The sequence below is a fragment of the Pelomonas baiyunensis genome, assembly GCF_043555935.1.
Taxonomy (GTDB): domain Bacteria; phylum Pseudomonadota; class Gammaproteobacteria; order Burkholderiales; family Burkholderiaceae_C; genus Pelomonas; species Pelomonas baiyunensis.
Window position 1 is genome coordinate 109,818 of record NZ_JBIGIB010000003.1, and the last position, 52,540, is coordinate 162,357.

58 protein-coding genes (2 of these 58 only partly in view) are annotated in these 52,540 nt (G+C 70.4%); 26 read left to right on the forward strand and 32 right to left on the reverse strand.

Going from position 1 to position 52,540, the window contains the following annotated elements:
- The 4 genes from ACG01O_RS10960 to ACG01O_RS10975 form a co-directional block, all read left to right on the forward strand.
- A protein-coding gene (locus ACG01O_RS10960) for a helix-turn-helix transcriptional regulator (protein ID WP_394384438.1) crosses the window boundary here: on the forward strand, positions 1 to 956 show its 3' portion. Its footprint begins 13 nt before the window's first position; the window shows 956 of its 969 coding nt (coding positions 14-969); its start codon lies beyond the left edge, outside the window; the stop codon is at positions 954 to 956.
- Positions 957 to 1,046: 90 nt separating this feature from the next.
- Positions 1,047 to 1,355 (forward strand): ElaB/YgaM/YqjD family protein, encoded by a 309-nt coding sequence (locus ACG01O_RS10965; RefSeq protein WP_394384440.1) that lies wholly within the window; start codon positions 1,047 to 1,049, stop codon positions 1,353 to 1,355.
- Positions 1,356 to 1,366: 11 nt separating this feature from the next.
- Positions 1,367 to 1,756, forward strand: a complete 390-nt coding sequence (locus tag ACG01O_RS10970) for a phage holin family protein (RefSeq protein ID WP_394384442.1) — start codon at positions 1,367 to 1,369, stop codon at positions 1,754 to 1,756.
- Complete coding sequence (locus tag ACG01O_RS10975; RefSeq protein ID WP_394384444.1) at positions 1,753 to 2,055, forward strand: hypothetical protein; 303 nt, start codon at positions 1,753 to 1,755, stop codon at positions 2,053 to 2,055. The genes ACG01O_RS10970 and ACG01O_RS10975 overlap by 4 nt, the downstream gene beginning before the upstream one ends.
- Before the next feature lie 37 nt (positions 2,056 to 2,092).
- Here ACG01O_RS10975 and ACG01O_RS10980 read toward each other — a convergent pair whose 3' ends face one another.
- Both ACG01O_RS10980 and ACG01O_RS10985 read right to left on the reverse strand, forming a co-directional pair.
- Positions 2,093 to 2,677 (reverse strand): cob(I)yrinic acid a,c-diamide adenosyltransferase, encoded by a 585-nt coding sequence (locus ACG01O_RS10980; protein WP_394384445.1) that lies wholly within the window; start codon positions 2,675 to 2,677, stop codon positions 2,093 to 2,095.
- Positions 2,678 to 2,724: 47 nt separating this feature from the next.
- A complete protein-coding gene (locus ACG01O_RS10985; protein ID WP_394384447.1) occupies positions 2,725 to 2,958 on the reverse strand; it encodes a hypothetical protein in 234 nt (77 codons plus the stop codon).
- Between the two features lie 90 nt (positions 2,959 to 3,048).
- Here ACG01O_RS10985 and ACG01O_RS10990 point away from each other — a divergent pair, with 90 nt between their 5' ends.
- Complete coding sequence (locus tag ACG01O_RS10990; RefSeq protein ID WP_394384448.1) at positions 3,049 to 4,458, forward strand: FAD-binding oxidoreductase; 1,410 nt, start codon at positions 3,049 to 3,051, stop codon at positions 4,456 to 4,458.
- 103 nt (positions 4,459 to 4,561) lie between these two features.
- Positions 4,562 to 4,960, forward strand: a complete 399-nt coding sequence (locus tag ACG01O_RS10995) for a VOC family protein (protein ID WP_394384449.1) — start codon at positions 4,562 to 4,564, stop codon at positions 4,958 to 4,960.
- 16 nt (positions 4,961 to 4,976) lie between these two features.
- On the opposite strand, the gene ACG01O_RS11000 is transcribed toward ACG01O_RS10995, so the two are convergent.
- The gene (locus ACG01O_RS11000; RefSeq protein ID WP_394384451.1) at positions 4,977 to 6,134 is read right to left on the reverse strand and encodes a hypothetical protein; all 1,158 of its coding nucleotides are present in this window, start codon (positions 6,132 to 6,134) and stop codon (positions 4,977 to 4,979) included.
- Between the two features lie 181 nt (positions 6,135 to 6,315).
- On the reverse strand, positions 6,316 to 8,517 hold the full coding sequence (locus tag ACG01O_RS11005) for a TonB-dependent receptor (RefSeq protein ID WP_394384453.1): 2,202 nt from the start codon (positions 8,515 to 8,517) through the stop codon (positions 6,316 to 6,318).
- Positions 8,518 to 8,718: 201 nt separating this feature from the next.
- Here ACG01O_RS11005 and bla point away from each other — a divergent pair, with 201 nt between their 5' ends.
- From bla to sugE, 7 genes are all read left to right on the forward strand, one after another.
- Positions 8,719 to 9,606: a class A beta-lactamase gene (gene bla / locus ACG01O_RS11010; protein ID WP_394384455.1), complete on the forward strand. Its 888-nt coding sequence runs from the start codon at positions 8,719 to 8,721 to the stop codon at positions 9,604 to 9,606.
- Positions 9,607 to 9,706: 100 nt separating this feature from the next.
- Complete coding sequence (locus ACG01O_RS11015) at positions 9,707 to 9,865, forward strand: hypothetical protein (protein WP_394384457.1); 159 nt, start codon at positions 9,707 to 9,709, stop codon at positions 9,863 to 9,865.
- 120 nt (positions 9,866 to 9,985) lie between these two features.
- Entirely contained in the window at positions 9,986 to 10,297 is a 312-nt protein-coding gene (locus tag ACG01O_RS11020; protein WP_394384459.1) for an NIPSNAP family protein, read from the forward strand.
- Positions 10,294 to 10,617, forward strand: coding sequence for an antibiotic biosynthesis monooxygenase family protein (locus ACG01O_RS11025; protein WP_394384461.1), 324 nt, complete (start codon positions 10,294 to 10,296; stop codon positions 10,615 to 10,617). The genes ACG01O_RS11020 and ACG01O_RS11025 overlap by 4 nt, the downstream gene beginning before the upstream one ends.
- Before the next feature lie 76 nt (positions 10,618 to 10,693).
- The gene (locus tag ACG01O_RS11030) at positions 10,694 to 11,407 is read left to right on the forward strand and encodes an ArsR/SmtB family transcription factor (RefSeq protein ID WP_394384463.1); all 714 of its coding nucleotides are present in this window, start codon (positions 10,694 to 10,696) and stop codon (positions 11,405 to 11,407) included.
- A gap of 7 nt (positions 11,408 to 11,414) precedes the next feature.
- Complete coding sequence (locus ACG01O_RS11035) at positions 11,415 to 11,978, forward strand: hypothetical protein (RefSeq protein ID WP_394384464.1); 564 nt, start codon at positions 11,415 to 11,417, stop codon at positions 11,976 to 11,978.
- A 71-nt stretch (positions 11,979 to 12,049) separates the two neighbouring features.
- On the forward strand, positions 12,050 to 12,364 hold the full coding sequence (gene sugE / locus ACG01O_RS11040) for a quaternary ammonium compound efflux SMR transporter SugE (RefSeq protein ID WP_394384466.1): 315 nt from the start codon (positions 12,050 to 12,052) through the stop codon (positions 12,362 to 12,364).
- On the opposite strand, the gene ACG01O_RS11045 is transcribed toward sugE, so the two are convergent.
- From ACG01O_RS11045 to ACG01O_RS11055, 3 genes are all read right to left on the reverse strand, one after another.
- Entirely contained in the window at positions 12,365 to 13,963 is a 1,599-nt protein-coding gene (locus tag ACG01O_RS11045; RefSeq protein ID WP_394384468.1) for a SpoVR family protein, read from the reverse strand.
- Positions 13,960 to 15,243: a YeaH/YhbH family protein gene (locus ACG01O_RS11050; RefSeq protein ID WP_394384469.1), complete on the reverse strand. Its 1,284-nt coding sequence runs from the start codon at positions 15,241 to 15,243 to the stop codon at positions 13,960 to 13,962. The genes ACG01O_RS11045 and ACG01O_RS11050 overlap by 4 nt, the downstream gene beginning before the upstream one ends.
- Before the next feature lie 99 nt (positions 15,244 to 15,342).
- Positions 15,343 to 17,265 carry a PrkA family serine protein kinase gene (locus ACG01O_RS11055; RefSeq protein ID WP_394384471.1) on the reverse strand — a complete coding sequence of 641 codons (1,923 nt, stop codon included), beginning with the start codon at positions 17,263 to 17,265 and terminating at the stop codon, positions 15,343 to 15,345.
- 478 nt (positions 17,266 to 17,743) lie between these two features.
- Between ACG01O_RS11055 and ACG01O_RS11060 the strand changes: the two genes are divergently transcribed.
- Positions 17,744 to 19,957 (forward strand): formylglycine-generating enzyme family protein, encoded by a 2,214-nt coding sequence (locus ACG01O_RS11060; RefSeq protein ID WP_394384473.1) that lies wholly within the window; start codon positions 17,744 to 17,746, stop codon positions 19,955 to 19,957.
- 41 nt (positions 19,958 to 19,998) lie between these two features.
- On the opposite strand, the gene ACG01O_RS11065 is transcribed toward ACG01O_RS11060, so the two are convergent.
- The 4 genes from ACG01O_RS11065 to ACG01O_RS11080 are packed head-to-tail and all read right to left on the reverse strand — an operon-like array spanning position 19,999 to position 23,075.
- Positions 19,999 to 20,907 carry a ParB/RepB/Spo0J family partition protein gene (locus tag ACG01O_RS11065; protein WP_394384475.1) on the reverse strand — a complete coding sequence of 303 codons (909 nt, stop codon included), beginning with the start codon at positions 20,905 to 20,907 and terminating at the stop codon, positions 19,999 to 20,001.
- A 23-nt stretch (positions 20,908 to 20,930) separates the two neighbouring features.
- The gene (locus tag ACG01O_RS11070; protein WP_394384477.1) at positions 20,931 to 21,830 is read right to left on the reverse strand and encodes a substrate-binding periplasmic protein; all 900 of its coding nucleotides are present in this window, start codon (positions 21,828 to 21,830) and stop codon (positions 20,931 to 20,933) included.
- An 11-nt stretch (positions 21,831 to 21,841) separates the two neighbouring features.
- Positions 21,842 to 22,372 (reverse strand): RBBP9/YdeN family alpha/beta hydrolase, encoded by a 531-nt coding sequence (locus ACG01O_RS11075; RefSeq protein WP_394384479.1) that lies wholly within the window; start codon positions 22,370 to 22,372, stop codon positions 21,842 to 21,844.
- 4 nt (positions 22,373 to 22,376) lie between these two features.
- Positions 22,377 to 23,075 carry an SDR family NAD(P)-dependent oxidoreductase gene (locus ACG01O_RS11080; protein WP_394384481.1) on the reverse strand — a complete coding sequence of 233 codons (699 nt, stop codon included), beginning with the start codon at positions 23,073 to 23,075 and terminating at the stop codon, positions 22,377 to 22,379.
- A gap of 62 nt (positions 23,076 to 23,137) precedes the next feature.
- On the opposite strand from ACG01O_RS11080, the gene argC reads away from it, so the two are divergent.
- The 4 genes from argC (at position 23,138) to ACG01O_RS11100 (ending at position 28,532) form a co-directional block, all read left to right on the forward strand.
- A complete protein-coding gene (gene argC / locus ACG01O_RS11085) occupies positions 23,138 to 24,085 on the forward strand; it encodes an N-acetyl-gamma-glutamyl-phosphate reductase (RefSeq protein WP_394384484.1) in 948 nt (315 codons plus the stop codon).
- Between the two features lie 116 nt (positions 24,086 to 24,201).
- Entirely contained in the window at positions 24,202 to 26,583 is a 2,382-nt protein-coding gene (locus tag ACG01O_RS11090; protein WP_394384486.1) for a hypothetical protein, read from the forward strand.
- On the forward strand, positions 26,580 to 27,959 hold the full coding sequence (locus ACG01O_RS11095; protein WP_394384488.1) for an esterase/lipase family protein: 1,380 nt from the start codon (positions 26,580 to 26,582) through the stop codon (positions 27,957 to 27,959). The genes ACG01O_RS11090 and ACG01O_RS11095 overlap by 4 nt, the downstream gene beginning before the upstream one ends.
- Before the next feature lie 63 nt (positions 27,960 to 28,022).
- Entirely contained in the window at positions 28,023 to 28,532 is a 510-nt protein-coding gene (locus ACG01O_RS11100; RefSeq protein WP_394384490.1) for a GNAT family N-acetyltransferase, read from the forward strand.
- Positions 28,533 to 28,595: 63 nt separating this feature from the next.
- Here ACG01O_RS11100 and ACG01O_RS11105 read toward each other — a convergent pair whose 3' ends face one another.
- From ACG01O_RS11105 to ACG01O_RS11150, 10 genes are all read right to left on the reverse strand, one after another.
- Positions 28,596 to 30,395, reverse strand: coding sequence for a hypothetical protein (locus tag ACG01O_RS11105; protein WP_394384491.1), 1,800 nt, complete (start codon positions 30,393 to 30,395; stop codon positions 28,596 to 28,598).
- 76 nt (positions 30,396 to 30,471) lie between these two features.
- Entirely contained in the window at positions 30,472 to 31,530 is a 1,059-nt protein-coding gene (locus ACG01O_RS11110; RefSeq protein ID WP_394384493.1) for an OmpA family protein, read from the reverse strand.
- Between the two features lie 14 nt (positions 31,531 to 31,544).
- The gene (locus ACG01O_RS11115; RefSeq protein WP_394384495.1) at positions 31,545 to 32,591 is read right to left on the reverse strand and encodes an OmpA family protein; all 1,047 of its coding nucleotides are present in this window, start codon (positions 32,589 to 32,591) and stop codon (positions 31,545 to 31,547) included.
- A 109-nt stretch (positions 32,592 to 32,700) separates the two neighbouring features.
- On the reverse strand, positions 32,701 to 33,453 hold the full coding sequence (locus tag ACG01O_RS11120; protein WP_394384497.1) for a GNAT family N-acetyltransferase: 753 nt from the start codon (positions 33,451 to 33,453) through the stop codon (positions 32,701 to 32,703).
- Positions 33,446 to 33,988: a GNAT family N-acetyltransferase gene (locus tag ACG01O_RS11125; protein ID WP_394384499.1), complete on the reverse strand. Its 543-nt coding sequence runs from the start codon at positions 33,986 to 33,988 to the stop codon at positions 33,446 to 33,448. The genes ACG01O_RS11120 and ACG01O_RS11125 overlap by 8 nt, the downstream gene beginning before the upstream one ends.
- The gene (locus tag ACG01O_RS11130) at positions 33,985 to 34,761 is read right to left on the reverse strand and encodes a ParA family protein (RefSeq protein WP_394384501.1); all 777 of its coding nucleotides are present in this window, start codon (positions 34,759 to 34,761) and stop codon (positions 33,985 to 33,987) included. The genes ACG01O_RS11125 and ACG01O_RS11130 overlap by 4 nt, the downstream gene beginning before the upstream one ends.
- A gap of 34 nt (positions 34,762 to 34,795) precedes the next feature.
- The gene (locus tag ACG01O_RS11135) at positions 34,796 to 35,410 is read right to left on the reverse strand and encodes a LysE family transporter (protein WP_394384503.1); all 615 of its coding nucleotides are present in this window, start codon (positions 35,408 to 35,410) and stop codon (positions 34,796 to 34,798) included.
- 71 nt (positions 35,411 to 35,481) lie between these two features.
- Positions 35,482 to 36,108, reverse strand: a complete 627-nt coding sequence (gene rsmG, locus ACG01O_RS11140; protein ID WP_394384504.1) for a 16S rRNA (guanine(527)-N(7))-methyltransferase RsmG — start codon at positions 36,106 to 36,108, stop codon at positions 35,482 to 35,484.
- Positions 36,105 to 38,069, reverse strand: a complete 1,965-nt coding sequence (gene mnmG / locus ACG01O_RS11145; RefSeq protein ID WP_394384506.1) for a tRNA uridine-5-carboxymethylaminomethyl(34) synthesis enzyme MnmG — start codon at positions 38,067 to 38,069, stop codon at positions 36,105 to 36,107. Before mnmG ends, rsmG begins: the two co-directional genes overlap by 4 nt.
- Positions 38,070 to 38,177: 108 nt before the next feature.
- Positions 38,178 to 38,921, reverse strand: coding sequence for a methyltransferase family protein (locus ACG01O_RS11150; RefSeq protein WP_394384508.1), 744 nt, complete (start codon positions 38,919 to 38,921; stop codon positions 38,178 to 38,180).
- A 66-nt stretch (positions 38,922 to 38,987) separates the two neighbouring features.
- On the opposite strand from ACG01O_RS11150, the gene ACG01O_RS11155 reads away from it, so the two are divergent.
- The 4 genes from ACG01O_RS11155 (at position 38,988) to ACG01O_RS11170 (ending at position 41,286) form a co-directional block, all read left to right on the forward strand.
- A complete protein-coding gene (locus ACG01O_RS11155; protein ID WP_394384510.1) occupies positions 38,988 to 39,626 on the forward strand; it encodes a Crp/Fnr family transcriptional regulator in 639 nt (212 codons plus the stop codon).
- Between the two features lie 67 nt (positions 39,627 to 39,693).
- Positions 39,694 to 39,888 (forward strand): YgaP family membrane protein, encoded by a 195-nt coding sequence (locus tag ACG01O_RS11160; RefSeq protein ID WP_394384512.1) that lies wholly within the window; start codon positions 39,694 to 39,696, stop codon positions 39,886 to 39,888.
- Positions 39,889 to 39,932: 44 nt separating this feature from the next.
- On the forward strand, positions 39,933 to 40,220 hold the full coding sequence (locus ACG01O_RS11165; RefSeq protein WP_394384514.1) for a YkgJ family cysteine cluster protein: 288 nt from the start codon (positions 39,933 to 39,935) through the stop codon (positions 40,218 to 40,220).
- Positions 40,221 to 40,314: 94 nt separating this feature from the next.
- Complete coding sequence (locus ACG01O_RS11170; protein WP_394384515.1) at positions 40,315 to 41,286, forward strand: YbbN family protein; 972 nt, start codon at positions 40,315 to 40,317, stop codon at positions 41,284 to 41,286.
- Between the two features lie 7 nt (positions 41,287 to 41,293).
- Here the strand turns inward: ACG01O_RS11170 and ACG01O_RS11175 are convergent, their stop codons facing one another.
- Positions 41,294 to 41,524: a DUF2061 domain-containing protein gene (locus ACG01O_RS11175; protein WP_394384517.1), complete on the reverse strand. Its 231-nt coding sequence runs from the start codon at positions 41,522 to 41,524 to the stop codon at positions 41,294 to 41,296.
- Between the two features lie 35 nt (positions 41,525 to 41,559).
- On the opposite strand from ACG01O_RS11175, the gene ACG01O_RS11180 reads away from it, so the two are divergent.
- Positions 41,560 to 42,132 carry a hypothetical protein gene (locus ACG01O_RS11180; protein WP_394384519.1) on the forward strand — a complete coding sequence of 191 codons (573 nt, stop codon included), beginning with the start codon at positions 41,560 to 41,562 and terminating at the stop codon, positions 42,130 to 42,132.
- Positions 42,133 to 42,164: 32 nt separating this feature from the next.
- On the opposite strand, the gene ACG01O_RS11185 is transcribed toward ACG01O_RS11180, so the two are convergent.
- The 4 genes from ACG01O_RS11185 to ACG01O_RS11200 are packed head-to-tail and all read right to left on the reverse strand — an operon-like array spanning position 42,165 to position 46,197.
- The gene (locus ACG01O_RS11185; protein WP_394384521.1) at positions 42,165 to 42,710 is read right to left on the reverse strand and encodes a hypothetical protein; all 546 of its coding nucleotides are present in this window, start codon (positions 42,708 to 42,710) and stop codon (positions 42,165 to 42,167) included.
- 12 nt (positions 42,711 to 42,722) lie between these two features.
- Positions 42,723 to 43,886, reverse strand: a complete 1,164-nt coding sequence (locus ACG01O_RS11190) for an ABC transporter permease (protein ID WP_394384522.1) — start codon at positions 43,884 to 43,886, stop codon at positions 42,723 to 42,725.
- 56 nt (positions 43,887 to 43,942) lie between these two features.
- Complete coding sequence (locus ACG01O_RS11195; RefSeq protein WP_394384524.1) at positions 43,943 to 44,725, reverse strand: ABC transporter ATP-binding protein; 783 nt, start codon at positions 44,723 to 44,725, stop codon at positions 43,943 to 43,945.
- Positions 44,722 to 46,197, reverse strand: coding sequence for an alpha/beta fold hydrolase (locus tag ACG01O_RS11200; protein WP_394384526.1), 1,476 nt, complete (start codon positions 46,195 to 46,197; stop codon positions 44,722 to 44,724). Before ACG01O_RS11200 ends, ACG01O_RS11195 begins: the two co-directional genes overlap by 4 nt.
- Before the next feature lie 155 nt (positions 46,198 to 46,352).
- Here ACG01O_RS11200 and ACG01O_RS11205 point away from each other — a divergent pair, with 155 nt between their 5' ends.
- The gene (locus tag ACG01O_RS11205) at positions 46,353 to 46,562 is read left to right on the forward strand and encodes a hypothetical protein (protein WP_394384528.1); all 210 of its coding nucleotides are present in this window, start codon (positions 46,353 to 46,355) and stop codon (positions 46,560 to 46,562) included.
- Between the two features lie 18 nt (positions 46,563 to 46,580).
- Here the strand turns inward: ACG01O_RS11205 and ACG01O_RS11210 are convergent, their stop codons facing one another.
- The 5 genes from ACG01O_RS11210 to ACG01O_RS11230 all read right to left on the reverse strand — a co-directional run bounded on the left by ACG01O_RS11210 (position 46,581) and on the right by ACG01O_RS11230 (position 50,355).
- Positions 46,581 to 47,009, reverse strand: a complete 429-nt coding sequence (locus ACG01O_RS11210) for a hypothetical protein (protein ID WP_394384530.1) — start codon at positions 47,007 to 47,009, stop codon at positions 46,581 to 46,583.
- Entirely contained in the window at positions 47,006 to 47,209 is a 204-nt protein-coding gene (locus tag ACG01O_RS11215; RefSeq protein WP_394384532.1) for a hypothetical protein, read from the reverse strand. The genes ACG01O_RS11210 and ACG01O_RS11215 overlap by 4 nt, the downstream gene beginning before the upstream one ends.
- 5 nt (positions 47,210 to 47,214) lie before the next feature.
- Positions 47,215 to 47,532 (reverse strand): hypothetical protein, encoded by a 318-nt coding sequence (locus tag ACG01O_RS11220; protein ID WP_394384534.1) that lies wholly within the window; start codon positions 47,530 to 47,532, stop codon positions 47,215 to 47,217.
- A 200-nt stretch (positions 47,533 to 47,732) separates the two neighbouring features.
- On the reverse strand, positions 47,733 to 48,803 hold the full coding sequence (locus ACG01O_RS11225; RefSeq protein ID WP_394384536.1) for a DUF3667 domain-containing protein: 1,071 nt from the start codon (positions 48,801 to 48,803) through the stop codon (positions 47,733 to 47,735).
- A gap of 4 nt (positions 48,804 to 48,807) precedes the next feature.
- Positions 48,808 to 50,355, reverse strand: coding sequence for a thioredoxin family protein (locus tag ACG01O_RS11230; RefSeq protein ID WP_394384538.1), 1,548 nt, complete (start codon positions 50,353 to 50,355; stop codon positions 48,808 to 48,810).
- Positions 50,356 to 50,483: 128 nt separating this feature from the next.
- On the opposite strand from ACG01O_RS11230, the gene ACG01O_RS11235 reads away from it, so the two are divergent.
- Positions 50,484 to 51,173: a DNA alkylation repair protein gene (locus ACG01O_RS11235; protein ID WP_394384540.1), complete on the forward strand. Its 690-nt coding sequence runs from the start codon at positions 50,484 to 50,486 to the stop codon at positions 51,171 to 51,173.
- Positions 51,174 to 51,365: 192 nt separating this feature from the next.
- Positions 51,366 to 51,566: a hypothetical protein gene (locus ACG01O_RS11240; RefSeq protein WP_394384542.1), complete on the forward strand. Its 201-nt coding sequence runs from the start codon at positions 51,366 to 51,368 to the stop codon at positions 51,564 to 51,566.
- Positions 51,567 to 51,588: 22 nt separating this feature from the next.
- Here the strand turns inward: ACG01O_RS11240 and ACG01O_RS11245 are convergent, their stop codons facing one another.
- On the reverse strand, positions 51,589 to 52,540 hold the 3' end of the coding sequence (locus ACG01O_RS11245) for an oxidoreductase (RefSeq protein WP_394384544.1). The gene runs 1,109 nt beyond the window's last position; the window shows 952 of its 2,061 coding nt (coding positions 1,110-2,061); its start codon lies beyond the right edge, outside the window; it ends in the stop codon at positions 51,589 to 51,591.

The following is a 52,540-nucleotide window of genomic DNA, read 5'->3' on the forward strand; positions in this document are numbered from 1 at the left end:
AACGCTTCTACAAGATCGAACACCTGATCCGCTCGCGGGGCTGCGTTTCGTTTGCGACCCTGCGCGAGGCGCTGGAGGTGTCGCCCGCCACGCTCAAGCGTGACCTGGCGTACCTGCGCGAGCGCATGGATGCGCCCATCGAGTACGACGCGGCCGACAACGGCTACCGCTTCGGCCAGCAATGGCGCGGCGGCAAGCACGAGCTGCCGGGTGTGTGGTTCAACGAGGCGGAACTGCACGCGCTGCTGACCATGCAGCAGATGCTGGCCGGGCTGGACGACCAGGGCGTGGTGGGCCGCCACCTGCAGCCCATGTTCGACAAGATCACCGGCATGCTGGGTGTGGACGCGACCGAGGCCGACGAACTGCGCCGCCGCGTGAAGCTCATCGGCACGGCCCGCCGCCGCGTGGCCAGCGATGGCTTCGAGACCGTGGGCAGCGCGGTGGTGAAGCGGCTGCGCCTGGCGATTCGCTACCGCAAGAAGCGCGACGGCGCCGCCAGCGAGCGCGAGGTGTCGCCCCAGCGCCTGGTGCACCACCGCCACAGCTGGTACCTGGACGCCTGGTGCCATGCGAGCGAGGGCTTTCGGCGGTTTGCGCTGGACGGCATCGAGAGCGCTGTGCTGCTGGACACACCGGCCAAGGCCGTGCCGCTGGCCGAGTTGGAGGCCGAGCTGGACCAGGGCTATGGCATCTTTGCCGGCGGCACGCCGCGCGAGGCGGAGCTCGTGTTCAGTGCCGAGACGGCGGCGTGGGTGTCGCGTGAGGAATGGCACCCCGCGCAGCGCAGCGAATTCCTGCCCGACGGCCGCTGGCGCCTGCACCTGCCTTACGTGGACGACACCGAGCTGCTGATGGACCTGCTGCGCCATGCCGGGCAGGTGCAGGTGCTGGCGCCGGCCGCGCTGCGGGAGGCCTTTGCGCAACGGCTTCGCCAGGCGGCTGCGGCCGTGTAGGACAAGCGCGCAAGCTTTGCGCCAGATCATGTTCGCCGCGCAAAGCGGCGTTAGGCTGACTTCGTGTTGAACCCCACCATGGAGTCTGCGATGACCGACACCACCCAGGCCAAGAAGCAACTCGCCAACGATTTCGGCGCCGTGATGAACGACATCGACGCGCTGATGACCGCCACCACCAACAAGGCCGACACCGAAGTGCAGGCCCTGCGCGCCCGCATCCAGGAACGCCTGGTGGGCGCCAAGGAAAAGTGGCTGGATGTCCAGCACGAAGCCGTGCAGCGCGCCAAGGACGCGGCCGTGGCCACCGACGACTACGTGCACGCCAAGCCCTGGCAGGCGATTGGCGTGGCCGCCGCCGTGGGCCTGGCCCTGGGCGTGCTCATCGGCCGCCGCTGAAGGCGGTGCCCGTGAACCTCGACACCGCCACGCCGGTGTCCGAGCCGCTGCGGCGGCTGGGCGCCTCGCTGATCACGCTGGGCCGCATCCGGCTGGAGCTCTTCGCCATCGAGGCGCAGGAGGAGAAGGAGCGCATCGCCAGCCTGCTGTTGTGGGCGGTGCTGGGCGCGCTGCTGGCCGGTTTCGGGCTGTTGATGGCCCTGGTGCTGGTGACCGTGGCGCTGTGGGACAGCCACCGGCTGCTCGCGCTGGGCGGCGGCACGCTGCTGCTGCTCGCGGCGGCCGCGCTGGCGGTTCAAAAGGTGCGTGGCCTCATCCACCAGCCGGCCAGCCTGTTCCAGTCCAGCATCGGTGAGTTGCGGGCCGATGCGGACGCGCTGCGTCCGCCGACGAATTCATGATTCCGCACATCCCGGACGACCCCGCCGCGCGCCTGCGGCGCAAAGAGGACCTGCTGCTGGCCTCCGAGGTGATGCGCGGGCAGGCCGTGGCCGCCGTGTGCGACCTGGGCGAGCGCGGTGACCGCTGGGGCCGCCGCTGGCTCTGGCTGCAGGGCTGGCTGGCCGACCCGGCCGTGCGCGCCCTGCTGGGCGGCGGCGCGGCCTTCTTTGCAACGGCCGGCCGATCCCGCCGTGCCCGACTGTGGCGATGGGCGCGGGGCGCCTGGGTGGTGTGGCGCCTGTGGCGCCGCGCGGCTTGAAGCCTGCTGCAGTGGGCCCGTTGGCGGGCTTGGCGGGTCAGTTCTCGGCCGCGTCCAGCTGCTTCATCCGCTCGCTTTGCCAATACACGTCGTCGCCGCCCAGCCCGTCGAGGTTGGCGCGGTTGAGCACGCGGGCCAGCACGAAGAGCAAGTCCGACAGGCGGTTCAGGTACTGGCGCGGGGCGGCGTGGATGGACTCGTGCGCCGCCAGCGTGATGACGGCCCGCTCGGCCCGGCGGGCCACGGTGCGGCACACGTGGGCGATGGCCGCGCTGCGCGTGCCGGCGGGCAGGATGAATTCCTTCAAGCGCGGCAGGTGCTCGTTGTAGTGCGCCAGCGCTTCGTCCAGGCGCAGCACGGCAGCGTCTTTCAGCAGCGAGCCGCCGGGCCAGGAGAGTTCACCGCCCAGGTTGAAGAGCTCGTGCTGGATGACGACGAGCAGGTCGCGCACATCGGCGGGCAGGGGCTCGGCCAGCAGCACGCCGAGGTTGGAGTTGAGTTCGTCGACATCACCCATGGCCTGCACGCGCAGGTGGTCTTTGGGCACGCGGCTGCCGTCGGAAAGGCCGGTGGTGCCGTCGTCACCCGTGCGGGTGGCGATTTGAGAGAGGCGGTTGCCCATGTGGCGGTCTGCAAAGCGGAACAGACCGCCATTGTCCCCAAGCAGGCTCAGTGGCGATGGCCGCTGCGGTGAAAGCCCGGCTTGGGCGTCGGGGCGTCGTGCGGGTGCAGGCCGGCACCGTGCGGCGCTGCGGGTTGCCCCGGCGGCTCGGCGGGCAGCGTGCCGGCGCGGGGCGTGCTGCCCACCAGTTCGCGCCAGCGGGCCAGCAGCACATCCAGGCGCAACACGCCCAGTGCAATCAGCGCCACGGCCAGGATCAACAACCACCAGGTGATGTTCATGATCGGTCTCCGGGTTGCAACGTCTCGATGCTGGCACTGGCGCGCAGGGGCTGCAACACAATGGCCTGATATGGATCAGGAGTTATGCCCATGAATGCGCCCGTCATGCCCGAAACCCTGGCGGCCCCACTGCCGGACGCATTGCTGGACGCCCTTCAGCGCATGTTCGGCACCCGCCTGAGCACCACCCTGCCGGTGCGTCAGCAGCACGGGCGCGACGAGTCGGTGTTCGACGTGCCGCCCCCGCAGGCGGTGGTGTTTGCCGAGACCGAGGCCGAGGTGGCGCAGGCGGTGGCGGCGTGTGCAGCACACCGCGTGCCGGTGATTCCCTACGGCGCGGGCTCGTCGCTGGAAGGCCACCTGCTGGCCGTGCGCGGCGGCATCAGCCTGGATGTGTCGCGCATGGACCGCATCCTGCGCATCGACGCCGAAGACCTGACGGTGACCGTGCAGCCCGGCGTCACGCGCAAGCAGCTCAACGAGGCGCTGAAGCACGAGGGCTTGTTCTTTCCCATCGACCCTGGGGCCGATGCGAGCCTGGGCGGCATGGCCGCCACGCGCGCCAGCGGCACGAACGCGGTGCGCTACGGCACCATGCGCGAGAACGTGCTGGGCCTGCGCTTCGTGAACGCGAACGGCGAGATCGTGCGCACCGGCTCCCGCGCCAAAAAAAGCAGCGCCGGCTACGACCTGACCCGCCTGCTGGTGGGCAGCGAAGGCACGCTGGGCGTCATCACCGAGCTGACGGTGAAGGTGCACCCGCTGCCCGAAGCGGTGTCGGCCGCGGTGTGCTTCTTCCCGACCATCGATGCGGCCGTGCGCACGGCGATGCAGGTCATCCAGATCGGCGTGCCGATTGCGCGCTGCGAGCTGCTGGACGCCAACGCCATCCGCGCGGTGAACGCGCATGACAAGCTGGGCTTGAAGGAGCAGCCCATGCTGTTGATGGAGTTCCACGGCAGCGAGGCCGGCGTGGCCGAGCAGGCGGCGGTGGTGCAAGAGGTGGCGGGCGAATTCGGCGGCGAAGCCTTCGAGTGGGCCACCACGCCCGAGGCCCGCACGCGGCTGTGGACGGCGCGGCACCACGCCTACCTCTCGGGCCTGCAGATGCGCCCGGGCTGCCGCGCAGTCACGACGGACACCTGCGTGCCCATCTCGCGCCTGGCCGAGAACATCAACGCATCCATTGCCGAAGTGGAGGCCGCCGGCCTGCCCTATTTCATCGTCGGCCACGTGGGCGACGGCAACTTCCACATGGCCTACCTGCTGGACCCGGCACTTCCCGAGGAGCTGGCCACCGCCGAACGCCTGAGTGCGCAGATGGTGGAACGGGCGATTGCGCTGGAAGGCACCTGCACCGGCGAGCACGGCATCGGGCTGCACAAGCAGGCCTTCCTGCGCGACGAGACGGGCGATGAGGCGGTGGCCGTGATGCGGGCCATCAAGGCCGCGATGGACCCGCTGGGCATCCTGAACCCGGGCAAGGTGTTCGCGGTCTGAGGGTGTCTTTAGGGTGTCTTGAGGGTGTCTTGAGGGCGGACGGAGTCGGCCCGCGCCGGGGTGTTCACAATCCAGCGCGTTCACCACTTTCAGGAGACAAACGATGTTCAACCACATCATGGTCGGCACGAACGACATCGAGCGCAGCAAGCGCTTTTACGACGCGGTGCTGGCCGTGCTGGGCGCCCCCGAAGGCGCACGCAACACCGCCGCCACCGGCCACCAGCGCGTGTTCTACCGCCACGCGGGCAATGCCTTCGGCATCAGCCAGCCCATCAACGGCGAGCCGGCCTGCCACGCCAACGGCGGCACCATTGGGTTCAAGTGCGAATCGGCCGAGCAGGTGAAGCAGTTCCACGACGTGGCCGTGGCCCACGGCGGCACCAGCATCGAAGAGCCGCCCGGCCTGCGCGAAGGCGCGATGGGCGCCATGCACCTGAGCTACGTGCGCGACCCCGACGGCAACAAGCTCTGCGCCATCTGGCGCGTGCCCAAGGCCTGAGCGGCGGGCCGCCGCCTCACCAGCTGAGCGAGACGGGCAGGCGGCGCTCGCCGCCTTGCCATTCGCCCTGCAGGCGCGTGCCCTGCACCTTCAGGCGCAAGGTGGCGGTCTTGTCGTCCACGGTTTCGGTCAGCGTGAGGGTGTCGCCCTCGAGCGTGCCGCTGAGCAGGATCAGCTGGCGGAAGCGGTCGTAAAAGTAGTGGCCCGACACGCCGCCCGAGAGCGGGCGGTCCAGCCGCAGCGTGACGGCCGCCGGGCCGATCTTGCCGTGCAGCACCTGGCCGAAGGGCTGTGCCGGCGGGCCGGCCTCGCCCTCGCCCAACACCAGCGCACGGCCGTAGGCGTTGAGCAGCGGCCGCACGTCCGCGGGCGGCAGGGTGATGTTGATTTCAGCCACGTCGTCCAGCGCGCGCAGGGCGTGGTTGCTGCAGCGGCCCAGGTGCAGGCCCAGACCGGGCCCGGTCAGATTGAGGCGGGCATAGCGCACCGTCTGCGCGGCACTGCGAGTGCCGCTCTCGTCGGCCAGGCAGCCTTCGTTGAGCTCGATGCGCTCCTGCAGGTCGTTGATCTCGTCGGCCGGGGCCTTGGGTTTGCGTTTGCGGGCGGCGGCCAGCTCGGTGCGCAGGGTCTTGAGTTGGTCGGCGTAGCGCTTGCGCACTTCCTTCTGCAGGCGCTGCCCCAGCGGGTTCAGGGCGCCGGGCTGCAGCAAGTCGTGCAGCGTGACGGCCCAGCCGTTGCGGGCGTCGAAGTTGTAGACCGTGTCGTAGCCCTCGCAGTAGGCGCCGCAGCCTTCGGCGTTCAGCGTGATGACGAGCAGCCGGGCGTCGTTGCGGTTCACCTCGAAGTCTTGCGACGCCGTGCCCTCGGGCAAGTCGCGGGCGGGCGGGGTGAAAGTGGCCCCGGGTTTGACCGGCGCCGGGGTGCCCATGGCGGCCAGGAACAGCGCGTCGTTGATGCGCGTGGCCACCGGCCCGGTGCCGTCGATGAACGGCATCTTCACCGACCCATCGGCCCAGCCGGAGGCCACGGCGTTCGGCTCGCCCGCGTCAGGGCCGGGCTTGAGCGTCAGGGACCGCACCTGCAGCGGTGCGGCCTGGGCCACGCCAGTCAGCAGGGGCAGCGCGAAGGCCAGGGCCAGGGTCGAAGCGAGGGGGCGGCGCAGCAGCGAAGTCATGCAGCCATTGTGGCGGCGTGCCCATGAAAAACGCCGCCCGAAGGCGGCGTTTGCGGGGCGCCACACCACGGCGGTGAGGCGGGGGTCGAGGCGGGCCGAGCGCCGGGCCGCCCCAAGCCGTCCCCTCAGGGGACCGACTGGGTTTGCCCGCGTTCAGCAGGGCAAGACCAGGCGAGGGGCTTCAGAACAGCGCCTTGAACTGCACGCCGTACGTGCGCGGTTCGTTGACGAAGCCGGTCAGGTTGTTGAAGTCGATGGCGCCGGTCACGCGGACTTGGTTGGTGACGTTGCGCACGAAGCCGGCGGCCTCGTACTTGCCGTTGCCCCACAGGTAACCCACGCGCAGGCCGCCTTCGGTCAAGGCCTTGCCGGTGAACTCGGTGGCCTCGTACAGGAAGAAGTTGACCTTGGAGCGGTAGGCCCAGTCGGTGTAGACGTAGACCTCGTCGCCGCTGGCCAGCGGCATGCTGTAGCGGGCGGTCAGGTTGACCGTGTACTTCGGCGCGTTGGGCAGCGGGTTGCCGTCGATCATGGCGTTGCCGTTGACGATGGGGTCCTTCACCGTCGGGAAGGCGCCGGCCACCTTCAGCGAGCCGCCCGGGGGCACGCCCAGGCCGGCGTCCTTGATCTTGGTGTTGTTCAGCGAGCCGCCGAAGGTCACCAGGAAGTCCGGCGTGATCAGCGCTTCCAGGTTCAGCTCCGCGCCGTTGCCGGTGGCCTTCTTGGCGTTGAGCAGGCGCGTGGCGTTGGTGCTGCCGCCGACCGCGGTCAGCTGTAGGTCCTTCACGGTGTACGTGAACAGCGAGCCCGACAGGCGCAGCGTGCGCTTGAGCAGTTCGCTCTTGAAGCCGATCTCGTAGCTGTTGACGTTTTCCGGGCCGGCTTGCGACTGACCCGCGAAGGCCGAGGCGTTTTGCATCGACGACGCGCGGAAGCCGTTGGCGTAGCGGGCGTACAGGTTGGTGGTGGCGTCGAGCTTGTAGGTGGCCGACAGGTCGCCGCTCCACTTGCCGTCATCGGTGTGGGCGGTGGTGCCGGCCGAGGTGTTGAACAGGCCCGTGCCCGCGTGGGTGGTGGACAGGTCCTTCTTGTCCTTGGTGTAGCGCAGGCCGGCGCGCAGCTTCAGCTCGTTGCTGACGGCGTAGTTCACCGAACCGAACGTGGCCCAGGCCTTGTTGGTTTGCGCGGTGTAGATGTGGTCGACGTCGGCATGCGTCGTCGTGTTGTAGGTGATGTTGTCGATCGTGTACTTCTCATCGAAGAGGTACACGCCGGCTTGCCAGCTCAAGGGGCCCGAGGTGTTGGACTCCAGGCGCACCTCTTGCGTCAGCTGGCGGTGGCCGTTCATGCCGCTGCCGGTTTCCGACTGGAAGGGCACGCCGGCCTGGCCGGGCACGCCGCCGTCGATGTCGCCACGCGACAGGGGCTTCACGTGCTCGCCGCCGGTGATGGCGTAGATGTTCAGGCCGTCCAGGGCCCACTTCAGGCGCAGGCTGCCGCCGGTTTGCTTGAGCGTTTGCTCGTTCACGCCGTTGAAGGCCACGGTGTCGACGCTGAAGCCGTCGGCCAGGTCGTTGGTGCCGCGCTTGATGGCGTTGGCGCGGAAGAGGCGCGGGCTGCCGTCCAGGTCACGCACGTGCAGGTTGGCCAGGGCGCTGAACTGCTTGTGCGGCTCGTACAGCACTTGGGCGCGCACGGCGGTGTCGCGGTAGCCCTCGGTCTTGGGCGTGGCCGCACCCGGGGCGACGTTGTCCACAAAGTCGCTGCGGCGCTGGCTTTGCGCCGAGATGCGGGCGGCCCAGTCGCCAGTCAGCGGCAGGTTGGCCGCGCCCTCGAGGTTGAGGGTGCCGTAGTTGCCCACGGTGACGCTGGCGTAGCCGTCTTGCTTGTGGCTGGGCTTGACCGAGTCGAACTTCACCACGCCGGCCGGCGTGTTGCGGCCGAACAGCGTGCCTTGTGGGCCGGCCACCACTTCCACCGCGGCGGTGTCAAAGATGGGGAAGCCCTTCAGGATGGGGTTCTCCTGGATCACGTCGTCCACGATGACGCTGACCGGCTGCGAGGCGTTCAGGCGGAAGTCGGTGTTGCCGTAGCCGCGCAGGTAGAAGCGCGGGAAGGCGCGGCCGAAGCTGGATTCGATGTTCAGGCTGGGCACGCGGCCCGACAGGAAGCGCACGTCCTGGCCGCCGGAGGCCAGCACGTCGAGCTTGTCGCCGCTGATCTTGCTGACGGCGTTGGGCACGTCCTGGATGTTCTCGGCACGGCGCTCGGCCGTGATCACGACGGTTTCGAGCTGGCTGCGGTCCTTGGGGGCTTCTTGGGCCAGGACGGGCAGGGCGGTGCTCAAGGCAAGGGTCAGCAGGCTCAGGCGCGGGGCGATCATCGGTGGACGACTCCAAAAGGAAAACGGCTCCAACTGCGGAGCCGGCGCGGATTGTGCGGCGCAGCATTGGCGCCTTGCCACCGCCGGTGCGCCGCTGTTGCGCAAGTCTGACGGAGTAGTCAGTTTCAGGACGGCCAACCCCCCCGTCACACGCCCGCCATGCACCGAGCTTGTGCGCCATGCCCCCACACAATGCAGCGCATGAACGCCCGCCGCCGCCTGCTGAGCCACCTGCTGCCTTCGCTGCCCGCCTTGCCCGCCCTGCCCGGGCTCGCTTGGGCGCGCCCCGCGCACGCCGCGCTGCCGGACCTGACCACGCTGGAACTCGGCTCGGCCGGCCGACTGGGCTTTTTCGCGCAAGACACCGCCACCGGCCGCACGCTGGCGCACCGGGCGGACGAGCGCTTCGCCATGGCCTCCACCTTCAAGCTGCTGCTGGCCGCCTGCGTGGCCCAGGGCGTGGACGCCGGGCGCTGGCGTTGGGACGACACCGTGCCCCTGCACCCGCGCGACCGCGTGCCCCACGCCCCCACCTTCGACCGCCTGCTGCCCCACGGCCAAGCCAGCCTGGCAGCGCTGGTGCAGGGCATCCTGGTGGAGAGCGACAACCCCTGCGCCAACGTGTTGCTGCGCCACTGCTGCAACGGGCCCGCGGGCCTGACGGCCTGGCTGCGCGGCCAGGGCGACACCGTCACCCGGCTGGACCGTTGGGAGATCGAGCTCAACGACAACGCCCCCGGCGATGCGCGTGACACCAGCACCCCCCGGGCCTTCGCCCAGACCCTGCAGCACCTGCTGCTGGGGCCGGGCCTGAGCCGCAGCGCGCGGGCCCGCCTGTGGGCCGACATGCAGGCCTCCCAAACCGGCCTGAAGCGCCTGCGCGCCGGCGTGCCCGAAGGCTGGCGCGTGCTGGACAAAACCGGCACCGGCATGGCTGGTGCGGTGAACGACGTGGCCCTGGTGTTCCCGCCCGGCGGCCGGGCGCCCTGGGTGGTGGTGGCGCTGCAATCGGGCTCGCAGGCGCCGAGCGAGGTGCTGTCAGGCCAACTGGCAGACGCGATGCGGCACCTGGTGCGCGCCTGGGGTTGAGCCCCATCCAGCGGGTGCGGTTTGGCGGCATAGTCGCCGCACCCCGCGTGGCACTGCAGCGTGCCGCCGCCCCCTTCAGCCCTTCAGCTCGGGAGTTTTCATGGCCTCACCAGACACCACCCGGCGCAGCGGCTACCTCTTCGTGGCCGCCGGCGTGATGATGATGGTGGCCGCCATGCTGGCCAAGCAGGTGGCGCTGCTCGGGCCGGGCGCCCTGTTCCTGGTGCTGGGCGCTCAGAAGCTGCGGCCGCCGCGCTGAGCCTTTCGTTGGCGGGCCGTGAAGCCTGAGTGGCGGCTTCGCTGGATGCTTCGTTGCGCGGCGAAGCATCACCCGGTGCCGGCGGCACACAGTGCGGTGCATCGACAACGAGGAGCCGCCATGCCCGCCATCACCTGCTTCATCCGCTACGAGCTGGACCCGTTCCAGCGCGACGCCTTCCGCACCTACGCCCAGGCCTGGGGCCACATCATTCCGCGCCTGGGCGGCCGGCTGCTCGGCTACTGGCTGCCGCACGAGGGCACGAATTACGAGGCCTGGGGCCTGGTCGGCTTCGACTCGCTGGCCGCCTACGAGGATTACCGCACGCGGCTCAAGGCCGACCCCGAGGCGCGCGCCAACTTCGAGTTCGCCCAGGCCCAGCGCTTCATCCGCCGCGAGGAGCGCACGTTCTGTGAGGATGTGCGCCCATGATCGCCGTCATCTTTGAAGTGCAGCCCACCGAGGCGGGCCGCCCCGCCTACCTCGACCACGCCGCGGTGCTCAAGCCCCTGCTGGAGCGCATGGACGGCTTCATCTCCGTGGAGCGCTTCCAGAGCCTGAGCGACCCGGCCCGGCTGCTGAGTCTGTCCTTCTGGCGCGATGAAGCCGCCGTGCGCGGCTGGCGCGAGATGGAACGCCACCGCGAGGCCCAGGCCGCCGGCCGTGGGGGCTTGTTCGCCGACTACCGGCTGCGCGTGGCCCACGTGGTGCGCGATTACGGCCTGAACGACCGCGAGCAGGTGCCGGCATGACGCCCCCACGCTCGCTGCCGCTCACGGCCCCCCGAGGGGGCGCGCTGGCGCCTTCGGGCGGCCGGGCGGCGCCGCCATGACCCCTGGCGCCGAGCCGCGCCTGGCCCGCATCGCGGCGGCCATTGCCGACCCGACGCGCGCCCGCGTGCTCGCCCGGCTGCTGGACGGCCGCCTGCACACCGCCGGCGAGCTGGCCACGCACGCGGGCGTGACGGCGGCCACCATGTCGGCCCACTTGAAGCTGCTGGTGGACGAGGGCCTGGCCCGCGTGCGGCCCCAGGGCCGGCACCGCTACTTCGGCCTGGCCGATGGTGACGTGGCCCACGCCCTGGAAGCCCTGCTGCGCGTGGCCGACAGCCGCGACGCCGGCCCGGCGGCGGACCTGCAGCGTTGGCAGAAGCCGGCGATGCGCGGGCTGCGGCATGCGCGCAGCTGCTATGGGCATCTGGCCGGCGAGTTGGGCGTGCAGTGGCGCGAGAAGCTGCTGGCCCAGGGCTGGGTCACGGCGTCGCCGGACGGGCGCTACGAACTCAGTGCTGCGGGGCGTGAAGCGCTGGCCGAGTTGACGCCCGAAGGCTTCACAGCGACGGGCCGCGTGCTCTACGACTGCGTGGACTGGTCCGAACGCCGTGACCACTTCGCCGGGCCGCTGGCGGTGGCGTGGCTGGAGGCGATGGTGGCCAAGGGCTGGCTGCGGCGCGTGGAGGGATCGCGCGAGTTGCGGCTGACGCCGCCGGGGCGGGTGGCGTTGGGTGATGGTGGGTCGAGTGATGCATCGGCTACCCGGTAGCCAGCACATGCTGCTTTTGCCCATGTATTGTTGGCATAGTCGAGCGTCTGCAGGGATTTGCCCGAATGATGCGCCGGGATCGGTGGCAGCGGCGGTCTTCCGAGAACACGTCAGCCATCACAAAGCACACATCGCCGTGGACCCACGAGTTGCAAATCTGAAAACCGTAGCGGACTGCGAGTCGTTCGCAGTGAATGCACGCGAGCGAGGCGCTCCGGAGCTCGCTGATCAAGCCAGAAAGCGCGCGGTCCAGATTCGCGCAGATGCCTACGGTGCCGAAACTGAAGTCGAGCGCGAATGCCTGCTTGCTGTTTTCGCTTACGAGGAAGTTCTTTCTGCCCAGAAGGGAAAGCGCCAACGCGCTTCTCGAACTTGGCAGATGATTTCGCGCCATGGAATCATTCCGGCTGTTGAGCGCGTGGTGACAAAGCGTGAGGTCTCTGTCGGCTTCACAGCGTTGGCGGAAATGGGGCTCATGGAGTTCGCTTTCGAGGCAGTCATCCTCCGCCATCCTGATAGCTTTACTTCGGAGGCAGTCGCTACTTCAAAGTTACGAATGGAGGCACCGTGATGGCTGACCAGTCACGCGGGCCGGCTCGCATCGGCAAGCCACCGCTCGCGGCTCAGATTCAACGCTGACCCATGTCCTGGCTCCTCCTCGTCATCGCCGGTTTCCTTGAAGTCGGCTGGGCCATCGGCCTCAAATACACCGAGGGCTTCACGCGCCCGCTGCCCACGGTGCTGACCGTGGCCGCCATGGTGGCCAGTGTGGGCCTGCTGGGCGTGGCGATGAAGACGCTGCCGGTCGGCACGGCCTATGCCGTCTGGGTGGGCGTGGGTGCCGTGGGCACGGCGGCGCTGGGCATGGTGTTGTTCCAAGAGCCTGCCACCGTAGGCCGCCTCGTCAGTCTGGGGCTGATCGTGGCGGGCATCGTGGGGCTGAAGCTGGCGAGCTGATCAGCCCGCCTGCGCCGGCACGTTCCAGCGCCGCGTCACGTCGCCCCGAGCGTTGACGCTTTCCAGGTTCACCGCAAAGCCCCACAGCCGGCCCACATGCTTGAGCACATCCTGCGCGCTGTCGTGCAGCGGGCGGTTCATGTGCTGCACGTGGCGCAGCGTGAGGGACCGGTCACCGCGCAGGTTCACGTTCCAGACCTGGATGTTGGGCTCGCGGGTGGAGAGGTCGTACTGGCGTGACAGCGCCTGGCGCAGGTGGCGGTAGCCGCCTTCGTCGTGAATGGCGGAGATCTCGTACTCGGTCTTGGCCTCGTCGTCGAGGATGGCGAAGAGCCGGAAGTCGCGCATCAGCTTCGGGCTGAGGTATTGGCCGATGAAGCTCTCGTCCTTGAAGTTGCGCATGGCGTGGTCCAGCGTGGGCAGCCAGTCGCTGCCGGCGATGTCGGGGAACCAGGCGCGGTCCTCATCCGTCGGCGCCTCGCAGATGCGCTTGATGTCGGTGTACATCGCAAAGCCCAGCGCGTAGGGATTCAAGTTGGCGCCAGGGTGCTGGTAGACAACGTTGGTGTGGGACTTGAGCCACTCGATCATCATGCCGTCGCTCAAGTACCCATCGTCGTACATCTGGTTGAGCAGCCGGTGGTGCCAGAACGTGGCCCAGCCCTCGTTCATGACCTGCGTTTGCCGCTGCGGGTAGAAGTACTGCGCGATCTTGCGCACGATGCGCACGATCTCGCGCTGCCAGGGCTCCAGCAGCGGTGCGTTCTTCTCGATGAAGTACAGCAGGTTCTCCTGCGGTTCGTCGGGGAAGCGGCGGCTTTCCGTGGCTTCGTCGGGCCGGTCGGGCTTCTTGGGCAGGGTGCGCCACAGGTCGTTGACCTGCGACTGCGCGTGCTGCTCGCGGTCTTTCAGCCGGGCGCGCTCTTCGGCCAGGCTCAGCTTGGCGGGGCGGCGGTAGCGGTCCACGCCATGGTTCATCAGTGCGTGGCAGCTGTCCAGCAGGGTCTCGACCGCGTCCAGCCCGTGGCGCTCTTCGCAGTCGGCCACGTAGTTCTTGGCGTAGACGAGGTAGTCGATGATGGAGGACGCATCCGTCCACATGCGGAACAGGTAGTTGCCCTTGAAGAAGGAGTTATGGCCGTAGCAGGCGTGGGCGATGACCAGCGCCTGCATGGCCAGCGTGTTCTCCTCCATCAGGTAGGCAATGCAGGGGTCGGAGTTGATGACGATCTCGTAGGCCAGGCCCATCTGGCCGCGCTTGTAGCTGCGCTCGGTGGCGATGAATTCCTTGCCGTAGCTCCAGTGCCGGTAGTTCACCGGCATGCCCACGCTGGCGTAGGCGTCCATCATCTGCTCGGCGGTGATGACTTCCAGCTGGTTGGCGTAGGTGTCCAGCCCGAAGCGCTCGGCGGTTTGCTTGATGACGGCGTGGTAGTCCTCGATGAGCTCGAAGGTCCAGTCGTTGGGTGAGGGCAGGGGGGCGCTGGGCCGCTGCAGCAGCGGGCGCATGTGGCGCAGCGGGTCGTGCGCGCGGCGCTCGCCCACCTCGCGGCGGTCGTCGGCGCGGCCGGGGTTGCGGCGGTTTTCCAGGGAACTCATGCGGCGGCCCCTTCCTTCTTGAACAGCTCCCGGAAGACGGGGTAGATCTGCGACGCCTCCACGGCCTTGCGCATCGCGAAGTGGGGTTGGTCTTCCGCGAGCTTTTCGTACTCTTCCCACAGGTTCTGCTCGGGCTCGGCCACCTGCACGTAGGCGAAGTAGCGGCACAGCGGCAGGATCTTGCCCGCCAGCAGCTCGCGGCAGCGGCCGCTGTCGTGGTGCCAGTTGTCGCCGTCGCTGGCCTGAGCGCCGTAGATGTTCCATTCGGTCGGCGAGTAGCGCTCGCGAATGATCTGCTCCATCAGCACCAGGGCGCTGGACACCACGGTGCCGCCGGTCTCGGTGGCGTGGAAGAAGTTCTGCTCGTCCACCTCCTGCGCCTGCGTGTGGTGGCGGATGAAGACCACCTCGATCTTTTCGTAGTGCCGCGTGAGGAAGAGGTACAGCAGGATGAAGAAGCGCTTGGAGAGTTCCTTGCGGCCTTCGTCCATGGAGCCGGACACGTCCATCAGGCAGAACATGACGGCGCGCGTGGTGGGCACCGGGATGCGGGTGCGCGCGCGAAAGCGCAGGTCGATGGGGTCGAGGAAGGGAATCGCCTCCAGCCGCGCCCGCAGGTGGGCGATGCGTTCGCGGGTCTCGGCCAGCAGGCGAGGCGTCTCCGGGCGGTCCTCTTTCAGCAGGTCCTGCTCGCGGGCTTGCAGCTCGTGCAGTTCGCGCCGCTTGTCCATGCCCAGTGCAATGCGCCGGCCGAGTGCGCCGCGCATGGAGCGCACCACGTGCAGGTTGGTGGGTGTGCCGTCCGACACGAAGCCGGCGCGCTGGCTCTTCCATTCCGGCGTGTCGGCCAGCGTCGTGCGGGCAAGGTTGGGCAGGGCCAGGTCGTCGAAGAAGACCTGCATGAACTCTTCCTTGCTGAGATGGAAGACGAAGTCGTCGTCCCCCTCGCCCGAGTCGCTGGCCTCGCCGCTGCCACTGCCGCCGCCGCCCTGCCCGCCTTTGGGTTTGGCGATGCGGTCGCCCTTCACGTACTCCTGGTTGCCGGGGCGCACCACCTCGCGCACGCCGCCGTCGCCGTGGCCGAAGACGGGCTCGGAGAGGTCCTTCTTCGGGATGTGCACATCCTCGCCGCGCTCCATGTCGCGGATGCCGCGGCCGTCCACCGCGCGCTTCACCGCTTCGCGGATCTGCTCTTTGTGTCGACGCAGAAAGCGCTCGCGGTTGCCGATGGACTTGTTCTTGCCGGAGAGGCGTCGATCGATGATTTGCTGGAGCGACATTCGCTGCCTTTCAATCGGGCCGAGCGCCGGGCCGCCCCAAGCCGGCCCGCATCCCCTCGGGGGATCTGCCGATGTACGCGTCGGACGAGGGGTTCATGTTCAGCTGCTCTTGCGCACCCTCAGGTACCACTCGCACAACAGCCGCACCTGCTTGGCCGTGTAGCCCTTGTCCACCATGCGCTGCACGAAGTTCTCGTGCTTCTTGGCATCCTCGGCGCTGGCCTTGGCGTTGAAGCTGATGACGGGCAGCAACTCCTCGGTGTTGGAGAACATCTTTTTCTCGATCACCGTGCGCAGCTTCTCGTAGCTCGTCCAGTTCGGGTTCTTGCCCGCGTTGTTGGCGCGCGCCCGCAGCACGAAGTTGACGATCTCGTTGCGGAAGTCTTTCGGGTTGGAGATGCCCGCGGGCTTCTCGATCTTCTCCAGCTCGGCGTTCAGCGCCGCGCGGTCGAACACCTCGCCGGTGTCGGTGTCGCGGTACTCCTGGTCTTGAATCCAGTAGTCGGCATAGGTCACGTAGCGGTCGAAGATGTTCTGGCCGTACTCGGAATAACTCTCCAGGTAAGCGGTCTGGATCTCCTTGCCGATGAACTCGGCGTAGCGCGGGCTCAGCTGCTCCTTGATGAAGCCGACGTACTTTTCTTCCAGGTCTTTCGGGAACTGCTCGCGCTCGATCTGCTGCTCCAGCACGTACATCAGGTGCACCGGGTTGGCCGCCACTTCGGCCGCGTCGAAGTTGAAGACCTTGGAGAGGATCTTGTACGCAAAGCGCGTGCTGATACCGCTCATGCCTTCGTCCACGCCGGCGTAGTCGCGGTACTCCTGGTAGCTCTTGGCGCGCGGGTCGGTGTCCTTCAGGTTCTCGCCGTCGTAGATCTGCATCTTGCTGAACAGCGACGAGTTCTCGGGCTCCTTCAGCCGGGTCAGCACCGCGAACTGGCTCATCATCTTCAGCGTGCCCGGGGCGCACTTGGCCTCCGACAGCGACGACCCGCGGATGAGCTTTTCGTAGATGCGCACCTCCTCGCTCACGCGCAGGCAGTACGGCACCTTCACGATGTAGACGCGGTCCAGGAAGGCCTCGTTGTTCTTGTTGTTGCGGAAGGTCTTCCACTCGCTTTCGTTGCTGTGCGCGAGCACGATGCCGTCGAACGGAATCGCGCCGAAGCCTTCGGTGCCCTTGTAGTTGCCTTCCTGCGTGGCGGTCAGCAGCGGGTGCAGCACCTTGATGGGCGCCTTGAACATTTCCACAAACTCCAGCAGGCCCTGGTTGGCCAGGCACAGGCCGCCGGAGTAGCTGTAGGCGTCGGGGTCGTCTTGCGCGTAGGTTTCGAGCTTGCGGATGTCGACCTTGCCCACCAGGCTGGAGATGTCCTGGTTGTTCTCGTCACCCGGCTCGGTCTTGGCCACGCCCAGTTGCTTGAGCACGCTGGGATAGCGCTTGACCACCTTGAACTTGCGGATGTCGCCGCCGAACTCGTCCAGCCGCTTCACGGCCCAGGGCGAGAGGATGCGGTTGAGATACCGGCGCGGAATGCCGTAGTCGCGCTCCAGCAGCGGGCCGTCTTCGGTGGGGTCGAACAGGCCCAGCGGCGACTCGTTCACCGGCGAGCCCGCGAGTGAGTAGAACGGCACCTGCTCCATCAGCTGCTTCAGCCGCTCGGCAATGCTGCTCTTGCCGCCGCCCACGGGGCCCAGCAGGTAGAGGATCTGCTTCTTTTCCTCCAGCCCCTGCGCCGCGTGGCGGAAGTAGGACACCACCTGCTCGATGGCTTCTTCGAGGCCATAGAACTCGGCGAAGGCCGGGTAGATCTTGATCGTCTTGTTGGCGAACAGGCGCGACAGCCGGGGGTCGTTGCGCGTGTCCAGCATCTGCGGCTCGCCGATGGCCTTGAGCATGCGCTCGGCGGCCGTGGCGTAGGCCAGGGGGTTGCGTTTGCACTCGGCGAGGTACTCCTCCAGCGAGAGTTCCTCGACCTTGCTGCGCTCGTAGCGCGCGGCGAAGTGGCTGATCACGTCCATGTCGACCTCCTGCGGTGTGAACTCCACAGGGCCACAGGCACGATGCGTGCCCGAGGGGCTGGGGGGTTCTGATCGCGCCTCAACTGCAAGGCGTCATCGGAACTCTCCAATCACTCGACCAACCCAGCTTGCCGCCGGGCGCGGGAGGCTGATCGCAGGAACAGACCACCGCTGACCCTCCAACACCACGGCTTGCCATTCGGTTGACGGGTTGCGATCCAGCATACGCCCGCCGCACAGGCAAGACCTGTCACTTTTCAGGCAAACCACACGAACCACCCGGGTTTGGTGGGTTCATGCTGAGGGCAGGGGCCGGGTGTTTCACGCTGAAACAACTCGCGGCCTGTCGATGAAGGCGAGGCGGCGTGCGGGTTCGTCCGCGCATGACGGGCGCGGTGCGCCGCTGGCATCATGAAAGCGGTTTCGCCGGCCGCTGGTTGAGGGCCCCTCTTTGGCTTTGCCCCTGCCCAGGACGTCCATGCCCCGCCTTTCATTGCTGTGTGCCGCTGCCGTGCTCGCGGGCGCCCTGGGCGCGCACGCCGCACCCGCCGACACCCCCTCCGCCAACGCCATGAAGATCACCGTGCGCGGCACGCAAATCGCCGGCCCCGACCAGGACGACCGCGGCGAGCCCGACTGGCTGGCCCGCATGAACAACTGGCGGCGCGACCCCGCCACCACGCACGCCGCGTGGCTGCAGGCCCTGCAGCAATGGCGGCGCGAGCAGCTGCAGCGCATCGGCTTTGACGACGCCCAGTACCGCCGGCCCGACCTGCAGTGGACGCAGCGCAGCTTCGTACAACCGCAGGTGATGGTGGAAGACCGCCTGCTGTACGACCCGGTGAAGCGCGTCTACACCGTGAGCCGCTTGCTGGACAACCTGCGCCAGCGCTACGGTGGCATCGACAGCGTGCTGCTGTGGCCGGTGTACCCCAACAGCGGCGTGGACGACCGCAACCAGTGGGACCTGCTGCGCGACATGCCCGGCGGTGTGGCCGGCGTGAAGGCCATGGTGCAAGACTTCCAGCGCCAGGGCGTGCGCGTGTTCTTCCCCACCATGCCGTGGGACGTGGGCACGCGCGACGAAGGCCCCAGCCAGGCCGAGGCGACGGTGGAACTGCTCGCGTCCATCGGCGCCGATGGCGTGAACGGCGACACCATGGCCGGCCTGCCCTTCGACTTCCTGCGCGCCGCGGAGGCCCGTGGCGTGCCGATGGCGCTTGAGCCCGAGCTGCCGCTGCAGGACGACGCGATGCTCGCCTTCAACACGCTGAGCTGGGGCTACTGGGACACGCCCTTCGTGCCCATGGTCAGCAAGTGGAAGTGGCTGGAGCCGCGCCACCTGGTGCATGTGTGCGACCGCTGGGCCACCGACCGGCACGAGATCCTGCAAGCGGCTTTCTTCAACGGCACGGGCATCCAGAGTTGGGAGAACGTGTGGGGGTGGTGGAACGGCATCACGCCGCGCGATGCGGCGGCGCTCAAGCGCATTGCCGGCGTGTACCGCGGCTGGCCGGCGCTGCTGTCCAGCGCGGGCTGGGAGCCGCACGTGCCCACGGGCCAGTACGGCGTGTATGCCAGCCGCTTCCCCGGCGACACGGCCACGCTGTGGACGGTGGTGAACCGCAACGACTTCGCCGTGGGCGAGCTGCCGTTGACCATGGCTCACGAGCCGGGCGCGCGCTATGTGGACGCGTGGAACGGCCGCGAGCTGAAAGCCGAGGTGGGCGCCGATGGCCGCGCCACCGTGACCCTGGCGTTGGAGCCGCGCGGTTTCGGCGCGTTGGTGCAACTGCGCAGCGCGGACGCGGTGGCGGCGGCCCAGCCGGTGCTGCAGGCGCAGCGCGCGCTGGCCGAGAAGCCACTCGCGGCGTACTCACGCGAATGGAAGCCGCTGCCGCAGCGGCTCGTGCCGCAGGCGCCCACACCGCGCGTGAAGGCCGCGCCCGCCGGCATGGTGACGGTGCCGGCCACGCCGGCCTACGACTTCCGCGTGACGGGCCTGCAGATCGAAGGCGAGAACCGCCCGGGGCTGGACGTGCAGTACCCGTGGGAGACCATCGCGCGGCGCGAGCACGTGCACCGCATGGCCATCCAACGCTTTCACATCGATGTGCACCCGGTCACCAACGAGGCGTTCGCGCGCTTCGTGCAGGCCACGGGCTACCGGCCGGCGGACGACCACCACTTCCTCGCGCACTGGCGCGACGGGCAGCCGGCGCCGCAAGACCTGAAGCGCCCCGTGGTGTGGGTGGGCCTGGAAGACGCCCGCGCCTACTGTCGCTGGGCCGGCAAGCGTCTGCCGCATGAGTGGGAATGGCAGTACGCCGCGCAGGGCACCGACGGCCGGCGCTACCCGTGGGGATCGGGCTGGCGCGACGACCTCGTGCCCCCCACCCACACCGCGCGCCACCTGCCGGTGCTGGCCGAGGTGGGCCGCTACCCGCAGGCGGCCAGCCCCTTCGGCGTGCAGGAGCTGGTGGGCCACCTGTGGCAGTGGACGGATGAGTTCGAGGACGACCGCACCCGCGCGGCCATCGTGCGCGGCGGCAGCCCGTACCAGCCGCAGGGCGCGTCCTGGTATTTCCCCAACACGCGCCGGCTGGACCAGCACGGCAAGCTGCTGCTGATGGCCCCGTCGAAGGATCGCTCGGGGCTGATCGGTTTTCGCTGCGTGGCCGACGCTGACTGAGGCTGCGCGGCCTCAGGGGGCGATCGGCAGGGGGCGCTGGGTCAGCCCGCGTCGCTGCGCAGCTTGTCGAGGATGCCCGACAGGGCGTCCAGCGAGTCGAAGTGGATGGCCAGCTCACCGCTTTGGCCGCCCTTCTTGGTCCGCTTCTTCACGCGCACTTCCACGGTGGCGCCCAGCGCGTCGGCCAGCTCTTCTTCCAGGCGCAGCACGTCGCGGCTCTTGTCGCCCTTCACGCGCAGCAGCGGCGTTTGGCGCGCGGCGCCCTGGGTCTTGGCCACCAGCTTCTCGGCCTCGCGCACACTCAGCTTCTTGGCGGCAATTTCGCTCGCGGTGGTGATCTGCGTGGCGCCTTCCAGCGGCAGCAGCGCGCGGGCGTGGCCCATGTCCAGGTCGCCGGCCATCAGCATGTTCTGCACTGGGGCGGCCAGGTTCAGCAGGCGCAGCAGGTTGCTGGCGGCGCTGCGCGAGCGGCCCACGGCCTGCGCGGCCTGTTCGTGCGTCAGGCCGAACTCGTCGGTCAAGCGCTTCAGGCCCTGGGCTTCTTCCAACGGGTTGAGGTCTTCGCGCTGGATGTTCTCGATCAGCGCCATCGCGGCGGCCGATTCGTCCGGCACGGCCTTCACCAGCACCGGCACTTCGCGCAGGCCGGCCAGCTTGGCGGCACGGAAGCGCCGTTCGCCAGCGATGATTTCGTAGCTCACCCCGCCGTTCGGCGTGATCGGGCGCACGAGGATGGGCTGCATGATGCCCTGGCCCTTGATGCTCTCGGCGAGCTCGTACAGCGAGCCCTCGTCCATGCGCGTGCGCGGCTGGTACTTGCCGGCCTGCAGCTGCTCCAGCTTCAGCGTGCTGGGCGTGCCCTCCCGCTCGGGGGCAGGGGTGTCGCTGACCTTGGGGCCCAGCAGGGCTTCCAAGCCGAGGCCGAGGCCTTTGGGTTTCTTCGTTGCCATGGGGCGGATTGTCGGGGATGCGTTCAGTGGGCCGGCCGGCCAGGCATGAACATCAACGGCTCGGGAATCGCGTCGAAGGCGCGGGTCCACTGGGGGTTGGGCAACTGCAGCACCCGCTCGGGCAGCGGCCGCTGGCCGGTGAGCACGGGGCCGAGGCGGGCGTCGCGCCGCAGCAGGGCTTGGGCGCGGCCGTCGTTGAAGATGGCCTGCAGCCCGCGGCTCAGGGCCTGGCGCAGGGCGGGCTGGCCGCGCCGCACCACCAGCACGCGTGCAAAGCGGTAGTGCAGGCACCAGTCCTCCAGCACCACCACCGAAGGGGCCAGGTGCCGGAAGGTGTCCAGCAGCGTGCCGGCTTCGTCGGCGCCCAGCGGGAAGGCGTCGAACCGGCCCGCCTCCAGCATGCGGAACAGGGCCAGGAATTCGGCCTCCTGCACGCTCAGGCCGGCGGCGCGCAGGATGTAGTTGTCCACCCAGTCGGGGCCCTGGCCGAAGCTCAGGCGGCGCAGGTCGGTCAGGTCATGCACCTGGCGCAGCGCGGCCACGCGGTCGCGGCGCACCAGCATCACGCGGTAGCCGCACAGGCCCAGGTCCAGCGGAAAGGGCAGCACCTCCGCGCGCTCGGCCAGGCGTGGGGCGGCGCCGGCGTCCATGACGTTGAACTCGCCGGACTCCAGGCTTTTGAAGGCCCGCACCGAGGGCAGCTCTTCCGCCGTCAGGCGCAGCCGGAAGGGCTGGCCCGAGGCCTCCAGCGCCAGGCGCAGCAGCTGGTAGGCGTAGCCGTCGACCGGCCGCTCAGGCATGCGCGGGTACACAGCCTCGATCGGGCTCGCGGCCGCCGTGGCCGGCGGCATGGCCGCAGTGAAGGAGGCCGAGCCCAGCAGCCATTGGCGGCGCTGGGGGTCGGGTGGCGGGTGGTGCCGCATCGAGCCTGGGGTCAGGCGGTGCGCAGGCCGTGCAGCAGCGCGCGGCCTTCGGGCCAGTCGCCCAGGCCCGAGTCGGCGTTCAGGTGCCCGCGCGGGCCGGCGATGACGACGCTGCTGCCCCAGTCGGCCGCCATCTGCGTGCTGCGCTCGGCGGCGCCAAAAGGGTCGTCGCTGCTGATGACGGCGATGCTCGGAAACGGCAGGCGGCTGCGGCGGATGGGGCGCCAGTTGTGCAGCTGGGGCGGGGTGTCGTCGCGCTCGGTGTCGGGCGGGGCCACCAGCAGCGCGCCTTTCACGCGGGCGGTGTGTTGCGAATGCTCGGCCCAGCTGGCCACCAGCTGGCAGCCCAGCGAGTGCGCCACCAGCAGGGCCGGGGCGTCGTCTTGCAGCAGCACTTCGTCCAGGCGGCTCATCCAGTCGCCGCGGCGCGGCCAGTCCCAGTCGTGCTGCTCCACGCGCAGGTCGCCATGCAGCCGCTCCCACCGGCTTTGCCAATGGTCGGGGCCGGAGTTCTGCCAGCCGGGGAGGAGCAGGACGCGCATCGCTTCAGACTCCCGCGAAGTCCTGGGCGCTGACCCATCGGCCGCTGACGCCGTCCGTCGCCAGCACGGGCACCAACGCACCGGGCAGCACGCTCTCGACCGCCCCAGGCGCGTTCGGGCCGCCGAGGTCCGTGCGCAGCCAGCCGGGGTCGAGCAGGTTCATCGTGACGCCGGTGCCGGCGAGCTTGGGCGCGGTGTCGCGGACGAACTTGTCCAGCGCCGCCTTGGACGCGGCATAGGCCATCAGTTCCGGCTGGTCCTTGATGCCCGAGGTCACGTTGACGATGCGTCCCCAACCCTGGGCCAGCATCGCCGGCAGGAAATGGTTGCTGAGCAGGATGGGTGCGATGGTGTTGACGCGAAAGCTCAGCTCGTAGTCGGCGGGCACGACGCTCAGCCAGTCCGCGTGATAGGGCGTCATCAGCGCCGCGTTGTTGTAGAGGATGTCCAGCGTGCCGCCGCACAGGGCGCTCACCTCGGCGGCGAGTCGCAGCACGGCGGCGCTGTCGCTCAGCTCGGCCGCCACCGTGTGCACGTGGGTGCCTTGGCTGCGCAGGCGGTCAGCGAGCGGGGCTGTCGCGTCGAGCGTGCGGCTGTGCAGGATGAGCCGGCAGCCCTCCTCGGCCAGCGCCTGGGCGACCTGCTGGCCGATGCCGCGGCTGGCGCCGGTGACCAGGGCCCAACGGTTGACGAGAGGTTTCATGCGGGTGTGCTCCAGCAGAGACAATCACGGACGCGATTATTTCCGCTCAAGGAGTTCGAGGCATGACGTTCAAGGTGTTTGTGGATGGACAAGAGGGCACAACGGGTCTGCGGATTCACGAGTACCTCGCGGCCCGCACCGACATCGAGGTGCTGAAGATCGACGCCGACAAGCGCAAGGACCCCGCCGAGCGCGCCCGCCTGCTGAACGCCGCTGACGTGGCCTTCCTGTGCCTGCCCGACGCCGCCTCGCGCGAGGCGGCGGCCATGATCACCAACCCCAACACCTGCCTGATCGACGCCAGCACCGCGCACCGCACCGTGCCGGGCTGGACCTTCGGCCTGCCCGAACTGGCCCAGGGCCAGCGCGACGCGATCCGCGCGGCCAAGCGCATCGCCAACCCCGGCTGCCATGCCAGCGCCTTCATCCTGGCGGTGCGCCCGCTGGTGGACGCCGGCCTGCTGCCGCCGAGTGCGGCCGTCAGCGCCACCTCCATCACCGGCTATTCGGGCGGCGGCAAAAGCATGATTGCCGAGTACGAGCAGCAGCCGCTGCCCGCCCACCTGCAGGCGCCGCGCCCCTACGGCCTGGGCCTGAAGCACAAGCACCTGCCGGAAATGATGGCCCACACCGGCCTGGCCACGCCGCCGGTGTTCATGCCCATCGTCAGCAGCTTCTACAAGGGCCTGGCGGTGAGCGTGCCGCTGCACCTGAGCCAGTTCACGCCCGGCACCACGCCCGAGGCCGTGCACGCCGCTATCGCCGCGCATTACGAAGGCGAGCGTTTCATCCGCGTGATGCCGCTGCGCGACGCGGCCACGCTGGAGGGCGGCTTCTTTGATGTGCAGGGCTGCAACGACACCAACCGCGTGGACGTGTTCGTGTTCGCGTCGGACACGCAGGTGCTGGTCATGGCCCGGCTGGACAACCTCGGCAAGGGCGCCAGCGGCGCGGCCGTGCAGAGCATGAACGTCCACCTGGGTGTGGAAGAGAGCCTGGGCCTGGTCTGACGCCGCCGCCCGGCGCTGCCGCGGCTGGCGATACTGCGCCCGCCGTCACAACAACAGCGCAGGGAGAGCGGACGATGGGTGCAGCGGGGTCATCGCCACGGGCGTGGCTGAACGGGGTGTGCCTGGCCAGTGCCAGCGACCGCCGGGGCCGGCCCCTGGGGGCCCCCGCGGACGACGGCCGGCAGCTGCTGGCCCAGCAGGCGCTGCGCTGGACCCACGTGGTGCGATCGCGCCAGCGCTGGGTGCACGACCCGGCCCTGCGTGAGCAACTGGAAGCCTCGGCCCGCGAGAGCCTGGCCGCGCTGGGCCTGGACGAAGCCCGGCTGGACGCCCTGGCGCGCGAGCCGCTGCTGGTGGTGCGCATGCCCTTTCGCCACGAGGCGCTGGGCTGGGAGGGGCGCGTGCTGCCCTGGGAGTACCTGCTGGCCGCCGCCACGCGCAGCCGCCGGCGCAGCCCCACGGGCCGCCCGCAGCCGCTGACGGTGATTCGCGAGCTGCAGGTGCAGCTGGAAGACCGGGGCCAATGGACGGTGCGCCCGCCGCCACGCGTGGCCCTGCCGCGCCCGCCGCGTGCGCTGTTCGTGGCCGCGCTGCCGCCGGAGCTGCGTGCCGCCTGGCCGGTGGACGCCGAGCTGGCCCAGTTCCGCCGCGCGCTGCCGGCCGATGTGGTGACCCTGCGCGTGTTGCAGCACCCCAGCCTGGACGAGTTGGCGCAGGCGCTGCGCGAGTTCCAGCCCACGCTGCTGCACATCGCCGGGGTGGATGCCCACCAAGGCCTGCGCGAGTTGCAGCGCCTGGGCGCCACGCCGGGCCGCGTGAGCGTGCGCGGCAGCGAGCCCGGCGCCGCTGCGCAGCCCTGGGCTCTGGACGCCCTGCTGGCCGACCGCCATGCCCGCGTGGACGGTCTGCTGCTGCGCGGGCCCGAGGGCGAGCCGCAGCTGGTGCCGGCCCAGGTGCTGGCCCGGGTTGCGGCGCAGGCGGCCCAGGGCGCCGAGGTGCCCATCTACCTGACCACCTTCAACGTGTGGAACAGCGCGGCGCGGCTGGCGCCGCTGATGGTGGGCGAGGGCGCCTCGCTGGCGGCGGTGGGCTTTCAGGATGCGTTCGACGACGCGCTGGCCGAGTTCATGCTCGTGCAGCTGCTGCAGGGCTTGTTCGCCAACGGCTTTGACCTGCCGCGTGCGTTCGAGCGGGCCTGGCTCATCGTGCGCGAACTGCCCGGTGCGGTGGACGCCACGGGCGTGACGCTGTGGGCCGGCGCCCCGGTGCTCGCGCCACCCGCCGCCGAAAAGCGCCGCCCCCGCCGCGAGGCGGAGCCTGTGCCACGCGGCGCCCCGCCCGAACCCGTGCGCGCGCGGCCGCCGGTGCGCTGCCAGATCGAGCCGCTGGCGGAGTTGAACTTCGCCGCCCTGCACAACGCGCAACCGCTGTTCCGGCACTTCGTGCTCAGCTGCGACGACCCCGCCCAGGCGGCGCCGGTGGACATCGAGGTGACGCTGGACACCGGCACCGAGCAGGTGCGCTTCGAGCGCCACCTCACGCTGCAATTGCAGCGCGAAAAACTGGCCGAGCGCATCCACCTGCCGCTGGCGGCCGACACCGTGCGCGGCCTGCGCGAAGCGGTGCTGGCCACGCTGCGGGTGCGCGTGGTGCAGGGCGCGCAGGTGCTGCACGACGACAGCCACCGCCTGCGCCTGCTGCCGGCCGACCAGTGGCGCGACAACGCGCACGACGGCCGCTGGCTGCCGTCCTTTGTGCTGCCGCGCGACCCGGCCGTGAGCCGCGTGGTGCAGCAGGCCCAGCGCTACAACCGCGTGCTGCGCGACGACCCCAGCGCCGGCTTCGAGGGCTACCAGGGCGTGCCGGCCACCGCGCTGGGCCGCAGCGGGCCGGCAGACGACGCCCTGCTGCGCCGCGTGGACTGCCAGGTCGAAGCCCTGTGGGCCGCGCTGCTGCACGACCGCCAGCTGGGCTACATCAACCCGCCGCCGGCCTACAGCGCGGGGCGCGACTCGCAGCGCCTGCGCACGCCGTCCACCGTGGAGGCCGAAGGCGCGGGCACCTGCATCGACCTGGCGCTGCTGTTCGCCGCCTGCCTGGAGCTGGTGGACATCCACCCGGTGATCTTTCTGCTGGACGGCCACGCCCTGCCCGGCTGGTGGCGGCACGACAGCTTCCGCGACGAATACCTGGGCCTGCGCGAGATGAGCCAGGCGGGCCTGGCCGAAGCCGCGGCCGACAGCGGCGCCGACCCGGCGCGCGGCGTGTCGTGGCAGGCCGGCCGCGCCAGCTGGCCCGAGGTGGCCACCTGGATTCGCGAGCGCAAGCTGGTGCCGCTGGAGGCCGTGAAGCTCACGCAGCACGGCGGCTTCATCGAGGCGATCGAGGCGGGCATTGCAGCCCTCGGGGCGGGGGACCGTTTCGAGTCGCTGCTGGACATTCGGGCGGCCCGCCGCGCGCTGGTGACGCCGCTGCCTTGGGTGGGAGGAGCGCCATGAGCGCGAGCACAGGTTCCAACGGGCCAGACGCCTTGTGGGCGGGGGTGGCCCAGGCGCTGGCCGCGCCACACGCCGCCACAGCAATTGCGCCGGACCGAACCGGCCGCCGGGGGAGCGGGGCCGCTGCCGCGCCCGCCCAGGCCGCCGTGCGCCTGGTGCGCGAGGACGGCTTGCTGCGCTGGGTGTACGAGCCGGCCGAGGCCCGCGCGGTGCCGGCGCCCGGCCGGCGCAGCTGGCGGGTGGACGCCCTGCAGCCGCGCGAGACGGTGCAGCGCTTCACCTTCCCCGAACTGGGCGAAAACGAGGTGACCGCCGCCCTGCAGCGGCTGGACCAGCGCCTGAACCCGGTGCTGGGCACGCTGGGGCGGCCGGCCGACGGCCTGCGCCGCTGGGACGGCCGCGCCTGGGTGCCGCTGCCGGCGGGGTGTCTGGCAGGGCTGAAGGGCCGGGCGCTGGTGCTGGTGCACGGCACCTTCAGCGCCAGCGCGATGTACGAGAAGGAATTCGCCGCCACGCCGGCCGGCCGGGCGCTGTGGGCGCGTTGGACGCAGGCGGGCGGCCCCTACGCCGCGCTGCTGGCGTTTGACCACCCGACGCTGGCGGTGTCGCCCTGGCTCAACGCGCTGGCGCTGCGGGATGCCCTGAGTGAGGCGCTGTCGGGCTCCACGGCCGAGCTGGACCTGCTGGGCCACAGCCGCGGCGGGCTGGTCATCGCGTGGCTGCTGCGCATGGCGCCGGCCCTGCGCGCGCGCCGGGCGGTGTTCGTGGGCTCGCCGCTGGCGGGCACCTCGCTCGCGGCTCCTGACAAGCTGCGCCAGGCGCTCAACACGCTGGCCAGCCTGGCGGACGCCGTCACAGCCACGGCCGCACGCACCGGCATGGCCGCGCCGCCCGGCGTGGGCGCGCTGGCGCTGGGCGTGGCGGGCCTGGCCTGCGCGCTGGGCCGGGTGCTGCAGCTGGGCGCCCGCACGCCGCTGGCCGACGCGGCGGTGGGCCTGGTGCCGGGCCTGCTGGCCCAGGGCCGGGTGGCCAACAACCTGGAGCTGGCCCAGCTGTGGCCGCTGGACACCCGGGCCGAGCTGCACGCGATTGGCGGCAGTTTCCGGCCGACGGAGGTGGACACGCCGTTGTGGCAACTCTGGAAGCGCGTGACCCATCTGAAAGACCAGGGCCTGTACTACGGCGCCGATCTCGTGTTCGACCAGCCCAACGATCTGGTGGTGGACAGCGCCTCGATGAACGCCGCAGGTGAGCGCTGGCTCACGCCGCCGCACTGGCAGGATCTGGGGCCGAGCGCGACGACGCACCACTGCAACTACTTTCAGGACGAGCGGGTGCTGGGCTGGCTGGGCGACCGGCTGTCAGCGCCGGACTGAACCTCCTCCCCGGGGGCGTGCCCTGCCGGTGCCGGGCGCGCTGCCATGTTTCGGAGTTTTCCCATGACCTGCCCACCCGACGTTGCGGTCATCGACCGCGCCACACCGCAGGATCTCGAGCGCATCGAGAACCTCATGCAGTTCTATAACTACGAACTCAGCGCGTGGTACCCGATCGACTTCGGACCCCAGGGCCTGTACGAGCTGCGCTCGAAGGCGGCGTACTGGGCGCGGCCGGGGGTGGTGCCCTACACCCTCCGGGTGGCCGGCGAGCTGGCGGGCTTTGCAGTGGTGGACGACGAGGTGCTGGACCCGGCGGCCCAGTTCAACCTGGGCTACTTCTTTGTGGCGCGCCGCTACCGCGGGCACGGCCTGGGCCGGCGCCTGGCGCAGGCCCTGATCGAGCGCCACCCGGGCCGGTGGGAGGTTTACCACCTGGAGCGCAACACGCCCGCCCAAGCGTTCTGGACACAGGCGTTGGCGCAGATCACCGGGGCGCCGGTGCTGCCGCGCCGCGAGGTGATCGACGGCTGGCCCGCGCTGCTCTACGCCTTCGCGGCAGGCCCGGCCTGAGCGCCGCGCCGTCGGCCGCGCAGCCACCACGGCCCGCGTGCGGGTGATCGGCGGCCTTGGCGATCAGCGCTGGGGCGCGCCGCGCCCGGCTTCCACCGCCTGCAGCAGGGGTTCGAGGGTGTCGGCGAGGTGGGCGGCGCGCAGGGCTTGGGCATAGGCCGCGGCGTCCTGGCGGTACAGACTGGCCAGCATCAGCACGGCCGCCCAGCCGCCTGGCTGAAGAAGGCTGAGGGAGCTGGACATCCAGTGCATCCCGGCCCAGCGGCTGAAGTCTTGCGCGCTGGGGAGTTGCGCGGCCAGGCCCTGCCAGCGCAGGGCTGGGTCGAAGGCCCGAACCATGCTGTCACGCAGGGCCTGCTCGGCGAACTGCACATGGTCGGCCAGCTCGTCCGGCCACTGGACTTGAAGGTTCAGGTCGCCGCTGTCGATGCCCAGCAGCTCCAGCGGGCCGCGCAGCCAGCGATAGCTCGGCGGGCCGCTGTCCTGCCAGGTGCCCAGCGCGGCTGGGGCGCCCGGCAGGGTGGCAAGCCAATGGGCGGTCAGGGCGGGGGCCTGCCACAGCATCTCGACCTTCAGCTCCGCGCCCGGCAGGGACAGCGGCTTCACCTCGACGCAAAGGGTCTGCTCGACTTCGGTGGACTGGCGGCGCAGGCGCAGCATCAGCGGGCCCTGCTCGACGAGCTGGAAGCCGTGGGCCTGCGCCACGCCGAGCAGACGCGGCAATGCGGCTTCGGCCAGCGCCGGTGCACTCACGGCCTCGTCCTCGTCGTACAGCTGGCTGGGCGCGGCCATCGGCCGCCAGGTGCCGGCCCAGCGGGACTGGGCCTGCAGCACTTGGGCGGCGCGCAGGGCGATCTCGGGGCGGGTGCCTGTGAGGGTCGCGACCCGGCGGGCAGCGTCGCTGAGGTCCCCGCCGTGCACCCAGTGTTGCAGGGCCAGCTGGGTGCGGTTCGTGCCCACGTGGGCCGGCAAAGCCTCCTGAGGGCCCTCGCAGCGCAGGATGCCGGGCAGGTCCCGGCAGGCCTCGAGCAGGGGTATGAACGCATCGACAAACCACGCCAGCAGCGCATCGGCCAGTGCGTCGATCTCGTGCTCGCTGCAGCGCACCGTGTACCAGGGGTCGGGCCGTTCCTGGGCCGCGGCGCCGAAGCGCGGCAGGCCGCCCAGCCGGTGGGTGTGGCAGGGCAGCGTCCGGCCCGGCCGGATCGCCCGCACCAGGGCATGCGGGAGCAGGGGCTCGAGCTCGACCGACGGCTGGATCTTGGGCCCGTCCCAGGCGACCAGGGTCAGCGACTGGATGCCCATGGGCACGGTGCGCGCGAAGCGCAGGCGGCTCATGCGATGGAAGGCCCGGAAGCCATGCGCCTCCAATTCCGGTGCCATGCGCTTCAACAGCCGTTGCAGGGCCCAGGGTCCGCTGCCGGGCTCCAGCCGCGGGGCGGCAGGTGCGGCAGGTGCAGGTGCGGTGGGTGCAGCGGCCGGCGCCGCGGCGGCGGGCTTCAGCGCAAAGCGCCCACGCGGCGTCAGCGCCCAGCCCCCGGGCAGATAGCAACGCCCGGCCTGCTCGTCGAACAGACACAGGCCCAGCGGCAGGGCCAGGCTGACGGCGGCCGGCAGCAGGCGGTCGAGACCGGCGTGGGTCAGGCCGACGCTGAGCACGGCCGAGCCGCCCGTGTCGCCATCGGGCGCGCCTTCCAGCCAGCCGGCGTGGTCCGCCGGGAAGCGGGCCTGCATCGCGTTGGCCCAGCGCAGCAGGCGCTCGTTGCGGCCTGCCGGGGTCGCGCTGAGCCGTTCGTGAAGCGAGGCGGCTTCGGCCAGCGTGGCGGGGCCGGGATGCTCGAACAGGTGGATGACGTAGCTCATGGTGCGGGTGGGTGAGTTCAGCCCATTGTGTTGGCTGCGCCCAAGCGGCAGCCGGTTCGCGAGGGCGGTGTGCGCCTCACTGCGCCACCAGCTCCACGCGCCGGTTGCGGGCGCGGCCGGCGTCGTCGACGTTGCCAGCCACCGGGGCCAGCGAGGCCAGGCCGCGGGCCGTCAGCCGTTTGGGCTCGACCTTGTAGGGCGCGGCGGTCAGCGCCGCCACCACGGCCTGGGCGCGGGCGAGGCTGAGCTTCTCATTAGCCTCGAAGCTACCGACGTTGTCGGTGTGGCCCACGATCCAGGCTTTCAGCGCAGGTTGCTGCTTCAGCAGCTCGGCCATGGCGTCGAGCTGGGCGCTGGACTCGGGCTTGAGCTCGGTCTTGCCGGTGTCGAAGAACAGCCCGGTCAGCGTGACCCGGCCGTCGGCCGCGAGGCCGGCCTGCAGCGCGGCAGGGTCCACGGTGACCTGGCCGGTGGCCATGGCCTTGGGTTCGATGACCTGCAGGTAGGTGGTGACGAGGCCGGTGGACGCGTTGGCAGCCACGGAGGTGTAGAGCAGCACGGTGGCTTCGTGCCCAGCCTTGCCGAGCGTGCCCACCAGCATGCGGCCCTGGTCGTAGCTCAACGCCGAGGTGAGGCTGTAGCGGCTGCCGGTGGGGGTGTCGACGTCGCCCTTGGCCCAGGTGAAGCCTTTGGTGGGGTCGAGCTGGCGCGACCACGCGAAGTACAGGTCGCTGCAGTCGCGCTCGCACACGAAGCGCGGCTTGAAGCCGGCGGCGTTCAGCGCCTGCTGGTAGTTGCGCCACACCTCCAGCGGCGCCTTGCCGCGCGGCGCGATGTACAGCAGCCGGGTGACCTTGCCTTCCAGTTCCACGAGGTCCTTGAACTTGTACTTGTCGGCCTTTTGGAACTCGGGTGCGGCGGGCACGGCGGCGGCGTCCCATTCGATGACGCGCTGCCCGGCCAGCCAGGAGCCAGCGAAGCGCTTGATGAGCGGGTGGTCGGCCCCGCCGGGGGCGTCAGGGGCGAAGCCATCGGCGGCGTGGGCGGGCAGGGCGCTGGCGAGCAGGGTGGCCGTCAGCAGCGCAGCGGTAAGCGGGGTGTAAAGCGGGGACCAAAGCGGGTTGCGGTGACGCATGGCGGTCCTCGGGTTCATTGCAAGACCATCTCGACGCGGCGGTTCTTGGCGCGGCCGTCTTCGCTGGCGTTGGAGGCCACCGGCGCATAGCCGGCGTTGCCGTGCGCGGCCAGCCGGCTGGCCGCGATGCCGCGCTGCGTGAGCGCGGCCACCACGGCCTGGGCGCGGCCCTGGCTGAGCTTGAGGTTGGCGTCCACGGCGCCGACGTTGTCGGTGTGGCCGACGATGAAGACCTTGGCCGCCGGTTGGGCCTTGAGCACGGCGGCCATCTGGTCGAGCTGGGCGTTGCTGTCTGGCTTGAGCTCGGTCTTGCCGGTGTCGAACAGCACGCCGTAAAGCGCCACCTTGCCCTCGGCCTGCAAACCCGCGCTGATGGCCTTGGCGTCCACCGTGACCTGGCCGGTGGGCATGGCCTTGGGCTCGACGATCTCGATGTAGCTGGCGGCGCGGTCGGTGTATTCGTTCTCGGCGATGGAGGTGTAGACCAGCAGCTGCACGGTGCTGCCGCCGCGGCTGAGCGTGCCCACGGTCATGCGGGCCTCGTCGGTGCTGAGGGACATGGGCAGGGCCCAGCGGGCGCCCTGGAAGTTGCTGCCCTTCACGCCGATGAGCGCGCCGGGCGACCAGTTCATGCCCTGGCCGCGGGTGTCGGTGTCCAGCGCGAAGTAGACCGGTTCGCAGCTCTTGAGCTCGCAGCTGAAGCGCGGCTTGAAGCCGGCGGCCATCAGGGCCTGCTGCTGGTTGCGGAAGATCTCCAGCGGCGTCTTGCCCGCCGGGCCCAGGTAGAACAGGCGGGTGACTTTGCCTTCGGCCGAGATCGGGTCCGCAAACTTGTTGCGTTCGGTCTTGGACAGGCCGGCCGCACTGGGCTGCTGCACCGCGGCCCAGTCTTGCTGCGCGTAGCCCACCAGCAGGCTGCCGGTGAAGCGGCTGATGACGGGGTGGTCGGCGCTGCCTTTCACATCGGCGGTGGGCCAACCCTCCGCGGCGTGGGCGGCGCTGCCGACCGTGAGGGACACCAAAGAAGCCAGCAAGGCGAGGGCAGCAGGGCGCAGGGTCATGGCAGGGCGTGAAGTGGGAGCCGGGATGTTGGCCCACACAACGCGGCTGCCCGTGGCGCGGGCGAACTGCAAACAAGGGACACGGCCGCCTGTGCCGCGTCGGCCGCGGTCAGACCAGTTCGGCCTCGGGGCTGCGGTAGTGGTAGCGGTAGGCGAAGACGAAGCCCAGCCGCGTGTACAGGCGCTGGGCCACCGCGTTGTCGCTGCCCACCTGCAGGTAGGCGTGGCGTGCGCCCTGGGCGTGGGCCAGCCCCAGCAGCGCGCGGCACAGGCGCTCGCCGTGGCCTCGGGCGGGCACGGCCGAGAAGATGTCGTACAGGCCCACCAGGTCGCCGGCCACCACCATCTGCCCGCAGGCCAGCAGCTGGCCGGCTGCGTCGTTCAGCGCGAAACCCTGGTAGGTGACGGGGGCGTTAGCGATGCGCTCGGCATGCGCGGCGATGGCGGTGGCCGAGGAGCCTCGCAGGGCGCCGACGGTGGCGGCGTAGGTGGGGGCGTCCAGGGCCTGGAGGGACGCGGGTGCCGGCTCGGGGGCGAGGTCGGCGAGCACCATCACATCGGCCGCGTCGAACGCGCCCCAGCCTTTGGCGGCGAGGTGGGCGTCCAGGTCGGCCGGCTGGCTCCAGGGCGTCACGCGCACGGCCAGCGGCAGGCCGGCGGCATCGAACGCGCGCTGGCAGCGGGCCAGCAGTTCGTCCAGCGGCAGCGTGCCTTCGCGCAGGGCGTTGATGCAGCGCGAGCGCTTGGCTTTGCCGGGCGACAGGCGGATCAGCCAGCCGTCGATGTCGGTCTGCTGGGGCGGGGCGCTGGCGTCGAGGCCGGCGCGTTCGGCGCGCAGCGCGAGGGCAGACAGGTCAGGCATGGTCGAGCAGGCGGGCGGGTTGGCGCCAGACGCAGCGCCACACGGGGTGCTGCTGGCCGGCGAGCGGGTCGCTGAGTTGTGGGCCGTGGAGTTCTGCGCCCAGGCGTTCGTAGAAGCGGCGGGCGGCGGTGTTGGCGTCCAGCACCCACAGGTGCAGTGGGCGGGTGGAGCCGTCGCGTTGCAGCCGCTCGGCCACGGCCTGCATCAGCCGGCGGCCCAGGCCCGCGCCGTGGAGGTCGGGCGCCACGTGCAGGTTGTCGATGTAGTCACCCCAGGTGGGGTCGTGGTCGGGCTGGACGTAGGCGAAGCCCACCACGCGCCCGGCAGCGTCTTCAGCCACCAGGCCCCAGTCGGCGGGGGCGGGCGCCGTTTGCAGCCGGTCGCGCCAGGCGGTGCGGCGTTCGGTGTCGGCTTCGTGGTCGAGGTAGTGGTCGGTGAACACGCCCCGGTAGGTGTTGCGCCAGCTGACCGCGTGCAGGGCGGCCACCGCGTCAGCGTCGGCCGGGGTCATGGGGCGCAGGCGCAGCGCGGTCACCGCATGGTCTCGATGCGCTTGACCATTTCTTTCGCGAACTCGATGAAGGCCTGCGCGCCCTTGGAGCTGGGGTCAAACACCACGCCCGGCAGGCCGTAGCTGGGCGCTTCGGCCAGGCGCACGTTGCGGGGGATGACGGTGTCAAACACCTTGTTGCCGAAGTGGGCCTTGAGCTGGTCACTGACCTGCTGCTGCAGCGTGATGCGCGGGTCGAACATCACGCGCAGCAGGCCGATGATCTGCAGGTCGGGGTTGAGGTTGGCGTGGATCTGCTTGATGGTGTTGACCAGGTCAGTCAGGCCCTCCAGCGCGAAGTACTCGCACTGCATGGGCACGATCACGCCGTGGGCGCTGCACAGGCCGTTGAGCGTGAGCATGGACAGCGACGGCGGGCAGTCGATGAGCACGAAGTCGTAGTCTTTCGACGCCTCGGCCAGCGCGGCCTTGAGCCGGGCTTCGCGGCGTTCCAGGGCCACCAAGTCCACCTCGGCGCCGGCCAGTTCGCGGTTGGCACCCAGCACGTCGTAGCCGGCTTTTTCGGCGTGGGCCTTGGCCTCGGCGATGGTGGCGGACTCCAGCAGCACGTCGTAGACGGTGGTCTCCAGCTTGCGCTTGTCGATGCCCGAACCCATGGTGGCGTTGCCTTGGGGGTCCAGGTCCACCACCAGCACGCGCTGGCCGATCTTGGCCAGGCCGGCGGCGAGGTTGACGGTGGTGGTCGTCTTGCCGACGCCGCCCTTCTGGTTGGCGACGCAGAAAATCTTGGATGCCATCTTCTTCTGGGGCTGTGGATGCTGCGGGAGGGGGCTACTTGGACAGGGCCAGCCGGAGGCCGAAGCCCAGCAGGCACACGCCTGCGATCCGGTTCAGCGTGCGCGTGATCCAGGGCTGGGCGCGCAGTCGGGCGGCGAGGGCGTGGGTCAGGAGCACGGCGATCAGGCCGTACAGAAAGGTCAGTGCCGCGATGGTGGCCGCCATCGCCGCGAAGGTGAGTGCGCCCTGGTGCCGGGCCGGGTCCACGAACAGCGGAAAGAAGGCCATGTAGAACATGATGGCCTTGGGGTTGAGCAGCGTGATGAGGGCGGCTTGCCGGAAGTAGTGGCGGGGGCGGATGTTCAGCACCGGCGCCTCGCCCGGCTTGGCCGTCAGCATGCGCCAGCCCATCCAGGCGAGGTAAGCCGCGCCCAGCCACTGCACGGCATGGAAGGCGGCGGGGTAGGCGGTGAGCAAGGCGGCCACGCCGGCCACGGCCAGCCACAGCAGCACTTGGTCGCCGGCAATGATGCCCAGCGTGGCGGCCAGCCCGCCGCGAATGCCGCCCTTGCCGGTGGAGGTGATCAGCGCCAGGTTGCCCGGGCCCGGGATCGCCAGAAAGATCACGATGGCAGCGACAAAGGCGCCGTAGTCTGCGATGCCGAACATGGGGTGGGCGCGGAGCGCGGCCGGGGTGGGGCGGCCAGTTTAAGCGAGGGGGCTGCCCGCCCCTCGGGCTTTCAGCGTGGGCGCATCCAAACCATGCAGCGCTGGGCGTCCAGCCCGGGCACGGACAGTTGTTCCACGTGAAACACCTCGACGTCGGCCGGCAGTGCGGCGATTTCTTCGGCCGGGTGCTGGCCCTTCATGGCCATCCAGACCGCGCCCGGGGCCAGGTGCTGGCGCGTCAGCGAGGTGAAGTCCACCAGCGACGCAAACGCGCGCGAGGTGATGAGGCCGAAGGGCGCGGTGGCCAGCTGCTCCACGCGGCTGTGCACGCCGTGCAGGTTGGGCAGCTTCAGCTCGGCGGCCACCTGCTGGATGAAGGTGGCCTTCTTGGCCACGGCGTCCACGCAGGTCACATCGGTGCTGGGGCAGCAGATGGCAATCACCACGCCGGGCAGCCCACCGCCAGCGCCCACATCCATCAACCGCTGGGGGGCACCATGGCGCAGCAACGGCGGCAGGGCCGAGAGGCTGTCGATCAGGTGGTGGCTCAGCATCTGCGCCGGGTCGCGAACGGCGGTCAGGTTGTAGACCTTGTTCCACTTCTGCAGCAGGGCGAGGTAGGCCAGCAGCTGGTCGAGTTGGGTGTCGCTGAGGTTCAGGCCGAGTTGGGTGGCGGCGGCTTGGAGGGTGTCTTTCATGCCGCTTCCGTTTCGGTGGTGAAGCCCTTGAACTTGCCCTTCTTCAGGTGCACCAGCAGCAGCGAGATGGCCGCCGGGGTGATGCCGGAGATGCGCGAGGCCTGGCCCAGGGTCTCGGGGCGGTGGGTGTTGAGCTTTTGGCGGGCCTCGAAGGAGAGGGCGTGGACGAGGCTGTAGTCCAGGTCTTCCGGCAGCTTCAGGTGCTCGAAGTGCGCTGCGCGGGCCACGTCGTCCACCTGCTTGTTGATGTAGCCGGCGTACTTGACGCTGATCTCTACCTGCTCGGCCACGAGGTCGGCCAGCTCGGCACCCAGCTCGGCCGCCAGTGTTTCACGTGAAACAGCCAGGCCGGGCTTCGCAATGGCGGCCACCTCGGCCACGGTGTTGAAGTCGACGCCGGGGCGGCGGAGCAGGTCGGCGAGGTTGTACTCGCGCTCCAGCGCCTTGCCCACCAGCCGCTCGGCGTCGGCGGCGGGCAGGATGCCCGGATGCACCCAGGTGCTCTTGAGCTTCTCTGTTTCACGTGAAACAGCGTCGCGCTTGCGGTTGAAGGCAGCCCAGCGTTCGTCGTCCACCAGGCCCAGCTGGCGGCCCACTTCGGTCAGGCGCGCGTCCGCGTTGTCCTCGCGCAGTTGCAGGCGGAACTCGGCCCGGCTGGTGAACATGCGGTAAGGCTCGGTCACGCCCTTGGTGATGAGGTCGTCCACCAGCACGCCGAGGTAGGCCTGGTCACGCGCCGGCGTCCAGGGGCCCGAAAAGTGTGGATTCCCGCGAACCTGCAGCGCGGCGTTCAGGCCGGCGAACAGGCCCTGGGCAGCCGCCTCTTCGTAGCCGGTGGTGCCGTTGATCTGGCCGGCGAAGTACAGGCCCTGGATGACCTTGGTCTCGAAGCTGCTCTTCAGCCCGCGCGGGTCGAAGTAGTCGTACTCGATCGCGTAGCCGGGGCGAATGATGTCGGCGTTCTCCAGGCCCGGGATGCTGCGCACGGCGGCCAGCTGGATGTCGAAGGGCAGGGAGGTGGAGATGCCGTTGGGGTAGAACTCGTGCGTCGTCAGGCCCTCGGGCTCCAGGAAGATCTGGTGCGAGTCCTTGTCGGCGAAGCGGTTCACCTTGTCTTCGATGCTCGGGCAGTAGCGTGGGCCCACGCCCTCGATGACGCCGGTGAACATCGGGCTGCGGTCGAAGCCGCTGCGGATGATCTCGTGCGTGCGGGCGTTGGTGTGGGTGATCCAGCACGGCACCTGCTGCGGATGCATGGCCGTGCTGCCCATGAAGCTGAACACCGGCACCGGCGTCAGATCGCCCGGTTGCGCCTCGCACTTGGAGAAGTCGATGGTGCGGCCGTCGATGCGCGGCGGCGTGCCAGTCTTCAGGCGCCCCTGCGGCAGCTTGAGTTCCTTCAGGCGCGCCGACAGGCTGACCGCCGGCGGGTCGCCCGCGCGGCCGGCGGCGTAGTTCTGCAGGCCCACGTGCACGCGGCCGTCCAGGAAGGTGCCGGCCGTCAGCACCACGGCGCGGGCGCGGAACTGGATGCCGGCCTGCGTCACGGCGCCCACCACGCGGTCGCCTTCCACCATCAGGTCGTCCACGGCCTGCTGGAAGAGCATCAGGTTGGGCTGGTTCTCCAGCCGGCGGCGGATGGCGGCCTTGTAGAGGATGCGGTCGGCCTGCGCGCGGGTGGCGCGCACGGCCGGGCCCTTGCTGCCGTTCAGGATGCGGAACTGGATGCCGCCCTCGTCGGTGGCCAGGGCCATCGCGCCGCCCAGCGCGTCCACCTCTTTCACGAGGTGGCCCTTGCCGATGCCGCCGATGCTGGGGTTGCAGCTCATCGCCCCGAGGGTTTCGATGTTGTGGGTCAGCAGCAGCGTCTGCGCGCCCATGCGCGCGCTGGCGAGGGCCGCTTCGGTGCCGGCATGGCCGCCACCGACGACGATGACGTCGAATTCCTTGGGGTAGAGCATCTCGATCCTGGAAAGAACGCAAGCCCGCGCGAGGGCTCGGGCAAACCCCGAATTTTACGAAGGGGCTGTGGACAAGTCACCCCGCCCCGCGGTGTGTGGCGGGGCCTTTCAGTGGGAGATGTCGCGCCGGGTGCCCAGCCGGGGCCACAGGGCGCCAGCCTGCTGCCGGTAGCGGCGGTAGGCCTCGCCGAAATGGGCGATCAGGTCGCGCTCTTCCAGCGCCATGCCCAGGGCCACGTACACGCTCAGGCCGCCCGCCAGCAGCGCGTGCCCCGCGGTCATGCGCGGCGTGGCCCACAGGCCGATCAGCATGCCCAAGTACAGCGGGTGCCGCACCCAGCGGTAGATGCCGGGCGTGCGCAGGTTGGCGGAGTCATTCGGCCGGGCCCAGCCCAGCGACTGCCGCAGGCCGAACAGCTCGGCGTGGTCCAGCAAAAATGTGCTCCACGCGGCCAGCCCCCAGCCGAGGCCCCACAGCAGCCCGAGCGCGCCCACGGCGGCCGGCGCTTCGGCCTGCCACAGCACCGGCTGCGGCAGCGGACGCCACAGCAGCATCAGGGCCGCCAGCGCTGCACAGGTGGCCAGCAGGTAGGTTGACCGCTCCAGCGCCGGCGGGCAGGCGCGTGCCAGCCAGGCTTTCACGCGGCGCCGGGCCATCAGGCTGTGCTGCAAGCCGAACAGCGCCAGCAGGGCCACATCCATGGTCACGGCAAGGTCCCACGGGCCGGTGGGGCCGTGGTTCACGCCCCAGGGCCAGCCAAACGGCGCGGTGAAGGCCACCAGGGCCGCCATGGCCAGCAGCGTCAGCGCGTAGGTGGTCAGGCCGATCAGGCCCGTGAATGCACGGTGCATGCCGCGAGGCTAGCGCCCGGCGGCGGTGGCGCTCCCGGTCAACCCGCAGGCATCCAGAATCGGGGCATGCCGTTTCCGCCCGACCCCGTTCTCGCGCCGCTTGCTGAGCTGGCCGCCCATGCCCAGCCGTTGCGCGTGCCTGCTGGCACCCGGCTCTTTGACGCCGGCCACCCGTGCCCGGGCTTTCCGCTGGTGGACGAAGGCAGCGTCAGCGTGTCGCTGCTGGCGCCGGACGGCCGGCGGCTGGAGTTGTACCGCGTGGATCCCGGCGAGGTGTGCGTGGTGTCGGCCACCTGTTTGTTCGCCCACCGGGTGGCTACGGCCAGCGGCGAGGCGCGCACCGACACTGCGCTGCGCCTCATCACCCCGGCGGACTTCGAGGCCGTCTGCGAGCGCGACCCCGTGCTGCGCCGCTACGTGATGGGCCTGATGGCCGAGCGCCTGGCCGACCTGATGGCCCTGGTGGAGGCCGTGGCCTTCCAGCGGCTGGACCAGCGTCTGGCCACGCTGCTGTGCGCGCGGGGGCCGCGCCTGCTGGCCACCCACCAGCAACTGGCCGATGAGCTGGGCACCGTGCGCGAGATCGTCAGCCGGCTGCTGCGCCGCTTCGAGCGCGACGGCTGGGTGGCGCTGGGGCGCGAGCGCATCGAGGTGACCGACGCGGCCGCCCTGCAGCGGGTTTGCGCGGCGTCAAACGCTGTGTGACTGAGGTCACCGACAGCGCCGGCCCGCGCGCCGACGATGGCGTCATCCCATCTCGAAGGAGCGCCTCATGTTCAAGACCAACGTCGGCGGCATCGACCGCATCGCCCGCATCCTGGCAGGACTCGTCCTGCTGGCCCTCACCCTCACGGGCACCATCGGCGTCTGGGGCTGGATCGGCCTCGTGCCGCTGGCCACCGGTCTGCTGAGCAGCTGCCCGCTGTACTCGGTGCTGGGCTTCAACACCTGCCCGATGAAGACCTGACCCGGCCCGCGCCGGCCGACAATGCCGCCATGGACTGCCGCCCCATGCAATGTCGACCGAATTGCGCCGCCTGCTGCATCGCGCCGTCGATCAGCTCGCCCATCCCCGGCATGCCCGAGGGCAAGCCCGCCGGCGTGCGCTGCGTGCAGCTCAACGAGCAGGATCGCTGCAGGATCTTCGGCCACCCAGACCGGCCCGCCGTGTGCGGCTCGCTGCAGCCCAGCGAGCTGATGTGCGGCGACAGCCGCGAGCAGGCCATGCGCTGGTTGGGCTGGATGGAGCGCGAGACCGCGCCGGCTGGCAGCCCGCCGCGAAACAGCTTGTCACCTTGATCCCCCGGATCTTCGGGCTTTGGCGTCGCGCTGGCCCCCTAGACTGCCGCCGCGCTGCACCCAGGGTGCGGCGCGACATCAGTCAGGGAGCGACATGAGATTCAAGCCATGCTGGGCCGTTGGGGTCTGGCTGCTGGGCGCGGCCATCGCGCAGGCGCAGCCCATCGAGCTGCGGCCTTACCCCCGTGCCCAGGAGTTGGGCCGTTACGACAATCCGCTGGAGGCGGGGGCGCTGCCCGTCTCGCCACCCGAGCGCGCCAACGGCAAGAACCAGAGCCGCTGGCGCCTGCCCTACGAGGGCAAGGTGGCCATGCAGCAGTACAAGCATCCGGCCGACGACAGCCCGCTGCTCATCGCCCGTCACTACGGTGCGCAGTTGACGGAGCAGGGTTTCGAGCTCGTCGCCATCTGCGACATCCCCTGCAGTCGTCCGGGCAGCCCTGACGCGTCGGTGTACTGGTTCCACGAGCTGGACCTGGCCAAGCGCCTGCAGTACAGCGCCTTCGGCGACCGCGGCATGTACCTGATCGGCCACCGGGCCGACGCGGTCGTGGCCGTTCGCGTGGGCGCGAGCTCCGGGGGCTATGCCTCTGTCGTCAAGACCGTCAGCTCTGCCCAGCTGGACCGCGCGCCGCTGCTGGCCTACGTCGAGCAGCAAAGGGCGCCGGCTGCCGATGCACCGCTGCCGCCTCCGCCCGGCCGTGCGCCCGCCAATGTCCCCGGCATCGAGAGCGTGGCACCGGCGGCGCTGAGTGGCTGGGTGCGGCAGAGCAAGGGGTGGGTCGTCGTTCAACTCAGCTCGCACGACCCCGGCTGCGGCTTCTGCGTGCGGTCCAATCCTGCATTCAATGCCCTGGCCGCTGCGGAGGCTGACACCGGCACCCGCTTCGCCCGCGTGGCCTTCCAACCGTGGCGGACGGTGGGCGACAACGATTTCGTCCGTCAGTTCGGCGTGGGTGGCATCCCGGCCTACTTCACCTTCAAGGATGGCCAGCTGATGCGCCGCCATGACGGCATCGCCGACGAGGCCACGCTGCGCCGTAGCCTGCTGGAAGGCTTGCGCTAGACCTGGGTCAGGCCGGCTGCCTCGCGGGCTGCGGGGCCTGCCGGCCGTGCCATCGGGCGCGCCAGGCTTGCAGGCGCGGGTGGTCCCAGTACTTGTCGAAAAAATAGTGCAGCACGGTGTTGGCCAGCGGCTCGACGAAGGTCACCGCCCCAGCCACCGCCACGCTGCCGGTCAGCGCGTAGGTCACGCTGAACGACGTGACCAGGTGCAGCGCGCCGAAGCTCAGGGTTTTGGCCATGATGAAGCTATCGCTCGGTTGATGTTGATAGCCAAATGCTAGTGATTCTCAACACCGCCGGCCAATCGATTCCGTTCATGGCTGCGATGCGGGCCGACACTCGCCCGATGCACGTGACCGACTCTTCCCCCGCGCCGGGCAGCCTGCTTGGCACCCTGGCCGCCGAGCGCGGCGCCTTTGCCGACGCCTACAGCCTGCCCCTGCCGCGCCCGGTGGCGCTGGCCGAGTTCGTGGAGGCGTTCTACACCTCGTGGTTGTTCAAGCTGGAGCGGGCGGTGCTGGCGCTGGCCGGCCGCCGCTCCACCGACGCCCTGGCCCGCGCGGTGGCCCAGGGCCAGGCCGAGCGCTTGGCGGTCTGGACGGTGCAAGCCCGCACGGCGCACGAGCTGCTGATGCACGAGGACAGCGGCGTCACCCGCTCCTGGTTCCAGGTGCAGCCCGGGCCGGCCGGCAGCACGACGCTGTGGTTCGGCTCGGCGCTGATGCCGCGCCGCCGCGGGCCGGCCGGCGAGCCCCGCTTCGGCTGGGGCTTCCACGCCCTGCTGGGCCTGCACCGGGCCTACTCGCGCGCCTTGCTGCGCGCCGCAGCCCGGCGGTTGAGCGCCTAGTTGGCGCTTCCCTTGCTGCTTCAGTTGCCGCTTCAGCGGCCGGCGCCCGTGCCCTTGCCGCTGACCTTGGCCGTCACCGGCTGGTGCGTGGCCAGGTTCTCGATCCACACCTCGCAGGCCTCGGCCGCCACGCGCCCGGTCACGCGGTAGGCCTGGCCCAGCTCGGGCGTGAACGCCACCTCGCCCTGCACGCGGCAGGTCGGGTGCGTCATCGCCAGGAAGGGTGCGGCGTACTGCGTCACCACCTGCAGCTGCACCTGCGCCGGGCCCGGCGGCACCTCGTTGGTCAGGGCCACCGGCTTCACCGAGAACCCCCGGCCCTGGTTGGCGTTCAGCGTGGCCACGCTGCTGCTGAGCAGGCGGCGGCCATCAAAGCGGGTCAGCTCGAACACCTGCACCAGGTCGTTGCCGATGGGCTCCAGCCGGTCGGCCACGTTCACCGTGGCCCCAGAAAAGCCCTCCGGCGTGGCGGGCTCGAAGCCCTTGAAGCTGGCGCAGCCGGTGAGCGCCGCGAGACCGGCCAGCGTGCACAGGGCGAACCGGGGGAACCGGAACAGGCGAAGGGAGCGAGAGGTCATCACACCGCCAGCTTACCGGGCCACCGCCGCGCGCATGGAGCGCGCCACGTAGGCCAGGCCCACCGCCGTCAGCACCAGGCCCACCAGCACGCCGGGCATCACCTGGCTCCAGCGCAGCGCCTCGCCCTTGAGCACGCTCATCATCAGCGTGTTCTGGGCAAGACCTGGCACCCAGAAGTACCACGGGGCTTCGCCGCCGGGGTTGAGCAGGCTGACCATGGGCATCAGGCTCACTGCCGTGATGACGAGCGTGCTGCCGGCCTGCGCTTCCTTGAAGGTCTTGGAGCGGATGGCCAGCGCCATGAGCAGCGCGGACAGGCCCATGGCCAGCGGGATCTGCAGCAGCCAGAAGGCCAGCACCTCGCCACTGCCGAAGCTGAACTGGGCCTGCAGCACGTCGCTCTGCAGCAGCCACTGGGCGGGAATGAAGCTCAGCGACGACATCAGCGCCACCGCCATGCCCAGCAGCGCCGCCGCGGCCCACTTGCCGGCCACGATGGCGCCGTGCGGGGCGGGGTTCATCAGCAGCGGCTCCAGCGAGCCGCGCTCGCGCTCGCCGGCGGTGCTGTCCAGCGCGGCGGTGAGTGCGCCGTAGAGCACGGCCATGATGATGAACATCGGGATGATGCCGGTCAACCGCGCGGCCCGGGCCTGGGCGCTGGCGAGGTCGCGCTCTTCGACGTTCACGGGCTCCAGCAGTTCGGTGGACACGCCCCGCATCGCCAGGTTCAGCATCGCGCGCTCGTGGCTGAAGCCGTACAGCAGGCTCTTGATCGCGCCCACACCGGCGCTGGCGCGCTGGTTGGCGCTGTCAGTCACCACTTCCACCGTCGGCGCTTCACCGGCCCGCAGCTTGGCCTCGAAGTCGGCCGGCAGCACCAGCACCGGCTCCAGCAGCGTGGTGCCGCGCAGGCGGGCCTCGTAGTCGTCCGGGGCAGCCTTCAGGGTGTAGGTCTGGCGCTCGATGAAGTTCTTCATCGTGGGCGCGGCGTCGATGTTCACGACGAGGATCTCGCGCTTGTCCGCGCGTTCCTCCAACGAGGCGATCAGGCCCGACAGCGCCATCAGCAGCAGCGGCCCCATCAGCAGGGCCGGCACCAGCAGACGCAGCAGCGTGCGGCGGTCGCGCAGGGCGTCGGTGAGTTCTTTCGAGAAAACGATCAGCGCCTGAGTCATGCCAACCCCTTGTCCGGTGCGTACATCAGCCGGCGTGCGGCCAGTCCGTGTGTCTTTCATGGAGCCACCTCTTCAGGGAATGCGAGCTTCACGAAGGCGTCTTCAAACCGGGATTCACCCGCCAGGTCCAGCAACTCGGGCACGCTGCCGTGGGCCACGCTGCGGCCTTTGGACACCACCACCACCTCGTCGCACAGCTGTTCCACCTCTTGCATGATGTGGGTGGAGAACACGATGCATTTGCCCCCGCCCTCGGGGCTTTTGAGCCAGCGCAGCGCCTCGCGCAGCGCGCGGGTGGCCAGCACGTCCAGGCCGTTGGTGGGTTCGTCCAGCACGATGTTGGCGGGGTCGTGCACCAGCGCGCGGGCGAGTGCGGTTTTCATGCGCTCGCCCTGGCTGAAGCCGTCAGCCCGGCGGTCCAGGATGGGCTGCATCTCCAGCAACTTCGCCAACTCGTCTGCGCGCGCGTGGGCGGCATCGGGCGTCATGCCTTGCAGGCGGCCGAAGTAGACGATGTTCTCGCGCGCCGACAGGCGCGGGTACAGGCCGTGCGCGTCGCCCAGGATGCCCATGCGGGCGACGGCCTGCAGCGGGGCGTCTTGCACGGCGATGCCGTCCACATGGATGTGCCCGGCGTCAGGCGGAAACAACCCGGCCAGCATGCGCAGCGTGGTGGTTTTGCCCGCCCCGTTGGCGCCCAGCAGGCCGGTGATGCGGCCGTTGCCGGCCTGCACCGTCACGCCCTGCACCGCGTGCACGGTGCGCTGGGTGCCTCGTTTGAACAGGCTGCCGCCGGTCTGGGCGGTGAACTGCTTGTGAACGTCCTGGATGTGGATCATTTCGCGGTCCCTTCCGTCGCGGGCGTGATCGGTTGGAACGCCGATGGGCGCGGGATGCGCGTGGCGCAGGCGGCGTCTTGCGGCAGCGCGGCGGCGTCGGTCTTGGCGTCGATGAACCGGAATACCAGGTCGCGCATGCAGCCCACCGGCATCACGCCGTGGCCGGCCTCGGGCACCACGATGTGCTGCACCCGCTCGGCGTGGCCCGCGCCCAGCGCCTTGGCCACGCGCTCACCGTGGCGCGGCGGCGTGGCGGGGTCGGCCCCACCGCTGAGCAGCAGCACGGGGCTCGGGGCCGGCGGCACTTGGTAGAACTCGGGCGCCACCGCGCCCCGGGGCCAGGTCTTGCACACCTGGGTGTACATCTCGGCCTGGCTGCGGCGGAAGTCGGCGCCGGGCGGGTCTTGCGCGTCGGGCAGGCGGGGCAGGTCTTCAGCGCACACCACCGAGAAGTGCATGCCCATGGCCAGGCGCAGCGCCGGGCTGCTGCCGAAGGCGGTGGTCAGGCCGAAGAGGCTGGCGAAGTTGCCGTCGCGCGCGGCGGCCTGCAGCGCGGCGGGCAGGGCGGCCGCCAGTGCGGGCTGGTACAGCGGCATGCGCACGGCGCTCATCAGCAGCTCGCGCGTGACGGTGAAGCGCTCGGGCACGCCGGTCAGCGGCTGCTGCACCGTCACCGCCCGCGGCAGCGAGGCCAGCAGCGCCTGCCAGTCGGCTCGCAGCGTGGGGTGGGTGCTGGCGTGGGCCTGGAACAAAGCCTCCAGCGCGGCCTGTGCATCGGTGGAGAAGCTGGCGGGCAGCGCCATGTCCGGCGGCGCCACGCCATCGATCACCGTGCGGCGCACCTGGGCCGGGAACAGGCGCAGGTACTCCAGCGCGGCGCGGGTGCCGTAGCTGGCGCCGATCAAATTCCACTGCGGCACGCCCAGTGCCTGGCGCACGGCGTCCATGTCCTGCATGGCCAGCGTGGTGGTGAAGAAGCGCAGCCCGCCGTCCTGGCCGTAGGGCAATTTCTCCAGCGTCGCGCGGCAGGCGTCCAGGCGGCGCAGCCGGGCGGCTTCGTCCAGTTGCTCGGTCAGGGGCAGCTTGCTGTCGTCGGCACAGTCCAGCGGCGCGGACTTGCCGGTGCCGCGTTGGTCGATGAACACCAGGTCGCGCCGGTTGTTCAAGCGGGACAGCCGCGGCAGCACGCGTGACGCCACGCTGATGGCGCTCTGGCCGGGGCCGCCGGCCAGCATCAGCACCGCGTCAGGCTGCTTGTTGCGGGCCAGCGCGGGCACCACCACGTAGTGCACGTCGATCTTCACGCCCTCGGGCCGGGCGGGGTCCAGCGGGCGCTGCAGGCTGCCGCACTGCAATTCCGTGGGCACGCCGGCCAGCCGGCAGGGCTGGAGCGACGCCGCCGCGTGCGCGAGCGGGGCGCTGAGGGCCAGGGCAGCGGCGAGCGCACAGGCGCGCCGGGCGGGGAAGGGCATGACAGACCTCCAAGGCTGGGATGCCCGGCAGTATCTGGGTTTGCGGGGGCGTGAAGCTCACTCTGCGATGGATGGCACAGCCGCCGGGTGAATGGCGGTTGCCACGTCATGAATGGCGCCTATGCTGGCGCCACCCCACGGCAGAAAGGCCCGCCATGCAGACCCTGGACGAAATGCGCGACCGCGGCTTGCTCACCGTGCAGCAGCATGCCGAGATCGGGGCCTGGGCGCGCCGCACGCGCACGCCCGAAGGCATCCTGGCCATGCCCGAGGCGCTGTGGCGCAGCCTGGAACTCGCCAGCGTGCTGATGGATGTGGACGCGGACTTGCGGCGCGAGCCCGCGGGCTTGGGCGGGTGGGACTGAGCCCGCAGCAGCGCGCCGTTACGCCACCCGCTCCCAGAACTGGCGGCGGTTGGGGATGTTGGGAAAGACCAACCGTCCCTCGTGGATGACGTAGGGCGCGCCGCCCTCGGCTTCGCCGGGCACTTGCAGCATCAGTTGGCCCTCGGTCACGCGCCAGCGGCCGACCTGGGGCGTGCTGCGCGAGGTCGCTTTCACCTGCCAAACGGTCAGGGTGCCGTCGGCGCCCAGGTTCAGGTGATCGTCGATGGGCTCTTCCAGCACGATGCGCGTGCGGCGCCAGTGCCCGACCAGCGGGGTCGGCTGGGCGCTCGGACGGGGTTGCGCCGTGGCGAGGCTGATCCACCCGACCGGGCTCAGCCGGCCGATGACGCCCGCCAGGCCCATCCCCCTCAGCAGGCGACGCCGCCCAATGGGCCACCGCAGGTGAGCCGCAAGGAAGGTCTTCATGGCTGGGGTCCTGGCGTGGACGCTGGGGTGGGGGCCGGGCGAGGTCGCACCGTCACCTCGCACACGTCCGGCGCGCTGGTGCGGCCGTGCTCGTCCACCACCACCAGAGAAAAACGATGGCGGCCGGGCGGCAGCAGGTTGTGCACGACCAGCCGCGGCTCGGGGCTGCTGACGGGTTGCTGGAGCGGCAGGAGAGCCATGGCCTTCAGCGGGTGGCCGGGCCGAGGTAGGTGAAGCGCCAGGTCTTGATGACCCCGCCGCCGGTGTCGAAGGAGCGTGCGCCGCTCAGCGTGAATGGCTTGCCGGCCGACGCGATGTCGGGCCCTTGCAAGACCGCGGTGGGGCGGTCCCGGTCGGCCACGATCACATCGACGGTGTCCGGCGCGCTTTCGTTGCCCGAGTCGTCCACCACCACGAGGTTGAACCGGTGGCGGCCCGGCGGCAGTGGCGATTGGGGATCGACCTCCACGACCACGTTCGGCTGGTCGGTACTCACGGGCACGTTGACGGTGAACTTGGGCATGCGGTGCTCCCTGGGCGTGACGGGGTGTGCGGCCACAAGGCGCAGCGGGCGCCCGGGCCGCGGGGACATGCCGTGGCGCCGCCGCTGACATGCAGTCAGGCGGGGCACCCTGGCCCCGCCATGATCTGCACTTTCGGGTCGGCCGTCCTGCGGCGCGGCGCGCATGTCCCCGATGCCGGCCTCACGCCGGGGCGCAAGGTTCAGGCGGTGGCCAGCGCCCCCACCAACACCAGCACCAGCAGCCCCAGGCCGATCAGCACCCAGTGCAGCGCGGCCAGCAGGCCGGCGCGCAGCAGCGTGGTCCACCAGCTGGCGGCATGCACGCGTTTCAGGGCCACCACTGGGTAGATGTTGGACCACAACCAGGCCGCAAAGATCACGCCGCCCCAGGGCAGCAGCACGGCCAGCAGCAGCATGCCGTACCAGGCGGCGTGCAGGTGCATGGCGAACACGAAGTGCGCGCCGTAGGGCTGGCGCCAGAACAGCAGCTTCAGCAAGCCGGCAAAGAACGGCAGCGAGCACAGCACCGCGTACGGCGCCAGGCCCAGCATGGTGGCGCCCATGGCCTTGGCGGAGCCCTTGGGGTCTTCGCGCCAGTGGTCTTCGGCGCGCTGGATGCGGGCCTGCATGCCGTCGGGCAGGTGCTGGGCGATGGACTTGTCGAGCAGGGTCACGTCGCCCGATTTCTCGGCCACGCGGCGGGCGGCCTTGTCGAGCTTTTGCGCGGCCCGGGAGCCCGACGCCGCCGCCGCAACCGCCGACGCGGCCCCCGACACGGCGGAGGCGGCACCGTCGTTCGCCGTCTGCTCTGTGGCCTCGTCATGGCCTGTGTCCAGGCCCACGGTGTCGGTGGCGCCAGGCACGAACTTCAGCGCCAGGAAGAACAGCAGGCCCAGCGTCAGGATCAGCCGCAACGGCAGCACGTAGCGCTGCTTGCGGCCGGCGAGGTATTCCTTCGTCAGAAAGCCGGGCCGGGCCATCAGGCCCCACAGGCTCTTCCACAGCGTGCCTTCCACCGCGATGTAGTGGCTGACGAATTCATGCACGAACTCGAGCAGCGAGGGCGGGTGGTTGGCGGTGTCTTGCCCGCACTGGCTGCAAAAGCGTGCGTCGGGGGCGAGCGCCGTGCCGCAGTTCAGGCAAGCGCCGGTGGAGCCATGGCTGCCGTGCGGGCCGGAGCCCCCGTGCCCACCGCCGCCGGCCAGGCCGGCCAGCTCGGCCGAGCTGGCCACGGCGGCCGCGCCGCCCGTGAGTCCGTTCAGGCCGTCCACGCCGTCAGGCCTTCTTGGGTTTGAGCAGGCCTTCGCAGGCTGACTTGGCCTTGGCGTCGGCGGCGTCCAGCTTGCTGCACACGCCGTCCAGCTGCGTCTTGAGGCGGCCCACCGCGGCGGCCTGGGCGGGTGCCTGGCCCCAGCTGGTCAGCAGCGAGGCCACCTTCTTCAGCGAGCGCTCGCTGCGCTCGTAGAACGCGCCGGGGTCTTTCTCGGCTTCAGCAAACAGTTGGGCGGCGGCCTTCTCGATGCGGGGCGCGTCCTCGGGCGACATCTCCACCAGCGCGCCCAGGTAGTTGGAGCCCCACTGCAGCCGGGTGGCCGGGCCCTCGCTCTTGTTGAAGGCTTCTTCGTACCAGCGCAGGGCCTCCTGCTTCTTGCCCTGCTTCTTGGCGTTGCCGCCGAGTTGGCTCATCAGGTAGTAGGGCGAGTGGCTGCGCGCCAGGGCGGACTTGAGCAGGTCGTCGCTCTCCTTCCACAGCCCGGCGCGGCCCAGCAGGTGGGCGGCACCGGTCACCACGGCCTGGCGCTCGTAGCCGTCGGTGATCTCGCGGTTGGCGCGGCTGGCCTGGTCGCGCGCGTCGGCCAGCAGGGCGGCGGGCAGGCCCTTGGGGTAGGGCTCGTCTTTCGGGGCGTCCAGGCGGGCCAGGTCCACGCGGGCCTGCAGCGCATTGATGCGGTCGGCGCGCGAGAGGCTGGCGTCGGCGTTCAAGCGTTTGAGGGCCGCGTCGAACTCGGCCACCACCGCGGTGCGGGTGTCGCCGGGCGAGGTCAGCGCCTTGACGAGGTCGGGCGCCTCGTTGGTCAGCACGTCCATCTGCGCGTGGGCTTGGGCCGCATCGGCCAGCACAGCGCGCAGGCGCGGCAGGCCGGCGGGGTCTGCGGCCTGGCCGTCGGCCAGCGCGCCCACCGATTTGAGCCAAAGCCGCGTGGCGGTTTCGGCGTCGGCACCTTCGCTGGCCTTGGCCAGCTGGGCCAGCGTGGCGGCGCGTTGTTCAACAGGCAGCAGTTGCTGCTCATCGGTTTCCCAGCCGTAGAAGCCCAGCAGGCGCCACTCGTTGGCGTTGAGCTTCTTGCCGGCCTTGGCGTCGGCCAGCACGGCCTTCACCGGGCGGCCGCTGGACAGGCCCAGCTGCAGCACCTTCATCACCTGCGCCGCATCGGCCTCGCCGGGCAGGCGGGTGATCTCGTTGCCCGCCGGGCTGAACAGGATGAGCGTGGGGTAGCCGCGCACCTTGAAGCGGGTGCCCAGCTTTTGCGCGCCAGGCGCGTCGCCGTCGATGCCCACGGCCACGAAGGCCTTGCTCTGCTCGATGAAGTCCGCCCGGTTGAACAGCGTCGCCTTGAGCTGGTTGCAGGGCGGGCACCACTTGGCGCCCCAGTACAGCAGCACGGGCTTCTTCTCGGCCTTGGCCTGGGCGAAATGGCGCTCGATGTCGGCATCCGCCGCGGCGGCCTGCCAGGCCACACCGGGGCCGGTGCTGGCGTGCAGGGGCGAGGTGCTCAGGGTCAGCACCAGCGCGAGCGACGAGAGAAGGGGCAGCAGCTTCATGGGCAGGCGGCAACAGGAAATGGGGGTGGCGGAATTCTGCTTGGGTTTGCTGCGCTGCGGTCCTGGGGTGGGCGCGGATGCTTGTGCGGGAACCGCATGAGCCACCCAGCCGCTAGAGTGCCCACGCCATGGGTTCTGACCGTTTGGACGCCGCCCTCGCGGCCCTGCATGCCGCCGCCCGCCCCGAGGCGCTGGCGGCCCTGGCCCGCTTCGGCCAGACCGGCGCGGGCCGCCTGGGTGTGGCCGTGCCGGCGCTGCGCGCGCTGGCCCGCGAGTTCGGGCGCGACCACGCCTTGGCCCTGGCGCTGTGGGACACGGGCGTGCCGGACGCGCAGATGCTGGCCGGCATGGTGGCCGAGCCCGCGCGGCTGACCGTCGAGCAGATGGACCGCTGGGTGGCCGACCTGGCCGCCTGGGACGTGTGCGACCAAGCCTGCCTCAACGCCTTTGTGTGCAGCCCCTGGGCGTGGGACGCGATTCCCCGCTGGGCGGCGCGTGAGGCCGAATTCGAGCGGCGCGCGGGCTTTGCGCTGCTGGCCGTGGCGGCGGTGCACCACAAGGCGCGGCCGGACCGCGATTTCCTGGACCGCCTGCCGCTGATCGAAGCCGGTGCGGGCGACGCGCGCCCCATGGTCAAGAAGGCCGTCAGTTGGGCCCTGCGCCAGACGGGCAAGCGCAGCCCCACGCTGTGGGGGCCGGCGCTGGCGCTGGCCGAGCAGCTGTGCATCCAACCCGCGGCTGCGGCCCGCTGGGTGGGGCACGACGCGCGGCGCGAGCTGCGGGCGCGGGAACCGGGCGCTGCGTCAAAACGACTCTGACCCCGGTTTTCTGAATTGGCGAACGACCCGCGCATCCCTCTTTCGGGGGAGGGGCGGGGGGAGGTGGGGGTGGCTGGGGGCGCGCGTCCCCCACCCGTCCCATCCTCCGGGTGATGGGCGCAGCGGGCCGGGCGCCCGATGCTGACGGCACGGCGTCACCGCACGTCACCGCCCACCCCTTCGGAGCCCGCCATGCCCTTTTTCAACAGCTCGTCGTCCTTCTGGTCCAACTCCAAGCTGCCCGCGCTGGGCCCGGTGCGCAGCAGCAGCGCGCCGCGCAAGCCCGAGGCCTACGGCTGGTTCGACTCCAGCATGGACCTCGCCCAGGGCCTGGAGGTGGTGGAGCAGGACAACGACACCCTCTACCAGCTGTGGCAGCTGGCCCGGGGCTGAGTCAGCGCTGAACCCGTCAGCGTCAGAGGCTGCAGGCCAGCTTCGTGCCTTGCAGGATGGCGCGCTTGGCGTCCAGCTCGCCGGCTTCCAGCGCACCGCCGATCAGGTGCACCTTCACGCCGGCCGCCTTCAGCGGCGCTTCCAGCTCGCGCAGCGGCTCCTGGCCCGCGCACAGCACGATGGTGTCGGCCTCGATCAGCTGGGCATCGGCCCGCTTTTCGCCGTAGCTCACCCACAGCCCTTCGGGCGTGATGCGTTCGTAGTTGACGCTGGCCAGCATCTCCACCCGCTTCATCTTGAGCGCGGCGCGGTGGATCCAGCCGGTGGTTTTGCCCAGGCCCGCGCCAGGCTTGCCGGCCTTGCGCTGCAGCAGCGTGATCTGGCGCGTGGGGGCGTCGGGCGCCGGGCGGGCCAGGCCGGCGCGCACCGCCTCGGGGTCGCCCACGCCCCAGTGCTTGCGCCAGGCGGCGGGGTCCAGCGTCAGCGAGTGGCCGGCTTCCAGCAGGTACTCGGCCATGTCAAAGCCAATGCCGCCCGCGCCCACGATGGCCACGCGCGCGCCCACCGGCTTGTCGTGGCGCAGCACGTCGATGTAGCTCAGCACCTGGCCGCGGGCCTGACCTTCGTCCTGGCCGGGGATGCGCGGGTTGCGCGCACTGACCCCGGTGGCCAGCAGCACCTCGTCGAAGCCCTTCAGGTCATTCGCCGCGACCCGGGTGTTGAGCTTCAGGTCCACGCCGGTGATCTCAAGCCGCCGGCCGAAATAGCGCAGCGTTTCCTGGAACTCTTCCTTGCCCGGCACGCGCTTGGCCATGTTGAACTGGCCGCCGATCTCGGCCGCCGCGTCGAACAGCGTGACCGCATGGCCGCGCTCGGCCAACGTGGTGGCCGCCGCCAGCCCGGCCGGGCCCGCGCCGACCACGGCCACGCGTTTCTTCGCGGCACCGGTTGCCGCCAGTGGCTTCACCACGATT

Excerpts from the sequence above, each read along its gene's own strand:
- ACG01O_RS10965 (WP_394384440.1), top strand. The coding sequence starts at position 1,047 with ATGACCGACACCACCCAGGCCAAGAAGCAACTCGCCAACGATTTCGGC.
- ACG01O_RS10975 (WP_394384444.1), top strand. The coding sequence starts at position 1,753 with ATGATTCCGCACATCCCGGACGACCCCGCCGCGCGCCTGCGGCGCAAA.
- ACG01O_RS10980 (WP_394384445.1), bottom strand. The coding sequence starts at position 2,677 with ATGGGCAACCGCCTCTCTCAAATCGCCACCCGCACGGGTGACGACGGC.
- ACG01O_RS10985 (WP_394384447.1), bottom strand. The coding sequence starts at position 2,958 with ATGAACATCACCTGGTGGTTGTTGATCCTGGCCGTGGCGCTGATTGCA.
- ACG01O_RS10990 (WP_394384448.1), top strand. The coding sequence starts at position 3,049 with ATGAATGCGCCCGTCATGCCCGAAACCCTGGCGGCCCCACTGCCGGAC.
- ACG01O_RS10995 (WP_394384449.1), top strand. The coding sequence starts at position 4,562 with ATGTTCAACCACATCATGGTCGGCACGAACGACATCGAGCGCAGCAAG.
- ACG01O_RS11000 (WP_394384451.1), bottom strand. The coding sequence starts at position 6,134 with ATGACTTCGCTGCTGCGCCGCCCCCTCGCTTCGACCCTGGCCCTGGCC.
- ACG01O_RS11005 (WP_394384453.1), bottom strand. The coding sequence starts at position 8,517 with ATGATCGCCCCGCGCCTGAGCCTGCTGACCCTTGCCTTGAGCACCGCC.
- bla (WP_394384455.1), top strand. The coding sequence starts at position 8,719 with ATGAACGCCCGCCGCCGCCTGCTGAGCCACCTGCTGCCTTCGCTGCCC.
- ACG01O_RS11015 (WP_394384457.1), top strand. The coding sequence starts at position 9,707 with ATGGCCTCACCAGACACCACCCGGCGCAGCGGCTACCTCTTCGTGGCC.
- ACG01O_RS11020 (WP_394384459.1), top strand. The coding sequence starts at position 9,986 with ATGCCCGCCATCACCTGCTTCATCCGCTACGAGCTGGACCCGTTCCAG.
- ACG01O_RS11025 (WP_394384461.1), top strand. The coding sequence starts at position 10,294 with ATGATCGCCGTCATCTTTGAAGTGCAGCCCACCGAGGCGGGCCGCCCC.
- ACG01O_RS11030 (WP_394384463.1), top strand. The coding sequence starts at position 10,694 with ATGACCCCTGGCGCCGAGCCGCGCCTGGCCCGCATCGCGGCGGCCATT.
- ACG01O_RS11035 (WP_394384464.1), top strand. The coding sequence starts at position 11,415 with ATGCTGCTTTTGCCCATGTATTGTTGGCATAGTCGAGCGTCTGCAGGG.
- sugE (WP_394384466.1), top strand. The coding sequence starts at position 12,050 with ATGTCCTGGCTCCTCCTCGTCATCGCCGGTTTCCTTGAAGTCGGCTGG.
- ACG01O_RS11045 (WP_394384468.1), bottom strand. The coding sequence starts at position 13,963 with ATGAGTTCCCTGGAAAACCGCCGCAACCCCGGCCGCGCCGACGACCGC.
- ACG01O_RS11050 (WP_394384469.1), bottom strand. The coding sequence starts at position 15,243 with ATGTCGCTCCAGCAAATCATCGATCGACGCCTCTCCGGCAAGAACAAG.
- ACG01O_RS11055 (WP_394384471.1), bottom strand. The coding sequence starts at position 17,265 with ATGGACGTGATCAGCCACTTCGCCGCGCGCTACGAGCGCAGCAAGGTC.
- ACG01O_RS11060 (WP_394384473.1), top strand. The coding sequence starts at position 17,744 with ATGCCCCGCCTTTCATTGCTGTGTGCCGCTGCCGTGCTCGCGGGCGCC.
- ACG01O_RS11065 (WP_394384475.1), bottom strand. The coding sequence starts at position 20,907 with ATGGCAACGAAGAAACCCAAAGGCCTCGGCCTCGGCTTGGAAGCCCTG.
- ACG01O_RS11070 (WP_394384477.1), bottom strand. The coding sequence starts at position 21,830 with ATGCGGCACCACCCGCCACCCGACCCCCAGCGCCGCCAATGGCTGCTG.
- ACG01O_RS11075 (WP_394384479.1), bottom strand. The coding sequence starts at position 22,372 with ATGCGCGTCCTGCTCCTCCCCGGCTGGCAGAACTCCGGCCCCGACCAT.
- ACG01O_RS11080 (WP_394384481.1), bottom strand. The coding sequence starts at position 23,075 with ATGAAACCTCTCGTCAACCGTTGGGCCCTGGTCACCGGCGCCAGCCGC.
- argC (WP_394384484.1), top strand. The coding sequence starts at position 23,138 with ATGACGTTCAAGGTGTTTGTGGATGGACAAGAGGGCACAACGGGTCTG.
- ACG01O_RS11095 (WP_394384488.1), top strand. The coding sequence starts at position 26,580 with ATGAGCGCGAGCACAGGTTCCAACGGGCCAGACGCCTTGTGGGCGGGG.
- ACG01O_RS11100 (WP_394384490.1), top strand. The coding sequence starts at position 28,023 with ATGACCTGCCCACCCGACGTTGCGGTCATCGACCGCGCCACACCGCAG.
- ACG01O_RS11105 (WP_394384491.1), bottom strand. The coding sequence starts at position 30,395 with ATGAGCTACGTCATCCACCTGTTCGAGCATCCCGGCCCCGCCACGCTG.
- ACG01O_RS11110 (WP_394384493.1), bottom strand. The coding sequence starts at position 31,530 with ATGCGTCACCGCAACCCGCTTTGGTCCCCGCTTTACACCCCGCTTACC.
- ACG01O_RS11115 (WP_394384495.1), bottom strand. The coding sequence starts at position 32,591 with ATGACCCTGCGCCCTGCTGCCCTCGCCTTGCTGGCTTCTTTGGTGTCC.
- ACG01O_RS11120 (WP_394384497.1), bottom strand. The coding sequence starts at position 33,453 with ATGCCTGACCTGTCTGCCCTCGCGCTGCGCGCCGAACGCGCCGGCCTC.
- ACG01O_RS11130 (WP_394384501.1), bottom strand. The coding sequence starts at position 34,761 with ATGGCATCCAAGATTTTCTGCGTCGCCAACCAGAAGGGCGGCGTCGGC.
- ACG01O_RS11135 (WP_394384503.1), bottom strand. The coding sequence starts at position 35,410 with ATGTTCGGCATCGCAGACTACGGCGCCTTTGTCGCTGCCATCGTGATC.
- rsmG (WP_394384504.1), bottom strand. The coding sequence starts at position 36,108 with ATGAAAGACACCCTCCAAGCCGCCGCCACCCAACTCGGCCTGAACCTC.
- mnmG (WP_394384506.1), bottom strand. The coding sequence starts at position 38,069 with ATGCTCTACCCCAAGGAATTCGACGTCATCGTCGTCGGTGGCGGCCAT.
- ACG01O_RS11150 (WP_394384508.1), bottom strand. The coding sequence starts at position 38,921 with ATGCACCGTGCATTCACGGGCCTGATCGGCCTGACCACCTACGCGCTG.
- ACG01O_RS11155 (WP_394384510.1), top strand. The coding sequence starts at position 38,988 with ATGCCGTTTCCGCCCGACCCCGTTCTCGCGCCGCTTGCTGAGCTGGCC.
- ACG01O_RS11160 (WP_394384512.1), top strand. The coding sequence starts at position 39,694 with ATGTTCAAGACCAACGTCGGCGGCATCGACCGCATCGCCCGCATCCTG.
- ACG01O_RS11165 (WP_394384514.1), top strand. The coding sequence starts at position 39,933 with ATGCAATGTCGACCGAATTGCGCCGCCTGCTGCATCGCGCCGTCGATC.
- ACG01O_RS11170 (WP_394384515.1), top strand. The coding sequence starts at position 40,315 with ATGAGATTCAAGCCATGCTGGGCCGTTGGGGTCTGGCTGCTGGGCGCG.
- ACG01O_RS11175 (WP_394384517.1), bottom strand. The coding sequence starts at position 41,524 with ATGGCCAAAACCCTGAGCTTCGGCGCGCTGCACCTGGTCACGTCGTTC.
- ACG01O_RS11180 (WP_394384519.1), top strand. The coding sequence starts at position 41,560 with ATGCTAGTGATTCTCAACACCGCCGGCCAATCGATTCCGTTCATGGCT.
- ACG01O_RS11185 (WP_394384521.1), bottom strand. The coding sequence starts at position 42,710 with ATGACCTCTCGCTCCCTTCGCCTGTTCCGGTTCCCCCGGTTCGCCCTG.
- ACG01O_RS11190 (WP_394384522.1), bottom strand. The coding sequence starts at position 43,886 with ATGACTCAGGCGCTGATCGTTTTCTCGAAAGAACTCACCGACGCCCTG.
- ACG01O_RS11195 (WP_394384524.1), bottom strand. The coding sequence starts at position 44,725 with ATGATCCACATCCAGGACGTTCACAAGCAGTTCACCGCCCAGACCGGC.
- ACG01O_RS11200 (WP_394384526.1), bottom strand. The coding sequence starts at position 46,197 with ATGCCCTTCCCCGCCCGGCGCGCCTGTGCGCTCGCCGCTGCCCTGGCC.
- ACG01O_RS11205 (WP_394384528.1), top strand. The coding sequence starts at position 46,353 with ATGCAGACCCTGGACGAAATGCGCGACCGCGGCTTGCTCACCGTGCAG.
- ACG01O_RS11210 (WP_394384530.1), bottom strand. The coding sequence starts at position 47,009 with ATGAAGACCTTCCTTGCGGCTCACCTGCGGTGGCCCATTGGGCGGCGT.
- ACG01O_RS11215 (WP_394384532.1), bottom strand. The coding sequence starts at position 47,209 with ATGGCTCTCCTGCCGCTCCAGCAACCCGTCAGCAGCCCCGAGCCGCGG.
- ACG01O_RS11220 (WP_394384534.1), bottom strand. The coding sequence starts at position 47,532 with ATGCCCAAGTTCACCGTCAACGTGCCCGTGAGTACCGACCAGCCGAAC.
- ACG01O_RS11230 (WP_394384538.1), bottom strand. The coding sequence starts at position 50,355 with ATGAAGCTGCTGCCCCTTCTCTCGTCGCTCGCGCTGGTGCTGACCCTG.
- ACG01O_RS11235 (WP_394384540.1), top strand. The coding sequence starts at position 50,484 with ATGGGTTCTGACCGTTTGGACGCCGCCCTCGCGGCCCTGCATGCCGCC.
- ACG01O_RS11240 (WP_394384542.1), top strand. The coding sequence starts at position 51,366 with ATGCCCTTTTTCAACAGCTCGTCGTCCTTCTGGTCCAACTCCAAGCTG.